At 59.6% G+C, this 57,671-nt stretch carries 44 protein-coding genes (1 of these 44 running past the window's edge); 25 read left to right on the top strand and 19 right to left on the bottom strand.

Annotation, left to right across the window (positions count from 1 at the left end; all coding sequences use genetic code 11):
• The 3 genes from ACZM8Y_RS05775 to ACZM8Y_RS05765 form a co-directional block, all read right to left on the bottom strand.
• Nucleotides 1–271 carry the beginning of an MFS transporter gene (locus tag ACZM8Y_RS05775; RefSeq protein WP_479858706.1) on the bottom strand. It extends 980 nt beyond the left edge of the window, so the window shows 271 of its 1,251 coding nt (coding positions 1–271); it begins with the start codon at nucleotides 269–271; its stop codon lies beyond the left edge, outside the window.
• A gap of 18 nt (nucleotides 272–289) precedes the next feature.
• Complete coding sequence (locus tag ACZM8Y_RS05770; protein ID WP_479858707.1) at nucleotides 290–1,891, bottom strand: amidohydrolase; 1,602 nt, start codon at nucleotides 1,889–1,891, stop codon at nucleotides 290–292.
• 565 nt (nucleotides 1,892–2,456) lie between these two features.
• Complete coding sequence (locus tag ACZM8Y_RS05765) at nucleotides 2,457–2,891, bottom strand: IS5 family transposase (RefSeq protein WP_482333133.1); 435 nt, start codon at nucleotides 2,889–2,891, stop codon at nucleotides 2,457–2,459.
• 233 nt (nucleotides 2,892–3,124) lie between these two features.
• On the opposite strand from ACZM8Y_RS05765, the gene ACZM8Y_RS05760 reads away from it, so the two are divergent.
• Nucleotides 3,125–3,397, top strand: a complete 273-nt coding sequence (locus ACZM8Y_RS05760) for a flavodoxin family protein (protein ID WP_489501663.1) — start codon at nucleotides 3,125–3,127, stop codon at nucleotides 3,395–3,397.
• A 104-nt stretch (nucleotides 3,398–3,501) separates the two neighbouring features.
• Here the strand turns inward: ACZM8Y_RS05760 and ACZM8Y_RS05755 are convergent, their stop codons facing one another.
• Nucleotides 3,502–3,744, bottom strand: a complete 243-nt coding sequence (locus ACZM8Y_RS05755; protein ID WP_479858709.1) for an MntP/YtaF family protein — start codon at nucleotides 3,742–3,744, stop codon at nucleotides 3,502–3,504.
• A gap of 326 nt (nucleotides 3,745–4,070) precedes the next feature.
• Here ACZM8Y_RS05755 and ACZM8Y_RS05750 point away from each other — a divergent pair, with 326 nt between their 5' ends.
• Nucleotides 4,071–4,199, top strand: coding sequence for a hypothetical protein (locus ACZM8Y_RS05750; protein WP_489501654.1), 129 nt, complete (start codon nucleotides 4,071–4,073; stop codon nucleotides 4,197–4,199).
• Between the two features lie 41 nt (nucleotides 4,200–4,240).
• On the opposite strand, the gene ACZM8Y_RS05745 is transcribed toward ACZM8Y_RS05750, so the two are convergent.
• Together ACZM8Y_RS05745 and ACZM8Y_RS05740 are read right to left on the bottom strand one after the other, a co-directional pair.
• Nucleotides 4,241–5,662 carry an aryl-sulfate sulfotransferase gene (locus ACZM8Y_RS05745; RefSeq protein ID WP_482333136.1) on the bottom strand — a complete coding sequence of 474 codons (1,422 nt, stop codon included), beginning with the start codon at nucleotides 5,660–5,662 and terminating at the stop codon, nucleotides 4,241–4,243.
• 82 nt (nucleotides 5,663–5,744) lie between these two features.
• Nucleotides 5,745–7,148, bottom strand: coding sequence for an SLC13 family permease (locus ACZM8Y_RS05740; protein ID WP_302554492.1), 1,404 nt, complete (start codon nucleotides 7,146–7,148; stop codon nucleotides 5,745–5,747).
• A gap of 262 nt (nucleotides 7,149–7,410) precedes the next feature.
• Here ACZM8Y_RS05740 and ACZM8Y_RS05735 point away from each other — a divergent pair, with 262 nt between their 5' ends.
• The 8 genes from ACZM8Y_RS05735 (at nucleotide 7,411) to ACZM8Y_RS05700 (ending at nucleotide 15,159) form a co-directional block, all read left to right on the top strand.
• A complete protein-coding gene (locus ACZM8Y_RS05735; RefSeq protein WP_302554493.1) occupies nucleotides 7,411–8,088 on the top strand; it encodes a Crp/Fnr family transcriptional regulator in 678 nt (225 codons plus the stop codon).
• A 101-nt stretch (nucleotides 8,089–8,189) separates the two neighbouring features.
• On the top strand, nucleotides 8,190–8,327 hold the full coding sequence (locus tag ACZM8Y_RS05730; protein ID WP_489501652.1) for a hypothetical protein: 138 nt from the start codon (nucleotides 8,190–8,192) through the stop codon (nucleotides 8,325–8,327).
• 185 nt (nucleotides 8,328–8,512) lie between these two features.
• Nucleotides 8,513–9,964, top strand: coding sequence for an aryl-sulfate sulfotransferase (locus tag ACZM8Y_RS05725; protein ID WP_482333138.1), 1,452 nt, complete (start codon nucleotides 8,513–8,515; stop codon nucleotides 9,962–9,964).
• Nucleotides 9,965–10,015: 51 nt separating this feature from the next.
• Nucleotides 10,016–10,840, top strand: coding sequence for a hypothetical protein (locus tag ACZM8Y_RS05720; RefSeq protein ID WP_482333140.1), 825 nt, complete (start codon nucleotides 10,016–10,018; stop codon nucleotides 10,838–10,840).
• 229 nt (nucleotides 10,841–11,069) lie between these two features.
• The gene (locus ACZM8Y_RS05715; protein ID WP_482333143.1) at nucleotides 11,070–12,440 is read left to right on the top strand and encodes a dihydrolipoyl dehydrogenase family protein; all 1,371 of its coding nucleotides are present in this window, start codon (nucleotides 11,070–11,072) and stop codon (nucleotides 12,438–12,440) included.
• 22 nt (nucleotides 12,441–12,462) lie between these two features.
• Nucleotides 12,463–12,846, top strand: coding sequence for a glycine cleavage system protein GcvH (gene gcvH / locus ACZM8Y_RS05710; protein WP_482333148.1), 384 nt, complete (start codon nucleotides 12,463–12,465; stop codon nucleotides 12,844–12,846).
• 872 nt (nucleotides 12,847–13,718) lie between these two features.
• Nucleotides 13,719–14,894: an AI-2E family transporter gene (locus ACZM8Y_RS05705; protein WP_482333153.1), complete on the top strand. Its 1,176-nt coding sequence runs from the start codon at nucleotides 13,719–13,721 to the stop codon at nucleotides 14,892–14,894.
• Nucleotides 14,895–14,925: 31 nt separating this feature from the next.
• A complete protein-coding gene (locus ACZM8Y_RS05700; protein WP_489501650.1) occupies nucleotides 14,926–15,159 on the top strand; it encodes a hypothetical protein in 234 nt (77 codons plus the stop codon).
• A gap of 711 nt (nucleotides 15,160–15,870) precedes the next feature.
• Here the strand turns inward: ACZM8Y_RS05700 and ACZM8Y_RS05695 are convergent.
• The 3 genes from ACZM8Y_RS05695 to thiM all read right to left on the bottom strand — a co-directional run bounded on the left by ACZM8Y_RS05695 (nucleotide 15,871) and on the right by thiM (nucleotide 19,353).
• Nucleotides 15,871–16,320, bottom strand: coding sequence for a methylglyoxal synthase (locus ACZM8Y_RS05695; RefSeq protein ID WP_302554178.1), 450 nt, complete (start codon nucleotides 16,318–16,320; stop codon nucleotides 15,871–15,873).
• Between the two features lie 583 nt (nucleotides 16,321–16,903).
• On the bottom strand, nucleotides 16,904–17,815 hold the full coding sequence (locus ACZM8Y_RS05690) for a formate dehydrogenase accessory protein FdhE (protein WP_482333162.1): 912 nt from the start codon (nucleotides 17,813–17,815) through the stop codon (nucleotides 16,904–16,906).
• Nucleotides 17,816–18,516: 701 nt separating this feature from the next.
• Entirely contained in the window at nucleotides 18,517–19,353 is an 837-nt protein-coding gene (thiM, locus tag ACZM8Y_RS05685) for a hydroxyethylthiazole kinase (protein WP_482334752.1), read from the bottom strand.
• 571 nt (nucleotides 19,354–19,924) lie between these two features.
• Here thiM and fdnG point away from each other — a divergent pair.
• The 5 genes from fdnG to ACZM8Y_RS05660 all read left to right on the top strand — a co-directional run bounded on the left by fdnG (nucleotide 19,925) and on the right by ACZM8Y_RS05660 (nucleotide 31,715).
• Nucleotides 19,925–22,975, top strand: coding sequence for a formate dehydrogenase-N subunit alpha (gene fdnG, locus ACZM8Y_RS05680; RefSeq protein WP_489501649.1), 3,051 nt, complete (start codon nucleotides 19,925–19,927; stop codon nucleotides 22,973–22,975).
• Between the two features lie 1,064 nt (nucleotides 22,976–24,039).
• Nucleotides 24,040–24,744 (top strand): 4Fe-4S dicluster domain-containing protein, encoded by a 705-nt coding sequence (locus ACZM8Y_RS05675; protein ID WP_482334792.1) that lies wholly within the window; start codon nucleotides 24,040–24,042, stop codon nucleotides 24,742–24,744.
• 24 nt (nucleotides 24,745–24,768) lie between these two features.
• Nucleotides 24,769–25,248 (top strand): cytochrome c3 family protein, encoded by a 480-nt coding sequence (locus ACZM8Y_RS05670; protein ID WP_302554380.1) that lies wholly within the window; start codon nucleotides 24,769–24,771, stop codon nucleotides 25,246–25,248.
• Between the two features lie 771 nt (nucleotides 25,249–26,019).
• Entirely contained in the window at nucleotides 26,020–26,619 is a 600-nt protein-coding gene (gene mobA / locus ACZM8Y_RS05665) for a molybdenum cofactor guanylyltransferase (protein ID WP_479859989.1), read from the top strand.
• A 1,067-nt stretch (nucleotides 26,620–27,686) separates the two neighbouring features.
• Nucleotides 27,687–31,715 (top strand): DEAD/DEAH box helicase, encoded by a 4,029-nt coding sequence (locus ACZM8Y_RS05660; RefSeq protein WP_482334365.1) that lies wholly within the window; start codon nucleotides 27,687–27,689, stop codon nucleotides 31,713–31,715.
• 460 nt (nucleotides 31,716–32,175) lie between these two features.
• Here the strand turns inward: ACZM8Y_RS05660 and ACZM8Y_RS05655 are convergent, their stop codons facing one another.
• Nucleotides 32,176–33,093, bottom strand: coding sequence for a LysR family transcriptional regulator (locus ACZM8Y_RS05655; RefSeq protein WP_302551803.1), 918 nt, complete (start codon nucleotides 33,091–33,093; stop codon nucleotides 32,176–32,178).
• A 240-nt stretch (nucleotides 33,094–33,333) separates the two neighbouring features.
• Here ACZM8Y_RS05655 and ACZM8Y_RS05650 point away from each other — a divergent pair, with 240 nt between their 5' ends.
• The 7 genes from ACZM8Y_RS05650 to lpdD all read left to right on the top strand — a co-directional run bounded on the left by ACZM8Y_RS05650 (nucleotide 33,334) and on the right by lpdD (nucleotide 42,669).
• Nucleotides 33,334–34,326 (top strand): TAXI family TRAP transporter solute-binding subunit, encoded by a 993-nt coding sequence (locus tag ACZM8Y_RS05650; protein ID WP_302551804.1) that lies wholly within the window; start codon nucleotides 33,334–33,336, stop codon nucleotides 34,324–34,326.
• 172 nt (nucleotides 34,327–34,498) lie between these two features.
• Nucleotides 34,499–36,436, top strand: a complete 1,938-nt coding sequence (locus ACZM8Y_RS05645) for a TRAP transporter permease (RefSeq protein ID WP_487480210.1) — start codon at nucleotides 34,499–34,501, stop codon at nucleotides 36,434–36,436.
• A gap of 2 nt (nucleotides 36,437–36,438) precedes the next feature.
• Nucleotides 36,439–38,073, top strand: coding sequence for an FAD-binding protein (locus tag ACZM8Y_RS05640; protein WP_482334455.1), 1,635 nt, complete (start codon nucleotides 36,439–36,441; stop codon nucleotides 38,071–38,073).
• A gap of 206 nt (nucleotides 38,074–38,279) precedes the next feature.
• The gene (locus tag ACZM8Y_RS05635) at nucleotides 38,280–39,968 is read left to right on the top strand and encodes an FAD-dependent oxidoreductase (protein ID WP_482334453.1); all 1,689 of its coding nucleotides are present in this window, start codon (nucleotides 38,280–38,282) and stop codon (nucleotides 39,966–39,968) included.
• Nucleotides 39,969–40,181: 213 nt separating this feature from the next.
• On the top strand, nucleotides 40,182–41,648 hold the full coding sequence (locus tag ACZM8Y_RS05630; protein WP_482334451.1) for a UbiD family decarboxylase: 1,467 nt from the start codon (nucleotides 40,182–40,184) through the stop codon (nucleotides 41,646–41,648).
• Nucleotides 41,649–41,710: 62 nt separating this feature from the next.
• The gene (locus ACZM8Y_RS05625) at nucleotides 41,711–42,322 is read left to right on the top strand and encodes a UbiX family flavin prenyltransferase (RefSeq protein WP_487480142.1); all 612 of its coding nucleotides are present in this window, start codon (nucleotides 41,711–41,713) and stop codon (nucleotides 42,320–42,322) included.
• Nucleotides 42,319–42,669 carry a prenylated flavin chaperone LpdD gene (lpdD, locus tag ACZM8Y_RS05620; protein ID WP_302551810.1) on the top strand — a complete coding sequence of 117 codons (351 nt, stop codon included), beginning with the start codon at nucleotides 42,319–42,321 and terminating at the stop codon, nucleotides 42,667–42,669. The genes ACZM8Y_RS05625 and lpdD overlap by 4 nt, the downstream gene beginning before the upstream one ends.
• A 213-nt stretch (nucleotides 42,670–42,882) precedes the next feature.
• Here the strand turns inward: lpdD and ACZM8Y_RS05615 are convergent, their stop codons facing one another.
• Nucleotides 42,883–43,674 carry a 4Fe-4S dicluster domain-containing protein gene (locus ACZM8Y_RS05615; protein ID WP_479858730.1) on the bottom strand — a complete coding sequence of 264 codons (792 nt, stop codon included), beginning with the start codon at nucleotides 43,672–43,674 and terminating at the stop codon, nucleotides 42,883–42,885.
• 55 nt (nucleotides 43,675–43,729) lie between these two features.
• Nucleotides 43,730–44,473: a sulfite exporter TauE/SafE family protein gene (locus tag ACZM8Y_RS05610; protein WP_482333611.1), complete on the bottom strand. Its 744-nt coding sequence runs from the start codon at nucleotides 44,471–44,473 to the stop codon at nucleotides 43,730–43,732.
• 481 nt (nucleotides 44,474–44,954) lie between these two features.
• Between ACZM8Y_RS05610 and ACZM8Y_RS05605 the strand changes: the two genes are divergently transcribed.
• Nucleotides 44,955–45,140, top strand: coding sequence for a hypothetical protein (locus ACZM8Y_RS05605; protein WP_482333609.1), 186 nt, complete (start codon nucleotides 44,955–44,957; stop codon nucleotides 45,138–45,140).
• 615 nt (nucleotides 45,141–45,755) lie between these two features.
• Here ACZM8Y_RS05605 and ACZM8Y_RS05600 read toward each other — a convergent pair.
• The 7 genes from ACZM8Y_RS05600 to ACZM8Y_RS05570 all read right to left on the bottom strand — a co-directional run bounded on the left by ACZM8Y_RS05600 (nucleotide 45,756) and on the right by ACZM8Y_RS05570 (nucleotide 53,534).
• Nucleotides 45,756–47,216 carry a nucleobase:cation symporter-2 family protein gene (locus tag ACZM8Y_RS05600; protein ID WP_482333607.1) on the bottom strand — a complete coding sequence of 487 codons (1,461 nt, stop codon included), beginning with the start codon at nucleotides 47,214–47,216 and terminating at the stop codon, nucleotides 45,756–45,758.
• A 145-nt stretch (nucleotides 47,217–47,361) separates the two neighbouring features.
• Nucleotides 47,362–47,688: a cytochrome c3 family protein gene (locus tag ACZM8Y_RS05595; protein WP_482333605.1), complete on the bottom strand. Its 327-nt coding sequence runs from the start codon at nucleotides 47,686–47,688 to the stop codon at nucleotides 47,362–47,364.
• Between the two features lie 1,122 nt (nucleotides 47,689–48,810).
• The gene (locus ACZM8Y_RS05590; RefSeq protein ID WP_302554290.1) at nucleotides 48,811–49,119 is read right to left on the bottom strand and encodes a hypothetical protein; all 309 of its coding nucleotides are present in this window, start codon (nucleotides 49,117–49,119) and stop codon (nucleotides 48,811–48,813) included.
• 278 nt (nucleotides 49,120–49,397) lie between these two features.
• A complete protein-coding gene (locus ACZM8Y_RS05585; protein ID WP_482333603.1) occupies nucleotides 49,398–49,631 on the bottom strand; it encodes a FeoA family protein in 234 nt (77 codons plus the stop codon).
• Complete coding sequence (locus ACZM8Y_RS05580; protein ID WP_302554288.1) at nucleotides 49,628–49,954, bottom strand: hypothetical protein; 327 nt, start codon at nucleotides 49,952–49,954, stop codon at nucleotides 49,628–49,630. Before ACZM8Y_RS05580 ends, ACZM8Y_RS05585 begins: the two co-directional genes overlap by 4 nt.
• A gap of 594 nt (nucleotides 49,955–50,548) precedes the next feature.
• The gene (locus ACZM8Y_RS05575) at nucleotides 50,549–51,838 is read right to left on the bottom strand and encodes an MFS transporter (RefSeq protein ID WP_302554286.1); all 1,290 of its coding nucleotides are present in this window, start codon (nucleotides 51,836–51,838) and stop codon (nucleotides 50,549–50,551) included.
• A gap of 82 nt (nucleotides 51,839–51,920) precedes the next feature.
• The gene (locus ACZM8Y_RS05570; protein ID WP_482333600.1) at nucleotides 51,921–53,534 is read right to left on the bottom strand and encodes an amidohydrolase; all 1,614 of its coding nucleotides are present in this window, start codon (nucleotides 53,532–53,534) and stop codon (nucleotides 51,921–51,923) included.
• 189 nt (nucleotides 53,535–53,723) lie between these two features.
• Between ACZM8Y_RS05570 and ACZM8Y_RS05565 the strand changes: the two genes are divergently transcribed.
• Nucleotides 53,724–56,039, top strand: a complete 2,316-nt coding sequence (locus ACZM8Y_RS05565) for a hypothetical protein (RefSeq protein ID WP_489501645.1) — start codon at nucleotides 53,724–53,726, stop codon at nucleotides 56,037–56,039.
• Nucleotides 55,982–56,935, top strand: a complete 954-nt coding sequence (locus ACZM8Y_RS05560) for a sigma-54 interaction domain-containing protein (protein WP_489501662.1) — start codon at nucleotides 55,982–55,984, stop codon at nucleotides 56,933–56,935. The genes ACZM8Y_RS05565 and ACZM8Y_RS05560 overlap by 58 nt, the downstream gene beginning before the upstream one ends.
• The last annotated feature ends 736 nt before the right edge of the window (nucleotides 56,936–57,671 follow it).

Genomic DNA, 57,671 nt, shown 5'->3' with positions numbered 1-57,671 from the left:
CAAAGTAGGCGTTCAGGCCGCACATCATGATCAACGAAAGGAGCAGGAGCTTCTTTGGGGAACCACGATCCGCGAGCACGCCGCCGGGGATATACAGGGCCATGCTGACCGCGGTGAAAATAGTCATGAGCAGGCCGAGTTCATTGTTGCTGGCTTGGGTCGCCTCGCGGAACACGTCGTAAAACTTGATCTGCACATACGGCAGGGCCATGGACGACGAGAAGGTGATGCCGAGCGCGAACAGGCGCATATACTTGAGTAAATTCGACATGATAGGCTCCTGTGTGGGTTAGGCGCGGTATACGGTCTTGCCGCCGACGATGGTCTGCATAACCTGCACGTCCAAGAGGTCGTCAGGGGCCGTTTCCAGCGGATTTTGGGACAGGATGACGAGGTCGGCGAGATAGCCTTCCCGGATGCTCCCCTTCACCGTTTCGCCGAACATCGAATACGCGGCGTTTACAGTCCATGCACGCAGGGCGTCGTAAACGGAAATACGCTGATCCTCACCGAGGATCTTCCCGCTCTTGGTACGGCGGGCGGTTGCGGCGTACATGCTGAGGATGGGATCAAGGGGCGTCACCGGGAGGTCGGTATGGAGGCAAAACGGCATATCCCGCTTCTTGGCGCTGGCGACCGGATCCATGCGCAGCGCACGTTCGCCGATGAACATGTCACGGTGCAGATCGCCCCATACATGCACGTGCCCGACAAAAAAGTTGGCAATGATGCCGAGCTTCGCCATGCGGTCAAGCTGTTCCTCTGACGCCATCTGGCAATGGATGAGCATATGCCGGGCGTCCGGGCGGGGATAGGCCGCCTGTGCCTTCTCAATGGCGTTGATGGCTTCTTCGATGGCGTTGTCGCCGTTGGTATGGATGGCAATCTGGCACCCGCCCCGGTGATAGCGCTCCACACGGGCTTGTAAGTCTTCAGGGGTATGGTGAAGGAGGCCCTTCTCATCGGTGCCGAGGTAGGGTTCCTTGACGCTGGCGGTACGGCCCTGAATGGAGCCGTCGAGCAGCAGCTTGATGGAGCCAAGCTGAAGGCTTTCCGAACCGAAACCTGTCACCAGCCCGCCTTCCATGAAGGGGATGTACCCGTAATCCATGATCACGAGGTAAAGGCGCAGGTTGAGGCCGCCTTCCTTTTCCAGCTCATGGAAGGCCCGGAGGATCTGCCATTGGTTGCCCATGTAGCCGATGGAGCCGTCCCCGATGCTGCATACGCCCTTGGCGTTGGCGGCGGCGATGCCTTTGCGGAATGCGCCCTTGTATTCCTCAATGGTGTACTTGGGGATGGCGCTCAAGGCGAGGTTGTACGCCTGCCCGATGAGCAGGCCGCTCGGCAGGCCGTCCGCGCCGAGGTGGATTTCGCCCTGCCCGCCTTCGGGGATCGGCGTATCCGCATGGATGTTGCAGAGCTCCAGCGCCTTTGTATTGACATAGGCGAGGTGCCCGCTGCCGTGCATGACGAAGACCGGATGGTCGGCGCAGGCGGCATCAATATCCGCACGCTCCAGATGCCGCATCTCGGCGACCATACTGTCGTTGTAGCCGTACCCGATGACCCATTCGCCTGCCTTTTTGGTCTTGGCGTTCTCGCGGATCATGTCCTGAAGCTCGGCGATGTCCTTGATATGGTAGCAGGTGAACTGGAGGAATTCGCATTCCGCCCAGTCGGTGACGTGTGCGTGGGACTCGATGAAGCCGGGGATAAGGGTCTTACCCTCAAGGTCAATACGTTCGGTGTCGTCCGTGATCTGGCTGAACACGTCGTCACGGTTCCCGATTGCGGCAATCCTGTCGCCAATGGTATACACGGCCTCAACCGTATGCCCTTCGGCCTGCATGGTCAGGATAGTTCCGTTGTAGAATACCTTTCTGTCCATTGTTCGCTCCTCGTGGCGTGCCCGGACGGCACGTTCTTTTTTCCACATAATGATGTTCTAACGGAGCGGCGGCATGGAAGGTATCAGGGGTTTTCCTGAAAGCGGCCTCGAAAATCCCCTAGGGGCCGTCTCTAAAGAGTTTATTGCAGCCAAATGAGGCATACGGCGAGTATGACAGCCGCTTTAAACGTTACGGCAAGTTGATCATATCGAGCAGCAACCCTGCGGAATGATTTTAGCTTGGCAAAGAAACATTCAACAAGATGACGTTCTTTATACGCATGTGCGTGGCACTCTCGTTAGATCAGTCTGCCAGGCATGCGAGGAATGGCCGCTTCATGGTTTCGGTGTTCCGCCGACGCGAGCAGTTTATTGGCATCATGAGCCCTGTCCACAAGGAGCTTGTCTGCCGGTAAGTCCTCCATCAAGCTACACGCAGGAACAATGCCGTTTACATTGCCTGCGGTGAGATGAATGCGCAAAGGGCTGCCAAGGGTATCTACTACGGCGTGAGTCCTGGATTGTGTCGTTAATTATATAATATATTGAAATTATTAAACTATTTTTAAGTTACAAAAAATATTTTTGATAATATCAAATAATTATATATCAAATACCGACACGACCTAGTGGTTAATCCGCCTTTACTGCGGCCACTCTCCTTGATTGAACCGTCTCCTTTTGCGCCTGTTTGGTGTAGCCTAATAGAGGCAGCATCAATAATAATGGATTCAGGATCTGCGTTTACGGACAACATCTTAAGGATGTTATCCCAGACCTCAAGTTGAACCCATTTAAGGAAGCGTTTATGTACCGTTTTCCAAGGCCCGGACTCCAGATGTAAGTCCCGCCAAGGCGCTCCTGTTTTCATGATCCACAGAATGGCGTTGAACATCAGGCGGCTATCCTTACGCTTCCGGCCTCTGTTTTCAGTACTGCCCTTTGCCAGTATAGGCCGGATTATAGCCCACTTTTCATCTGTGATGTCGTGTCTGCCCATACAAAACAGTAAAACGCTAACACGATGAAAATGCAGTTTTTTTAGAGACAGTACCTAGCTCGGTAGTAAGAAAAATACTATTATCCTGTTATCGAATAAAATTTTGAGTAATGAGAAAGAAAAAATAACTATACTTCGTTAGTAGAAAAAGTAACAATAAAGATAGAAAAATAGGCATAGGCATAAAAAAATTTAATGGCTATATATCATAGCATGAAACTCAAAATTAAAGAATCATTATAAAACTTTTTGGAATAATTGGAAGCCCACGAAAACATAACAATACTGGCAAACTCTTAGAACAGGTAGTATCAGGTGCTCAGCTCAAAGGGGCAAAAACTAAACTTATCCACTTGCGGGAGCTGCGGTATACAACAGGCTGTGCCATTTGCTTTGCCTGTAAGCACATGGAGGGTATCCTACGGGGATGTATCCTCAGGGGTGACTTGCGGGCTATGCTGGATAAAGCTCACGAAGCGGATATTTTTATCAATTTACCTATATAGTATCAATGTTGGTCGCCACGGCAAAAAGAGGCAAATTAGACCCGATGCAGTATCCTTTGCTTCAACATTTTCTTCTTTCCCGAAAAAGGCTTCGCACAACATACTCAGACTAACGAAAGCCCGCAGGGTAAAGGCAATTCAGTGCTCCCATCGCTCGATAAAATGTCGACGCTGAGACCGAGCCCCCCTGTTACCGACATAATAGCCTGAAACAGACCAAAGGCCAGAGGCATACGCAACAACTGGGAAAAACTGGTTTTAACCAAGGTGATGCCCGCCGCAATGGATACGGCAAGTGCATCTATGGCAAGAGTTACAGCCAAAGCAAGAAGTTCAAGGAACGGCACGGAATGACTCCAATGTATCGAGTAAGATGCGGCACTCCTTTTCGTATGACTGTGTCATAGGAAACGGTTGATGCTTTCTTTCTTGAAATTCCAAAGGAGTAACCAATAAAATGCTCCAATCAAGGAATCCGTCAGCGGAAAAAATGGGAGAAAAAGCCTCTATTTTCAGCATACTGCTGAAATAAAACAACCACATGTTATGACAGGGCCTTTTGTGCCAAGCTCACAGACAGGCAAGTTTGCGAACCATGTTAAGCAGGTGAAATTGTCCGTGCGCGATGGGACTCCGTAGGTTGAGCTGTGAGGGGACTGACAAAACACTGTCCGTGCGCGGCGGGACTCTCGGCTGCGGCCTCACCGTATCCGTAATCTTGAGGCGATTCTCCTACAGGCACGACTCCATGATCGCCTCCAAGGCCGAACGCCGCCCACGAAAAAGCCCCGGCTTGGGGTAAAGCCGGGGCCTGCCGCCGTTCAGGCGCGCATGTCCGAGGGGTTACTTCTTGACAGGGCCGTAGCCGGGGGCGGGCTTGTATTCCATGAGCTTGTACCAGTCGGGGCATCCGGCGGCGAGCTTGCCCTGCGGCTTCAGATCCTTGCCTGCGAATGCGGGGAAGTCCTTGCCGTAGCGGTAGGCGCGGTGCACCTGATTTTCGGGGGCGTCGTCGCGCTTCACGCAGTAAGGCTTGTCATCCACGGAAATGGGATTGACGTATTCCCAGACGATCTGCTTGTCGGGAGTGACTTCAAAGAGGTGCCCGTTGTTGGTAGAGGTCACCAGCCAGTTGCCGTTGGGCAGCTTCTGGGCGGAGGACTGGAAGTCGGAGTAGAAGCTGTTGTGATCCTTGGTCTGATACTGCCACACCACCTGATTGGTGGCGGGGTTGATCTCCATCACCGTGCTGCGGTTGGCGCTGGGGCGGTGCGTGCCGTTGTTAAAGATGGAGAGGTTGCCGTTGGGCAGCCATTCCACATCGTGGGAGCCGAACAGAATTTGATCGCCGTCGTCATGATAGCCGGACGGAGCCTTGCCCATGCCATAGGCGGCGGGGTTGCCGAAACGCCAGACGATCTTCTTGGTCTTGCGGTCGATGATGTAGATTTCCCCGAAGTCGCGCGAGTTGACGGCGTACTGGTCGGTCTTGGGGTTGTAGCGGACGGAATTCCAGTGCGTCCAGTCGGCGCGGGCGAAATAGCCCATGCTCAGGGGCAGATGCCAGTTGATATCAATCTGATCGGGGCCGGTGCCGATGTGATCCCACACATGCCATTCCCATGCGATTTCCCCCTTGGGCGTCACCTCAATGATCGCATCGGGCCAGATGCCTTGAAGAGGCTGCCCGTCGGGGCCTTGTCCGGGCGCGGCCATACCGTTGCGGCTGAGGGCGGGGTCCTTGGGATCGCGGCCCTTGGCGAGGGCTTCGTCGTAGGTCTTGTTTTCCCAGATCAGGATGGCGGTGTTGCCGTTGGGCAGACGGTCGAAGCCGTGATGGGCGATCTGCCTCGAGTTGCTGACCTTGTATTCCCAAACTACCTTGCCGTCCCACGTATATTCGCGGAGCAGACCGTACCAGCCGCCGAAGTTCACCGGGCTTCCGGCGATCTTTTCAGCGCGCAGGAGATTGCCGTTGGGCAGCAGTTCCGCGTAGAAGGCGGCGTTGTCGTGTTTCCATGTGTGGACGACGTTTCCTTCCATGTCGATGAGATAAGTGGTCTTGCTGCCGGGATTCGGAACCTTGTCCACAATCCACGAGGATACCTTGGTGTGGGGCGTGAACAGCGTATAGCCATCGTAGGCTTTCGCCTTGTCGTAGGACAGCAGGCCGAGCGGGCCGTTGATGGCCTCGTAGGCGTTCGCCGGGGCCCAAAGCAGGAACAGGGACAACAGGGCCGTAGCCAGTGAGGTGAGCTTGCACATACCGTTTTCTCCTCTCCCCCTCCCTAGGGGGCTGGTGTTGGCGTGGGGAACAGGAACCCCTTCCCTGCTCCCCTGAAGGACGTTACAAGACCATCTTCCAGAAGGGGATGGCGATGAAGAACAGGAATACGCCGGTCAGGATCATGCGGGCCGCGAGCACCTTGAGCATGTCCTTGAACAGCATGTAGCCGGAACTGAAGAAATACAGGATGACAGCGTATTCATAGGGAAAGATGTAGTTGTCGAGGCCGTACTGGAAGGAATAGAACAACACGCGCGGATCCATCTTCATCTGCATGCCGAGTTCCACGAGCGGCGAGGTCATGGTCGTGGTCGCGGCGAGCGGGGTCAGGAGGAAGTTGGCTCCCGCGCCGAGGATATAGGCCGCGAGCCCCGCGAGGGTATCGCTCATGCCGTGCAGATAAGGCAGGGTGATGCCGGCGATCCAGCCGGTGACCTTGAGAAAGCCGCCCGCGCTGCCGATGGTCATGCAGCCCATGATGAAGAACAGGGGCGCGAAGTTGATCTTGCTGAACTTGGGGCCGTCGAGCAGCCGGACGCCGGGCAGGAAGGCCACGAAGGTGATCCCGATGAGCACCAGACCGGCGGCCACCCCGTGCAGTTTGTCTGTAGCGAGCAGGATGAGGGTGGCGAGCATGAGCAGGGCGGCGCGCTTCTGTTCGGGCGTGACCGGGCCGAGTTCCTGATACTTGATCTGAAGGGTCGCGCGCAGGGCCTGCCGATCCACTCTGGAAGGCAGGATGAGCATCACGAGGCCGACGGACATGGCGGTATAGAGCATGCCCGGCAGAAAGTTGTGGATCGCGTACTCCATCCAGGCGGTGTTGATGCCGGAAACCTTGTGCAGGAGCCCCATGCCGAGCACGAGATCCGCGCCGCCGGTAAGGTAGCACAGCTTGGTCGAGGCCACGGCGAGGCAGCAGGTCAGGATGACGGCGGTGGCTTCGCGGCTCTTGGGCTTGAAGTCCAGCGCGTCGCACAGGCTGATGCCGATGGCGCAGAAGATCGCGGCCTTGCCGGTGATGGCCGGAACGAGCGGGGCGACGATGGAAACGGCGAGGGTGATACCAATGAGGGTGCCGACGAAGCTGCCGCCCATACAGCGCACGCAGGCCAGGCCGATGCGCTTGCCGAGGCCCGTTTCCTGGAGAATCTTGCCGAGCGCGAACCCGCCGATGACGATGATGGGCACTTCCGAGAGCCACGGCGAATACACCACCTGCTGCTTCACGCCGCACAGGACGATGTACAGCACCGGGAGGACAAGCCCCACGGCGACTTCGTTCATGGCGTCCATCGCCCACATGCAGACCGCCCACGTGGTGATGGCGAGGAACATGGCCATCTCATACGTAACGGCCTGACCGTCTATGGGAATGAGGAAATAGACGATAATGGGGATCGCAATGGATATGATCCACTTCACTGCCAGCGTTCCGCGTGCTCCCAGGGTTGGCGAACTCATGCCTCTTCTCCTTCAGAGGGTTGACTGAAAACTTAAGGAGACTCTAACGGGAAGGGGAAAGGCATGATGTAACGGTTGCTACATTTTTCTCAAAGAAACGTTTTTTTATCGCCCCGACGTCGAAAAAGACCGGTACGGCAGGAAGGAAATGCGTTGCTGTAGCGCAAAAGAGTGTATAATCTGCTGTTGTAAAAATGCTTTCCCCTGAGTGACAATGGGCATATCCGTAAAGGGGGAGGTGAGCCGCAGACAAGGAGCAGATGTGGAGACGAACGAAGCGAAACTGATAGAATTTACCCACATTCCCCCCGAAGCGGGCGTGTGGCGGCAGGTGCTCCATCTCGGCAACCGCCTGATCTTCCACAAGGGATCCGAGATCATGCACGGCGGGCAAGAGGGCGCGTACCTGTATTTTCTGTATCAGGGCGAAGTGCGGCTGATGCGGACGACGCTGGACGGTCGGGAAAAAATCCTCATGTGCATGACCGCGGGGGGCGTCACGGGCGAAACCCCATTTTTCGACGAGGTGCCCGCGCACAGTTCCATCGTAGCGGCAACGGACTGCGTAGTGTACGCTTTTTCACAGGATTGCGTACGGCACGAGATCATCCCCCACTACCCGGAACTGACGCTGGCACTGCTGCAATCGCTGGCCTCCAAGGTCCGCGTGCTGTGCAATCAGTCGGTCAGCCTGAGCCTTGAGGAGCTGCCCTCGCGCATCTGCCGGTTCCTACGGCTGCGGGTGCGGGACGGAGACAACGCGCCGTGCGTTTCGCCGGGCCTGAACCAACAGGAACTGGCGAACCTGCTCGGCGTTCACCGTGTGACCCTGAACAAGGCGTTGCGCGAACTGGAGAAGGAATCCATCATCGGGCCGTATGCCAAGGACGAGGTATACATCCTTGATATGGATCGTTTTCTGGAACTGGCGATGAGGTAAGCCCGCGGCGTTTCCCTATGGAAGGCCCTGTACGGACGTGTGTGGAGAAACCGTTCGGGGCCCCTTTGCCCCGTATTTTCCGAAAGGCTCTGTCATAGTTTATGGTTGTTTCATCTCCACAGTGCGATGAAAATACAGCCTTTTTTCCGGTTTTCCCCTTGGCGGGCTCCACGGCTGAGGCATTTTTCCGGTTATCCCTTTGGAGTTTCAAGGAAAAAAGCATCAACCATTTTCTATAACACAGCCTTCCGAAAAGGATGTGAACACACCATGATTGATGCGTTTCAGGCCGACATGAGGCTTGAAACGCATTCTTTTGCGTCAAATGTAACAAACGCAACAGCGCCGCCCCCCGGACCGGTGCTAGCGTCCGGTCATACGAAGAGGCATTCTCTCCCATCACAGCGAAATCAAGGAGTCAGTTATGGGTCATCCGACTATCTATCCCACCGGCGTTACCGTATACGATCCTGAAAAATGCTGGAACGGTTTCACGATCTTTCAGGCGCAGGAAGTCGGCGCCGTACTTATGGATATGAACGGCCGCGAAGTGAACGTCTGGAAGGGCGTCCACGGCATGCCCAACAAGATTTTCCCCGGCGGCTATCTGATGACCAGCCGCGGACGCCGCAGCGGCAAGTACAGCGTGCAGGATGGCCTTGACGTCATTCAAGTGGACTGGGACGGCAACATCGTGTGGAAGTTCGATCGCAACGAATACATCGACGATCCCGGCATCCCCGGCCGCTGGATGGCCCGTTACCATCACGACTTCCAGCGCGAGGGCAGCACCACCGGCTACTACGCGCCCGGCATGGAACCCAAGACCGACTCCGGCAACACCCTCATCCTCGCACACCGCAACGCCCGTAATCCCAAAATTTCCGACAAGCAGCTCCTCGACGACGTGATCCTTGAAGTGGACTGGGATGGCGACATCGTGTGGGAATGGAACTGCAACGAGCATTTCGACGAAATGGGTTTCCGCGAAGGCCCCAAGAACACCCTCGCCCGCAACCCCAACTACCGCCCCACACAGCCCGAAGGCATGGGCGATTGGATGCACATCAACTCCATGTCCGTGCTCGGCCCGAACAAGTGGTATGACGCGGGCGACGAACGCTTCCATCCCGACAACATCATCGTGGACGGACGCGAAGCCAACATCATCTTCATCATCTCCAAGGCGACCGGCAAGATCGTGTGGAAGCTCGGCCCCGATTATGACAACAGCCCCGAAGCCAAGGCCATCGGCTGGATCATCGGGCAGCACCACGCGCATATGATCCCGCATACCCTGCCCGGCGGCGGCAACATCCTCGTGTTCGATAACGGCGGGTGGGGCGGCTATGACGTGCCGAACCCCGGCGCCCCCACCGGCGTCAAGGCGGCGCTGCGCGACTATTCCCGCGTGCTGGAAATCGACCCCGTGGCCATGAAAATCGTGTGGCAATACACCCCAAGCGAAGCCGGTTTCCTCGCACCGATGGACAGCAACCGCTTCTACAGCCCCTTCATCAGCGGCATGCAGCGCCTGCCCAACGGCAACACGCTGATCACCGAAGGTTCCGACGGCCGCGTCTTTGAAGTGACGCCCGACCACAAGATCGTGTGGGAATTCATTTCTCCCTACAAGGGCACGTTCGTCCCCATGAACATGACCTACCGCGCCTACCGCGTTCCGTACGAATGGGTCCCGCAGGCCGCCAAGCCCGCCGAAACCCCCATCAGGCCGCTGGACGTTGCCACCTTCCGCGTCCCCGGCGCCGCCGCCCTGGGTGATCGCGACAAGGAAGTGAGCGTTGAAGGGTGCGTCCCGTACGAAGGCAGCAACGCCCTGTGCGTGGCTTCCGTGGAAGACCCGACCGACAAGTAACAAGACAACCCGAGGCGGGGAGCTTTCCCCGTCTCTTTTCAGAGAGCAGCCATGAGCATCACATTGTATACGGCACCGGACTGCCTGCGGTGCAAAATCGTCAAGGGTTTTCTCGCCGAACGCCGGATCGCCTATGACGCGGTGGATTTCAAGGCCGACGCCCCGACTTTCAACGCCTTCTACCGTGCCAACCGCAAGGCCATCTACCGTAATCCCGAAGGCGTGGAGTTCCCGCTGTTCGATGACGGCACGGTGATCAAACAAGGGTCCGGCGAAATCATCGCCTATCTGCTGTCCGGCCATGCGCTCGAAGGCGCGGTGACGCGCAGCGATCTCCTGCACGGCTGGATTTCCGGCCTCTATCTTTCGCAGTGCCCCGCCGCCGAGGAGGAACATTTCGTCGAGCTGGTGCAGCAGCTCGCCAAGGGCGGGCTCACGGTCTGCATGCAGACGGACGGGCGCAACCCGGCGTTGCTCGAACGGCTCGCCGGCCTTGATGTGCTCGCCAAGATCCAGCTCAACATCCACGGCCCGGCCTCCGTGTACGAAACCCTGTTCGGTGCGGCGCCTTCCAAGGAGGAGCTTGCCAAGACCATCGAACAGGTCAAGGCGTTCCCGAATCATGAAATCCGCTTCCTCGCCGCGCCGATCCCCGGGGACGGCGGTGCGCGCTGGCCGAGCCGCGACGAAGCCGGGGAAGCAGCCCGCATGGTCTTCGACGCCTGCGGCGACCATCAGCTTCCCTATGCCATCGCGTCCGTGACGCCCGATATGCCTCAGGGTATGCAGGGCCTTGAGCCCGTGACCGATCCCATGCTGCTCAAGTACCGCTCCGCGTCCCGCGAATTTCTGTTCAAGGCCGATATTCAGAAATAGGAAAGTGAATCAGGGGAAGGGAAACTTTCTGGAGAAAACTCCCCTTCCCCCCTCTTCAACTGCTTTTAACCTCATCGGATCCCTGTCGGCTGTTTTCCCGGATTGTCTCTGTTTAGGAAAAACTGGGCGACGGGATTTGGGGAAGGTCCGGCTGGCGCGTCGCGTCCGCCTCTCCTTCCATACCCTTTTGATAAGCGGGTAACGCCCCAACTCCAAAGCGAGGCAACTCATGCACTACGACGTACTCATTATCGGCGGCGGCCCCGGCGGCACGACGGCGGCGAAGGAACTGGCGGCGGGCGGCAAACGGGTCGCGATCATTGAGGACAACCATTGGGGCGGCACCTGCCTGAACTGCGGTTGTATCCCCACCAAGATGCTGCTCGGCGCGACGGCTCCGCTCGCGATGCTCAAGGCGCAGGAACGCCTGCGAACCATGAAGGGAGGCATCGACATCGACTACAAGGCGTTGCAGGCCCGTGTGGGCCGCTTCATCAAGGGATCGAGCCAGGCCCTCGCCAAAGCCCTGACCGCCGCGGGGATTACCCTGTATCAGGGACACGGCGTCATCGCGGGAAAAGGGTACGTAGCGATCCGCTCTGAAGCTGAAGAAGAAATGTTGACGGCTGACGACATCATCCTGTCCTGCGGTTCGTCCAGCGCATCTTTTCCTGGGCTGGCTCCCGACGGCGCAGCCGTGCTCGACAGTACCGGCATCCTGAACCTCCCTGAGGTGCCCGAAAGCCTGATCATCGTGGGCGCCGGGGCCATCGGCCTCGAACTCGGCGATTTCTTCGGCCTGATGGGCACCAAGGTGACCATCGTGGAAGCCGCGCCGCACATCGCGCCTACGGAAGACAACGATATCGCAAAGGAACTGGATCGCACGCTGGGCAAGGCGGGCCGTACCTGCATCGCGGGCGTGATGGCGAAATCGCTGGTCACCAAGGACGGGCAGGCCGAATTGACTCTCGGCGACGGCCGGGTGCTGACCGCCTCCAAGGCGCTGGTCGCCGTGGGCCGGACCCCAAACACCGCCGGGCTCGGCTGCGAAAAGGCAGGCTGCGCGCTGGAACGCCGGGGCTTCGTGGAAGTGGATGAACGCCTGCTGGCCGCCGAAGGCGTGTACGCCATCGGCGACGTGAACGGGCTTACACTGCTGGCCCATGCAGCCGATCATCAGGGCGCATATGTCGCCCGCCGGATTTTGGGGCAGGAGCATGGCGCGTATGTGCCTGGCCCGGTGCCGTCCTGCATCTACGGCAGCACCGAAGTCATGCGCGTCGGACAGACCGCCAAGGCCCTGCTCGCCGCCGGAAAGGCCGTCTCCGTGTCGCAGGCCCCGCTGACCCTGAATCCCATCGCGCAGGCCGCGGGCGCTTCCGGCGGCTTCGTCAAGGTGGTCTGGGACGGCGACGTCATCGCGGGCATCGCCGCCGTCGGGCACGGCGTCTCCCACCTCGTCACCGTGGCGCAACTGCTCATGGTCGGCGAATATGTCCCCGAAAAGCTGCATGAAGTCATGTTCGGGCACCCCACACTGGACGAAATCCTCCCCGCCGCCATCCGTGCCCCCCGTGTAAGCGTGACCGAAGCATAACAATCTTCAAAGGAGAAAAGCGATGAGCCTCACCTATCCCGACGACCGCACGTACCACGCCGAACACCTGTGGGCCAAGCCCGAAGCCGACGGCACCATGCTTGTGGGCATCACCGACTACGCGCAAGATCAACTCGGCGGCATCATCTTCGTGGACCTCCCCGCCGTGGGCGACCATTTCAAACAGGGCGTCTCCTGCGCCTCCATCGAGTCTGTAAAAATCACCTCCGACGCGATCAGCCCTATCTCCGGCGAAATCGCAGCGATCAACGACAGCCTCGCCGATACCCCAGAACTCCTCAATGACGATCCCTATGGTAAAGGCTGGCTCCTCCGCATCAAACCCGACAACGCCGATGAGGGCGGGCGCATCTCCGCCGCAGACTACGCCAAGCTCGTCGGCTGAACGGGCCGGAAATCCGACTGCTCTCGGCTTGGCCTCTTCACAGAAAGGGGATGGGAATCTTTCCCATCCCCTTTGTTGTCAGGCGTACTGAAAAGGTTCTGTCATAGTGTGTGGTTGTTTCATCTCCACAGCACGGTGAAAAGACAGGCTTTTTCTCCAGTTTTCCCCTTGGCTGAATCCATAGCCGAGGCGTTTTTCTGGTTATCCTTTTGGAATTTCGAGGAAAAAAGCATCAACCATTTTCTGGGGCACAGCCTTTTGCAAAGGAAACGGAGGCAACTCTGCCGACACTGAAGGTATCACTGGACTCTGAGTCCATCATGCGCCATTTTATTGTTTATTGTAGAGGGGAAGACGCAGCCAAAACCTTTATCCCGCTCCGCCGATCCAGAGGATGCGTAAAAGATATGAATCACGTACCTGCTGAGACAAAAATAATGAACAAGCGGCATCCCTTTCGCATACACAAACCAGATTCCTAATAGGGCTTTTGAATGGCAACTATTGTCACATTACGAGAATAGCTATACCCGGTACACAGCCTTTCCTTATGGCTGTGTTATAGAAAATGGTTGATGCTTTTTTCCTTGAAATTCCAAATGGATAGCTGGAAAAAACGCCTTAGCCGTGGATCCCGCCAAGGGGAAAACCGGATAAAAAGGCTGTATTTTCACCGCACTGTGAAGATAAAACAACCACAAACTATACAAAGCCTTCCTTGTTTCCGAACGGGATTTGCGCCGGGGCCCCTGCAACGTGCATTGCCGTTTCACGGATTGACCTCTTGCCAGCAATAAAGAAAAATACATCGGGTTCCCCTCCGTACGGGCGGCTTTTCCGCCCGCCCCAGTCACCCCAACCCTTGTGAGATTATGCTGACAGCCAATCGGAAAACGGAAGACTGCTCCTTTCTGGCCCTGCTTATCGGGGTTACGGCCCTTTTTCTCTGGATGATGCTGCCCTTCTTCGACGTCATTTTTTGGGCGGCGACAATCGGCATCCTTTTCCATCCCGTCTACAGAACCATTTCCGAAAAATGGCGTATGGGACGTATCCTCTCATCACTCATAACTATTCTTCTCTGCCTCGTCCTCATCATCATTCCTCTCTCGTACATCCTCTATAACTGCATTGTCGAGGCAACCCTCCTCTACCAAAGGCTGCACGCCGATCAAAATTCCTTTGTCGGTTACATCGACCGGATCAAAGATTCCTATCCGTTCCTTCAGGACTGGCTCCACTACGCCGGGTACGATCTTGAACGCATCAAAAGCCTCCTGACCAAAGCGGCCCTTTCCGCCAGCAGCTTCCTCGCCAAAAATACCGTTACCTTGGGCGAGAACACCTTGGGATTCCTGACCAACTTGGCGCTCGTCCTCTACATTGCTTTCTTCCTGCTCATGGACGGCACCAAGATACAGGAACTCCTCATCAAGGCCCTGCCCTTCGGGGATCACCGCGAAAAGCTGCTTTTCCGCAAGTTTGCCGAAGTCACGCGGGCGACGGTGAAAGGCAGCCTCCTCGTTGCCGCAGCGCAAGGCGCGCTCGGTGGGGTCATCTTCTGGTTCCTCGACATCCACGCGGCGCTCCTGTGGGGCGTGGTCATGACGGCACTGGCGCTGATCCCGGTTGTGGGCGCGGCGCTCGTCTGGGGGCCCGTGGCCGTCTACCTTTTGCTTACGGGCAATTACTGGGACGGCGGCATCCTGCTGGTATACGGCTCCACCGTGATCGGCCTCGCCGACAATATTCTCCGCCCGCTGCTTGTCGGCCGGGACACCAAGTTACCGGACTTCCTCGTGTTGCTGTCCACGTTGGGGGGATTCGTCTTTTTCGGCATGGACGGTTTCGTCACGGGGCCCACGCTCGCCGTACTGTTCGTGACCGTCTGGCAAATTTTCATTGCGGAGTTCGGGGCAGACGCGCCGGCCTCCCCTGCCGCTTCCCCCGTATCCGCCGTTGTCCCCGCCAAGCGGCAACCGGACAGCCAACCATCATTACCAACAAAGAAAAACAAGGCATCGCGTAAATCCCGTAGGCAACGATAACCCCCGCCGCCTGACCCAAAACCCTAGCGGCATGCGTGCCCACCAGCCCCCCAAAAAAGACAGGCCCCTCATGATGAGTATGGGGCCTGCCGTTTTTGAGAAAGGCTCTGTTTATATGGTTGTTTCATCTCTACAAGTCGGTGGTTATGCACCCTTTTTCCCCGGTTTTCCCCTTGGCGGACTCCATAGCCAAGGCATTTTGTTGGTTATTTCTTTGGAACTTCAAGGAAAAAAACATCAGCCATTTTCTATGACACAGCCTTAGGCAATGTCGCCAATTAGATATAATCTATTGAAAATCATTCTAAGAAATTTTCATAAGGATGTATAACCTAACTCTAAATTTGGCTCTCCACGCTGTTGTATATTGGGAACTGCTTTTGCACAGGCGGGGCATGAAAGGCAAAGGAGTTCGTTATGTTGAAAGGTATGTATTGCCGTATAGTTAAGCAAAGGGATAGGTATATAAATTAACATAATTACTAAGATTATGAGATAATATAAAATGTCATCTTCTATCTTTTTTCATTATTTTCATTATATCTCTATAGGTTAATGGATCATGCGATCCGCAAAGGGGAATGTCAGAGCCGCCCTAAAAATATCCGGTATTGGGATGGGCTGTCCGCAACCGCCAACCTAGCCGTACAGCGGGAGGTACCTGAGGGGATGGAGGGTCAGCCCCTCCACCCTATCCTGTCTTCCACAACGCTGTGCCATAAAAACGGCTGATGCTTTATTTCTTGAAATTCCAAAGAAATAGCCAATAAAATTCCCCAATCATGGAGCCCACCAGCGGAAAAACTGGATAAAAGCATCTATTTTCAGTATGTTGCTGAAACAAAAACAACCTTATACCATGACAAGGCCTTCCACAAAAGCAACGTCCCCCAAAAGACAAGGCGCCTCACAGAGAACCCCCTCTGAGACGCCTCACGGGAAGCGGCGGCCCGCACCGCCCCAAGGAAATCCCGCCCTAACGAAGCGAACGCTCGGTATATTCGGAAAAATCGTATGTCGATTGATGTTCCTGTAAGAAGGCAGGCGACGAGACAAGGCAGTTCGCTGTGGCAACGTTACAAGCCGTGGGGATGTTATACAGATTGGAAATACGCAGCAGAGCCTTGACGTCCACGTCATGCGGCTGGGCCAACATCGGATCCCAGAAGAAAATCAGGGCGTCAATCTTGCCTTCCGCGATACGGGAACCCATCTGCTGATCGCCTCCGAGCGGCCCGGATTTCAAACATTCCACGGGAGTCGACGGGCTTTCGTCACCAAGCAGCTCGCGCAACGCCGCGTCTATGAGGCGTCCGGTCGTCCCCGTACAGGTCAGGCGATGTCCTTTCAGCTCATTGACGTGCTCCCGCGCCCACCGGACCAAATCCTTTTTGCAGTTGTCGTGCGCCACCAGCGCGATATTCATGGAAGCTCCTTTGGGAAAGAGGATAGCAAGAACAACGCCCGCCCCCCCGCCTGTTCCGAAACGGCGCGTGCGTTCCCGCAAAAGGATACGAGAGGCGCGGACGGAGTCAAGAAAAAGGTTTTCGTGGTGCCGCCGGCCTTCGCTCGGTTAAAAAGGATCTGGCCCGGATGGAGGCGCATCGGCTCCTGTTGTGGGCCTTCGATGAGCTCGCGCCTTCCCGTTCCGGCGCGACGCCTATCGCGGCATTCGCCCCTTTGATGATTTTCTAAAAATTCATTTTGAATTTCATATGGTTGAAATACAGTTTTCATTGCAACAGCGAATGTCTCCGCCTATCCCCCGGTTTGACGTGCCCCTCAAAAAACGGCCCATCCCCACAATAGTGGAGCTAGGCCGCCTGATTATATGAAAAAATGACAATATCCATCCCATAATGGATACTTTTCCACAATGTACGCCCCGCATCCCAAAGCTGCACGAGGCTCAAAGGGATGCGTGGGCTCATCCCCTATTTGCGCGCGTGTGGCTGCGGCCAACCCGTTTTGCGGAACAGGCGGTGCGGCCTTATTTGCGCAGGTGTGGCTTACAGCCCCCATTCCGAAGGCGCAACCCGGTGGAAGTCTTCGTTCTGGGCGGCGATGTCGAGGGGAAGGGATTCGAGATCGTCCAGCGCGGGGATGCTCTCCCGGCCGAAAAATTCGCGGAAGTCAGCTATTTTGATGTAACTCTTGCACGAGCGGCAAACATGAACCTGATAGCCCGGCTCGTTTTCCGCCGTGAAGTAGTCCAGTTTCTTGGCGTCTTCCTCAAGGCAGAACGGGCACTGGATACGCTTGGCCCGGAACGTCGTCCGGCAGTACGAACACGTATGCAGCCGCTTTCCACCCTTGTTGATGTCCCGGCCCTCGTTGCGTGACGGTTCCGGGCCGCTCAAATGCCCGATAAAAGCCGGGCTCCCGCATACCGGACAGTGCCCGTGCTGCCAAACGTCGCTCTGCGGATAGGCGGCGGAAAGCGCTTCCCCCGCCGCTTCAAGCCACGGCTCCATGCCGTTGTACACAAGGAACGGCAGCAGGTTGGGCGCGTCGGGCGCTTCCTTGGCCCATGCCTCAAAGGGTTCGGCGTTTTCCAGCATGTAGGCGCGGAACAGCTCTTCCGGACGGATGTCGCCCCGGATCAGCTTATCCCGGACAAGCTGGGAAGCCGTGCGGAGCTGCGGCAGGGATTCCGCCACTTCCAGGATAGCGCGGAAAAGCTTTTCAGCCCCCGCCGCATCGACGGGGAATTGCTCCCTCGCCAGCAACGGCGCACCCTGCCGATGCTCCAGATCGCCGCAAACCAATGCCGGATCGACGGAAACCGCCAACGAAGCCTTCACCTCACCCTGCAGGCGGCATACGGCCTTTACGAGTTCCAAAAGTTCCTGCGGGAACCACGTCTTATTTTCAAGGGCAGCGAACTTCTTCACCAAACAGTCGCTCTTCGACGCTTCCATCTATCCTCCCGTGCGCGGGCACAGGGCCGACGCCTCAAGAATAAGGGCGAGAGCCAAGGGGGGCACCCGCCGTTGATCGGTTCCATCCATAACGGCCCAACGGGGCCAGCGCAAGACGTTTTGGCACCCTGCCGTATCCAAAAGCCGGAATCGCCTCATCGGAGCTTCCCACGCCCGTCCAGCGGACACCGTTGGCCCACACGCAGGGCCACGCCTTACTCACACCGGAAAAACTGCACGCTGGAAAGTGAACCGTCATGGCCGGTGGCCACGCCTCACTCACACCGGAAAACCCCATCCCTGCGGCAAAGGGTTCCTTTCCTCCCGTTCAAGTATTCCTTGAAGAAACTCCCCATAGCAAAGACGGTTGGGGGCTCATCGCCTATCGGAGTGAGGAGCCCCGCATACGGCAAAACCCGATTCCCCCCAAGGTTCCCCGCATGAAGGCGGCGGGCATACGCCCCGCTCTCCCCTCAGTGTACGAAGCGGGTGCAGAAGTTGACCTTTCTGTTCTCACAGGGACGTTTTGGAACCGGTTGTTTACAGCCCTGTTTGGAATAAGACCTTTCTGTTCTCACAGGGACGTTTTGGAACCGGTTGTTTACAGCCCTGTTTGGAATAAGACCTTTCTGTTCTCACAGGGACGTTTTCCCCCTCCGGGTACGACCGAGTACGAAGGGGCCTTCCTGTTCTGCGAAGCCTCAGATCCGCAGCCGTTCCGCCCTGCTCCTGCGGGTCAGCGTCACGCCGTCCAGCCTGCTTACGGCGTCCGTCAGAAAGACACGGTATGTACCCGAACCACCTTCCACGGGGAGCAGCCTCTCATACGCCAGCTCCCCGCAGACCCCCATAACCGACATGGCGCAGGCGCAGGACGGCAGGAGCGCTTGCGGGTTCGCCCCCACGCAGCAGCCGATGATCCCAGCCGACATGCAGCCCGTCCCGGTGATCTTGGCCATCATGGGGTGCCCGTTACGGATGGCCCATGCCTCATGGCTGTCCGCAACAATATCGATGGGGCCGCTGATCACGATGACCGCGCCTGTCCGGGCGCTGACCTTCCGCGCACGATCCGCGTGCCGGTTCAGATTGCCTTCCGTACTCAGGGCGTCAAGGTTCGCGTCCACCCCCTTGGTTGTGCCGCTCCCTTCCGCCAGATACGCGATTTCCGAACTATTCCCCTTGATGACGTCAAAACGGACTTCACGGAGCAGCATTTCTGCGGTTTCATTACGAAAACGTGAAGCCCCCACGCCCACGGGATCAAATACTACGGGGCGGCCCAGCCTGTTGGCTTCCTTCCCCGCCGCCAGCATGGATTGCACCGTCCGCTCGCTGAGCGTCCCCATGTTCAGCACCAGCGCGGAGCAATGCCCGACGATCTGTTCCACTTCATGCAGATCATCGGCCATGATGGGCGAACCTCCCAAAGCCAGCGTTATGTTGGCGCAATCATTGGCTGTAACATAATTGGTAATAAAATGCACCAGCGGCCTTTTTTGCCGCACGGCGCTCAGTACCTTCTCAAAGGGATTCATCTTTCAGCCTTCCTTTCCCCAGCGGCGGGATGTCCTCACGCGGCCCAGCCATATGGGGCCGTTTTCGCCAGAGCCCGGCAACCGGCTCCAGACTCCAGCCCATACAGCGGAAAACGGCCGCCCCACCCTTTTTCAGTGCTTTCCCTACGGCAAAACCCTGCCTCAGACGCAAGGCATCCCATGATTTGCCCATCATGTCTATGCCACTCTCTCCCCCCGCGCAACCAGCAATATCCGGGGCTTGTCCCTCCGGCCATCCCTGTTGGCGGCGACATCCTGACCGGTGCGCCTTGAATTGGTTCATTACAGGAGAACCATCGCCTTCTGCGGGGCACTCCCCTTTTTATGGGAACACCGCCTTTTCCTTCATCTTCTTTTCCGCTTTGCAAAGGAATATTTCCACAAGCGCCTTTTTCCCCGAAACAGGATTGACACAAGGCCCACGCTGGACTAGCAGTAGGGTATCCGTAACCAAATCATACAATGATTTAAACTATATATGCTCAGACAAGCATATATCGGCATTCCTGCGGCGGAGCCATCGGTTCCGCCCAATACCGGGAGGATCACCATGAGCGTATCACGCCGAGGCTTTTTGAAGTTCGGCCTTGGGGCCGCGCTGGCAGGCGCCGTTTCCGGGCTTGGGTTCAACTTGCGCCCCGCTTTTGCGCAGGCCAAGGAATTCAAACTCAAGTGGACGAAACAGACCACTTCCATCTGCTGTTACTGCGCCGTGGGCTGCGGGCTCATCGTCAGCACGAGCACGTCCGGCAACCCGCTGGGCAAGGGCCGCGCCATCAACGTCGAGGGCGATCCCGATCACCCGATCAATGAAGGCTCCCTCTGCCCCAAGGGGGCTTCCACCTGGCAGCTCACCGTCAATGACCAGCGCCCCAAGAAGCCCCTCTACCGCGCCCCCTACGCCACCGAATGGAAAGAGGTAGACTGGGAATGGGCGATGGAGGAAATCGCCAAGCGCGTCAAGGAAAGCCGCGACAAGTCGTTCACGGAAAAGAACGGCAAGGGCCAGATCGTCAACCGCACCGAAGCCATGGCTTCGTTCGGTTCCGCCGCTATGGACAACGAGGAGTGCTGGGCCTATCAGTCCATCCTCCGCAGCCTCGGCCTGGTGTATATCGAACACCAGGCGCGCCTCTGACACAGCGCCACTGTTACGGCTCTGGCAGAGTCGTTCGGACGCGGCGCAATGACGAATCACTGGAACGATTTGGCGAACAGTGACTGTATCCTCATCATGGGCAGCAATCCTGCCGAAAACCATCCCATTTCCTTCAAATGGGTGCTCAAGGCTCAGGACAAGGGCGCGAAGGTCATCAGCGTGGACCCGCGCTTCACCCACTCTTCGAGCAAGGCCGACTTCTATGTCCAGCTCCGCGTGGGCACGGACATCGCCTTCCTCGGCGGGATGATCAACCATATCCTGAGCAACGGCAAATACTTCAAACAATACGTCGTCGACAGCACCAACGGCCCCACGGTCGTCGGCGAGCGGTTCGGGTTCAGCGACGGCCTCTTCTCCGGCTTCGACGCCGACAAGAAGAGCTACGACAAAAAAACGTGGGCGTTCGACATGGACGCCAAGGGCGTCCCCGTGCGCGACGAAACGCTCTCGCACCCGCGCTGCGTATTCCAGCTTCTCAAGAAGCACTACAGCCGCTACACGCTCGACAAGGTATCCGAAACCACCGGCACGCCCAAGGAAGACCTCCTTCGCGTCTATGAGGCCTTCGCGTCCACCGGTGCGCCCGACAAGGCCGGGACCATCATGTACGCGATGGGCTGGACTCAGAAGAGCGTAGGCGTGCAGAACATCCGCGCCATGTCCATCATCCAGCTCCTGCTCGGCAACATCGGCGTGGCGGGCGGCGGCGTCAACGCGCTGCGCGGCGAATCCAACGTGCAGGGTTCCACCGACCAGGCCCTGCTCGCGGACGTCTGGCCCGGCTACCTGCCCGTGCCGACCTCCACGCTGGCGACCCTCGCGGACTACAACGCCACCACGCCCAAGACCAGCGATCCCAAGAGCGTGAATTGGTGGGGCAACCGGCCCAAGTATGTGGCGAGCTACCTCATGTCGCTTTATCCCGGCGTGACGCCCGACGTGGCCTACAGCTATGTCCCGCGCCTTGACGCCGACAAGAAGCGGACCGACTACATGTGGATGTCCATCTTCGACCGCATGAACGAAGGCAAGCTCGACGGCCTGTTCGCGTGGGGCATGAACCCAGCCTGCTCCGGCCCGAACGCCAACAAAAGCCGCAAGGCCATGGAAAAGCTCAAGTGGCTGGTGAACGTCAACCTGTTCGACAACGAAACCGGTTCGTTCTGGCGCGGCCCCGGCAAGGATCCGGCCAAGATCGCCACGGAAGTCTTCTTCCTGCCCTGCTGCACGTCCATCGAAAAGGAAGGCTCCATCGCCAACTCAGGCCGCTGGATGCAGTGGCGCTATGCCGGCCCCGACCGTTACGGCGAAACCAAGCCCGACGGCGACATCATGGTCGAAATGATGCTCGCCATCCGCAAGCTCTATCAGGAGCAGGGCGGCGCCTTCCCCGAACCGATCCTTGGCCTCGGCATCGACAAGTGGATGGAAGGGCATGAGTTCTCTCCCGCCAACACCGCCAAGGTCATGAACGGCTACTTCCTGCGCGACGTGACCATCGGCGGCAGGCAGTACAAGGCCGGGCAGCAGGTTCCCGCCTTCGCCATGCTGCAGGCCGACGGCTCCACCGCCAGCGGCAACTGGCTGCATGCGGGCTCGTGGACGGAAGAAGGCAACATGATGGCCCGCCGCGACAAGACGCAGACGCCGGAGCAGGAAAAGATCGGCCTGTTCCCCAACTGGTCTTATGCGTGGCCCATGAACCGCCGCATCATTTACAACCGCGCCTCCGTGGACAAGCAGGGCCGCCCGTGGAACCCGGACAAGCCGGTCATCCAGTGGCGCGACGGCAAGTGGGTCGGCGACGTGGTGGACGGCGGCGGCGATCCCGGCACCAAGTACCCCTTCATCATGCAGAAGGACGGTCAGGGCGCGCTCTTCGGGCCGGGCCGCGAAGACGGGCCGCTCCCTGAATTCTACGAGCCGATGGAATCGCCCTTCGAGAAGCACGCCTTCTCGACGCAGCGCAGCAACCCCGTGGCTTTCAAGGCCATCGGCGAAGTGCTGGCGGTGGCTGACGAGCGATTCCCGTTCATCGGCACGACCTACCGCGTCACCGAGCATTGGCAGACGGGCCTCATGACCCGCCGCTGCTCGTGGCTGGTGGAAGCCGAACCGCAGGTCTTCGCGGAGCTTGATCCCGAACTTGCCAAGAAGCGCGGCATCGGCAACGGCGACGTGGTGCGCGTCAGCAGCGCGCGCGGCAGCCTGCTTGCCAAGGCCATCGTGACCAACCGCTTCCAGCCCATGAACGCCAACGGCAAGACCGTGCATATGATCGGCCTTCCGTGGCACTTCGGCTGGCTGGTGCCCAAGCGCGGCGGCGACAGCGCGAACCTTCTCACCGCAGCCGTGGGCGACCCAAACTCCGCCATACCGGAATCCAAGGCCTTCATGGTCAACATTGAGAAGATGCCTGATCAGGATTTGCCGGAGTAGTCTTGAGGGGATGGGGAAACCGGGGGAGGGAACTTTTTGTAAAAAGCCCCCTCCCCCGGACCTGCCGAACGGCTCGCTCCCCATCCGCAAAAACTTTGACTGGTGGGGAGGCGGTGTGGCGGGAGTTCCGTTGACTGGACGGCTGAAAGGCAAGGCCCTGTCAGAGGATGTGGTTGCTCCATCTTCACGACATGGTGAAAATACAGCCTTTTTCCAGTTTTTCCGTTGGCGGGCTTCATGGCTGAGGCAATCGGTTATCCCTTTGGAGCGTTAGGGCGTTTTCACGTTGAAAAGCCCCTTCCGGCTGCGGAAGCAGGCGGCCGCTGCGAAGGCGTAAGCACAATATATTTGCCCTGTTCAATGCCGGATCGGGCGTGTCTTAAACTTTAACATTGGTAAGATGCTATTGGTAAGATTTTAAAGTTCATTTGCCCTAGGCCGTGTCGTCATTTTATATTTAACAATTTGAAACTATTGAAAACAATATTTTACAGCCTTAAAATAGCCAAATAATTCCCATAGATTACATCTAGTTGACGACACGACCTAAAAAACATGGCTGTGTCCTAGAAAATAGTTGATGCTTTTTTCCTTGAAGTTTCAGAGGAATAACCAGAAAAATGCCTTAGCCATAGGTTTCGCCAAGGGGAAAACTGGAGAAACAGGCTGTATTTTCACCACACTGTGGGATGAAACAACCGCATACTATGACAGAGCCAAAAACATCAACCAATTCCTGTGACATAGCCAAAGGCAAAGGCTCCACAGTGAATTTTGCCGAAAAAACAAAGGAATAGGTTCATGGCTGAAATGCTGCTGGATGGAACGGCAATCACCTTCTGCGGCAGCCTTTCCGCCGCGTAACAAAAAACAGCGGCTCCGGGGGACCCCCGCTGAGGGAAACCCGTCGGGCCGCCCCAAACGTCGCCCGCCCCGTTTATAAAAGTCTTAGGAGGGGAAAGGGGGAGGTTTGGAGGGGGGAAGGGGAAGCCCTTCTCCAGAAGGGTTCCCCTTCCCCCCTCCAATCTTTTCCCTCCTCCCTTCCCCCGATAAAGGAGTCCATCATGGCGAAAGCCTTTTTTGTCGACCTGACGCGCTGCACGGGCTGCCGCGGATGCCAGATCGCGTGCAAACAGTGGAAGAACCTGCCCGCCGAGGAAACGGCCAACCGCGGCGGACACACCAACCCGCCGGATCTGTCCAGCGTGACCTACAAAACCGTGCACATGCGCGAAGTGGGCAAGGGAAAGGACTTCCGTATGTTGTTCTTCCCTGAACAATGCCGCCATTGCGAGCTGGCCCCGTGCATGACCGCTTCGACCATCGACGGCGCCATCGTGCAGGACGAAAACACGGGCGCGGTGCTGTTCACGCCCCTGACCGCCCAGCTCGACGGGCAGGCCGTGCGCGAAGCCTGCCCCTATGACATCCCGCGTATCGACCCGGAAACGAAGCAGATCCACAAGTGCGACTTCTGCAACGACCGGGTGCATCAGGGCATGCTCCCCGCGTGCGTCCTGTCCTGCCCCACCGGATGCATGAATTTCGGCGAACGGGAAGACATGGAAAACCTTGCCGAGCAGCGGCTTGCGGAAGTTAAAGAACGTTTTCCCAATGCCGTATTAGGTGACAACGGCATTGTTCACGTGATATACTTGTATGCAGAAGATCCCAATCTGTACCACAAGTTCGCCGTATTCGCCCGGAACGACGCCGACCCGATGACGCGCCGCCAGCTTTTTGCGAAACTGCGCCGACCTGTGGCTTAGTCCTCAGCACCCGGAGTTGTAAACGTGAGAAAGGAACTTTTGACCCTTGCCGTGGCCTGTCTCCTGTGTGTCCCCGCTTTCGCCAATGATGACGAAAAACCCAAAGGCGTCAGCGACATCAAGGAGGTCGGCAAAGCTATCCGCAACCCCATCATCCTTGAGGCCACCGGCGGAAAGCAGAAGATGGACGTCGTGTTCAACCACTCGTCGCATCGCCGCGTCCGCTGCCAGACCTGCCACCATGCACTGCCTTCCGATATCGACGCCAAGTACGTCACCTGCGGCGCGAGCGAGGAATGCCATTCAGTGCCCCGTGGTGACGACGGCGTTGCCCCAAGCCTCTTCAAGGCGTTCCACGCCAAGGACAGCGATCACTCCTGTTACGGCTGCCACATGAAAAAGCGTAAGCAGTACACAGGGTTCCAGAAGGGTTGCTTACCCTGTCACGAAAAGGCTCAAAAGGATCCCAAGGCTCCGGCCGTTGCTGAAAAGACGTTGAACTAACCCCGCCATAGCGGGTTCCCGTTTATGGAACAAGGCGGCTTCCTTTTGTGGAAAGCCGCCTTTTTTCAGGAGGCTGTGTCCTAGAAAATGGTTGATGCCCTTTTCCTTAAAATTCCAAAGGAATAACCGGCAAAATACCTTAGCCCTAGATTCCGCCAATGGGAACACTGGAAAAAAGGTTGTGTTTTCCACCGCACTGTGGAGATGAAACAACCACATGCCTTGACAGAGCCTTTCAGAAGGCTGCGCCACAGGAAACGATTGACGCCTTATATTCTGAAATTTCAAATGGATAACCAATAAAATACCTCAGCCGTGGGGCATCTGGGTCATCCAACGGAAAATTTGAGAAAAATCTGTATTTTCAATATACTGCTGAGAGAAAAAAAGCATATTCTGCGGCAGGCCCTTTCAGAAAGGCCCTGTCATGGCATGTGGTTGCCATCTCCAAAACACGGTGAAAATACAGCCTTTTTTAAGAAAAAAACATCAACCATTTTCTATGACGCAGCCTCGGAAAAGGCCGATATCCGCCCTCAAAAACCTTTGCACCGTCCGCCGCCCTTTGCCGGTTTCCATCCCCGCGGCGATTCCGTCCCTTGCCCAGAGAAACTTTTTTTGGAAAAAAGAGTTCGCCCGGCCCTTTTTGTTCTTTTTATCACGAGACAGCCCTTTTTCCGCGACCGTTTTGCCTCCAGACGAGAATATGATACACAGAGCCACATGTCAGCGCATCCCCACCTTCTTGGCAGGCAGCGCCGAGGAGACATCGTGTACGGAATAGTCATGGCGGGTGGCCTGTCGTCCCGCATGGGGCGGAACAAGCTCCGCCTCTCGATTCACGGCGACGGCAAGGACATGCTTGAGCGCACGGTGGAGCTGCTCGGCGGCTTCACTGACGGCGTGTTCGTTTCCTGCCGCGCGCCCGAAGACGCCGCCCCTTTCAAGGCCATCCCCGACGAGGTGGATCGCCAAGGGCCGTTCGGCGGGGTCTATTCGGCCCTGCGCCGCCTGCAGCAGCCCCTGCTGGTTCTCTCCTGCGATCTGCCGTTCATGGACGGCCCGACGCTTCGCCGCCTGCTCGATGCGCGGGAAACCCGTTTGCCCGGCACCATCATGACCACGTATCAGCAAGAGGAAACGGGGTTTATCGAAGCTCTGGTCGCGGTATACGAACCCGCGTGCCTACCCTGGTTCGACGCCGCGTGGGAACAGGGCGTCCGCAAGTTCAGCGTGGTCATCCCCGAAGCCCTGCGCACCCACGTCCCCTACTCGCGCTCGGAGGCCCTGCCCTTTTTCAACATCAACTATCCCGCCGACTTTGAAATCGCCCGCCGCCTCGCGGAGCTGATGAGGAGGAACGGGATATAGGGGCGGACGGAAGGAAGAGAAGACTTGGAGGGGAGAGGGAGGGACTTTCTGGAGAAAGTCCCTCCCTCTCCCCTCCAAACCTCCCCTCTCCCACCCCAAAGACTTTCGTATGCGGGCGTCAGGCCGGCTCCGTTTGGCGTAAAGGGCCGACCGCCGTTTGTACCTGAGCGAAGAAAACGCAACAGTTGTTTTTGAGAGCCGTTGGGTACGTTTGAAAATTTGGGCATAGCTGTCTTCAGGAAGGGCTGTGCCATAGAAAATGGTTGATGCTTTTTTCCTTGAAGTTCCAAAGGAATAACCAATAAAATCTTAACCGTGGATTCCGCCAAGGGAAAAACTGGGGAAAAAGGCTGTGTTTTCACCGTGGTGTGGAGATGAAGCAACCGCATACTATGACAGGGCCTTACGAAAACGATATGCAGTCATATTGTGCTCTTTTAAAACGAAATATCGTACTCATTTGGGAATGGCATTCCCCTCACCATATAAAACAGTACCGTATCCGACTAGATGGGCATCGCTTCCGCTTCCACAGCCAATTACGCTTTTGGCCGATTGCTCTTTTGAACAATTTTACAAATCCGCAGGGCGTTATCAGGAAACACGATTGACATATTCACATAACATGGTGAAAGGAAATATTTTTATAAACTTTTTTATCAGGAAAGGGTTGATGCTTTCTTAAAGTTCCAAAGGAATATCGATAACATGCCTCAACTAGAAGCCCATCAACGGAAAACTGAAAAAAAGGCGGCATTTTCACCACACTGTAAAGATGAAACAACACAGCCTATGGCGGCATTTTCTTTTAATATCATCCATAGCTGAAACATTCCATCAGTCCTTTACCGGAAATTTCAAGAAATGACCTTATCGAACGGCTGTTGTGTTACAGCCACCCGCAACGTCCCAAAAAGCTCTTCATCCACAGTAAAACGGGGAACAGGGATTCGATAAAGTCGAAAAGTTTAGGGGATGAGGGGAGGGGGTTCGGGGGAGGGGAGAAGGCCCCTTTACAAAGGGGCCTTCTCCCCTCCCCCGTCCTTCCCACCACCCAAGGAGCTCCCATGAATCCACTCAAATCCCTGCGGCAGCGGTACGCGGAGCTGTCGGAACCGTACCGGCTGCTGCTCCAGCTCAAGGCCGTAATGGGCGGGTTCTCGCGTTCGCTTTTGCCGGAATGCCTGCGCGAAGCGGGTGTCCGGCCCCCGCGCGGGCAGGCATGGAACGCCGGGGACATCAGAGCTGCACTCCATACGCTGCACCAGATAGGGCTCACCGACGGCAAGGATCGCGTCGTTGCGGAATTCGAGCATGAGCTCTGCATGGAGGGCCTGCAACGCATGGCCCCGGCGGTGCGGAAGGTGCTGGAAAGGGGGGCGGGCATCCATACCGCCGCCTTGAGGTTGCGCCTTGCCGTCTATGAACGGGATCTCAGGGCTTATGAAAAGGCCCGGCTTGATGCGCAAGCGATGGAGGAAGGCGGCAACCACCCCTTCGCCGGGCAGTTTGCCGATGCCCCCACCGATCCGGGCTGGCTGGACGTACTCCCGCCGCGCATAAGGCTGGATGTGATCGCCAACAACCTCATCCCGCTCGCCGAAACGGGGGCAATCACCAAAAACCTGCGGAACTGCATGGAGGTTTTGCCGCGGCTGCGCCCCTCGCTGGCGGATCTGCCCCCCTGTCCGGGATTGATTTTGTTCGATGCGCTTGCAGGGCGCTACGCGGAAGCCCGCGCCCAGATCGTGCCGCTGCTGCTCGACAGGGCGGAATTCCGCGGCCCCCTGTTTCAGGGCATCATCACCTTTTTGGAAGGCGGGGACGCCGTGCCCCCGCTCCGGGAAGCCCAAAGGCGCTTCCGCAAGGCCAGCGGCAAGCGCAAGGCGTTCCTCCCCGGCCCCGGCGGGCTGTGCTTCGCGCTGGCCCTGATCCGCGCCGACCAGCCGGAACTCCGCGAAGAATGCGCCGCCATGCTGCGCGAGCTGTCCCCCCGCCAGCCCGCCTACAAGGGGCTCGCGGCGGCAAAGGCGCTCCTCGGCCTTGCCAACGGACGTTCTGAGGCCGCCATGCTCAAACGCATTGAGGATCTGCCGTCCGATCCGTTTTCCGAGGCAGTTTTCCGGGCCGTGGACGCCAGCCTTGACGACGGTTCGCACGACGCCGGCCCCACGGAACGCCAGTTCGAGCGGCTCAAAGGCATACTCCCGCTCACGGCCTGCCTGTTCGCGGAAACGCTGGCCCGCCTCCGCCCGCAAGGGCCGTGGAAGGCGTGGATCGAGGGCTTCCCCATCCGCCATGTCCGGCTTACCGATTTTCTGGATCGGCGCGAAAACTGGGAACGGGTTTTCGAGGCGCTGGTGCACAGGCTGCAACAGCCCGCGGGGAGGGAGAAGGCCAAAAAGCGCATCGCATGGCTCGTGGATACCGAGCGTTTCCGGGTGGAGGCGCTGGAACAGTCTTCCAAAGGCGAGGACTGGAGCGCCGGGCGCGCCGTTTCCCTCAAGCGGCTACACGAGGAATCCGAAACGCTGGACTGGCTCACCGAACAGGATCGTTCCGTGCTCGCCACCCTGCGCTGGTCGCGGTCGTGGAACGGCACAACCTGCGAGGCCGACCCCTACCGGGCGCTTCCGGCGCTGGCGGGCCATCCGAACCTGCTCCGGGCGTCGGATCGCGTGCCCATCTCGCTGGCCTGCAAGCCCGTGGAACTGGTCGTGCGGCAGGAGCGCAACGGGTACAGCCTTGCGCTCTCGCGGTGGATGCCGCGTGGGGAAATGCGGTGTGTGGAGGCCGCCCCGCGATCCTATATCCTTTATTATCTCCCGGAACGTCTGGAAGGCGCCGCCGAGCTGCTTGGGGAGCATGGGCTGAGCGTCCCCACGGAAGGCGGCCCGCGGGTGCTGGAACTGATCAGGAATCTGGACGAGGGCGTGGTGCGCCCGGTGATCCGGGCCGAAGAGGTCTCCGCATCGATCCGGCTGTTGGTGCGCCTGCGCCCCCTCGGCACGGGCATTGAAGCCGCGGTGTATGTGCGTCCGTTCGGGATGCCCGATACCCCGGCGTTCCCGGCAGGCGAAGGGCCAGCGGCACCGTTGGCAGAGATCGAAGGCCGCACCGTACGCACGGAACGGGATTTCGAGAAGGAAACCCACGCGGCGAGGGATCTCGCGCGGCGCTGCCCGACGCTGCGCGGACGCGGCGGCATCGGCCCGTGGATCATTGAAGATATTGAAGAAGCCTTGGATTGCCTTCTCGAACTGGAAGAGGCGGGCCCGGAACTGGAATGGCCCGAAGGGGAGAAGCTCCGGGTCTGCCCGCAGGTTTCGGCAACGCGGCTCTCTGTGGACGTGCGCCATTCGCGCGACTGGTTCCAACTGCACGGGCAGATTGCGGTCAACGAGTCTCTGGTGCTGGATATGGCGCAGGTGCTGGAACGCCTCGCGCAGTCAAAAGGCCGTTTCGTGCCCCTTGGGGACAGCGCGTTCCTCGCCCTGACCAGGCAGTTCCGGCAGCAGCTTGATCGGCTGGAGCGGCTGGCCGAACGCGACGGCGCAAGCCTCCGGGTGCATCCGCTGGCGGCGGATACGGTGTGCGATCTGCTCGACGGGGCGGAGGTCAAGGGCGACGCCGCATGGGAAAGCTGGCTTGGGCGCATCCGTCAGCCCGGCGGTACGCCCGCCGTGCCTTCGACGCTGCGGGCGGAGCTGCGCGACTACCAGCTTGACGGCTACGTCTGGATGTCCCGGCTGGCCCGCTGGTGCGCGGGGGCCTGCCTTGCGGATGATATGGGGCTCGGCAAGACCGTGCAGACCATCGCCGTGCTACTGGCGCAGGCCGGGATGGGGCCGTCGATCATCATTGCGCCCACATCCGTCTGCCACAACTGGGAAAACGAGCTCGGACGCTTCGCGCCCACGCTCTCGGTGCACCGTTTCGGCCCCGGCGACCGGGCCGCACAGGTGGGGGCCCTCGGCCCCGGCGACGTGCTCATCGCAAGCTACGGGCTGCTACACACGGAGGCAAAATGCCTCTCCGGGCGCGAGTGGCAAGTGGCCGTTTTCGATGAGGCGCAGGCGCTCAAGAACGCCGACACCCGCCGCGCACGGGCCAGCCGCCAGATCCCGGCAGCCTTCCGCGTGGCGCTCACGGGCACGCCCATCGAAAACCGCCTTGAGGATCTTTGGAGCCTGTTCAACCTGATCAATCCCGGCCTGCTCGGTACGCGGCAGTCGTTCCAGAAACGGTTTGCCGCCGCATCCGCGCCGTCCACGGAGGAGGGCGTTTCGGAAGGCCAGTCCGCCGCCCGGCAAGCCCTGCGCGCGCTCGTCCGGCCCTTCATCCTGCGCCGCACCAAGAGCGAAGTCCTTACGGAACTTCCCCCGCGCACGGAACAGGTTATCGAAGTGGATCTCCCCGACGATGAGCGGGCTTTCTACGAGGCGCTGCGCCGCAGCGCCCTCGCCTCGCTGGAGGCCGCCGGGCAGGAGGATGGCGGGGCCTCCCGGAAATTCAGCATCCTGACCGAGCTGATGAAGCTGCGCCGGGCCTGCTGCGCCCCTGCACTCATCGATCCCGGCACCAAGCTTACGGGCGCGAAGCTCTCGGCTTTTATGGAACTGGTGGAAGAACTCGTACGGGGCGGGCACAAGGCGCTGGTATTCAGCCAGTTCGTAGGCTGCCTTTCCGAGGCCCGCCGCCTGCTCGATGCCGCCGGATACGGCTATCAGTATCTGGACGGCTCCACGCCCGACCGGGAACGTCAGGCGGCTGTGGCGGCATTCCAGTCCGGCAAGGGCGATCTTTTCCTCATCAGCCTGAAGGCGGGCGGGCAGGGGCTCAACCTCACCGCCGCCGACTACGTGATCCATCTTGACCCGTGGTGGAACCCCGCCGTGGAGGATCAGGCGTCCGACCGCGCCTACCGCCTTGGGCAGCAACGCCCCGTCACCGTCTACCGGCTGGTCGCGCGCGGAACCGTGGAGGAGTCCATCCTCAAGCTCCACCGTTCCAAGCGCGCCCTCGCCGCCGACGTCCTCGAAGGCACGGACGTGCCCTTGAGCGAGGCCGAGCTTATGGATTTGATCCGCAGATGACGGCACAGCCCGCCATACGGCCTGCAATGCGGCCCACCTGCCGCCATCTCACGGGAACGGGAAGCCGCACGCCAGAGTGACGGCCCCTTCCGGTTTTCGGCAGGCCGCCGAGATGCCCCGGTTTGTTTGCAGAGGTGGCTTTTTTCGGGGCTGTGCCATAGAAAATGGCTGATGCCTTTTTCTTTGAAGTTCCAAGGAAATAACCAATAAAATGTCTCAGCCATGAAGTCCGCCAAGGGGAAAACTGGAGAAAAAGGCTGTATTTTCACCATGCTGTGGAGATGAAACAACCACGAATATGACAGGCCCCTTCGGATTGCCCGGAGGAAACCGCTTTTTTCTCCGGTGAAAGCCCTGAAGGCAGGATGTGTAGATCCCGTTGCGGCGAAACGCAAGCAAAAGGCACGGCTATCTGCCGCGAAAAGGGCACGGACGCCGGCTTTCGTGACGGATAGCCCTTTCATATCTCAAAATCCGGCTGTTCGCCGGGATCGGCGTTGACCTTGTGCAGACACTGGATGACCCGGCGGGCCGTCCGGGAAAGGTAGGCATGTTCCAGCCAGATGAGTACGGGCGCAAGGTCGAGGCCGGGCACGTTCAGCCGCCGCATCGGGAAAGATTCCAACGTCCCGGCGGCCACTTCCCGCTCAGGGAGTATGGCTACGGCGGACATGCCCTGCCTTAACAGCTTGTGCAGAAGCCGGGTATCCTGCGAGTCCAGCACCACATTGGCCCGCATCCCCCTATCCTGAAAGGCACGCATGATCAGATCATAGCCGCCCCCTCCGTCACGCCGCCGCGAAAGCATCAGCGGCGCTCCCGCCAGCTCCTCGATACCGATGGTCTGCGCCTCGGGCGGCGTAACGCCTTGCCCGTACACGGCGACGAATTCCTGCCGGGCCAACTGGAGCATGGCGTAATTGGTATTCTGTACGGGAAGCTGAACCAGCGCGAAATCAAGGTTCCGTTCCTGCATATGCCGCTCAAGGGACTGGTTGTCCATAACCCAGACACGGAAGCGCAGATCGGGAAACTCCCGGTTCAGGGCGGGAACCGGCGTGCTCACCAGCGAAAGGCACGGCGGGCATACCCCAATCCGCACCAAACCGGAGACTTTGTTCCGGCTTTCCCGAATGTCCTTCTCCAAACCCGCAACATAGGAAAGGATGAACTGCGCCCGCTGATACAGGGCCTCCCCTTCCGGCGTCACCTGCCACGCTTTCCCTTCTCGATAAATAAGCTGGACATCAAGCTCTTCTTCGAGTTCCTTCAGGCGCATGCTCAACGGCGGCTGCGAAATGTGCAGGGCTTCCGCCGCCTTGCTGATCTGTCCCTTTTCGACAATCGTGCAAAAATACTCCAGACGCTTCAAGTCCATACCCGCACCCCTCCCGCGCAGCCATGTGCCGCACGGCATCCATCCCTTGCGCTATACACATCCATCATACTCAAATGACGGATGATTTTATCATACGCCATGTTGAGCGGCCTCTCCCCCCGTCTGCATATCAGAAAAATATACAATGCAGACTAAAAAGATATTTCTCAGAATACACAAAATGTTCTAAAAAACACAAGCAAAAGGAGGGCACAAAACCGCCCCCCAGAGGAGAATCTTATGGAATGGCGTAAAAGTCTTGCATGCGCACTGCTCCTGGCAGGGATGATGGCGTTCGCTCCGGGCGCCCGGCAAGCCGCATCTGCGGCGGATACCCGCAACCTCACGATCCTCGGCGGCGGTTCCGGCGGCCTGTGGGCCATCATTTCCGAAGGCGTGGGCGAAACGCTGCGCCGGAGCATGCCCAATGTCCGCGTGACCACCGAACCCGGCAAGGACGGCCCCAATCAGGTCATGACCAGCCGGGGCGAAGTCCAGTTCGCGCTGGCGACCGACGTGCTGACCCTCAAGGCCATCAAGGGCGAAGCCCCGTTCAAGGGCCGCAAGCTTGAGAACCTCCGCCTCGTCGCGGTGATGAACCCCATCAACGCGCTCCAGTTCTTCGTGGACGCCAAGACCGGGGCCAAGTCCATTCAGGACATCAAGGACAAGAAGATTCCCTTGCGCATCACCGTCAACCGTCAGGGCACGCTCATCGACGTCGCAACGCAAGAGCTGCTCAAGACCTACGGCATCACCTACAGCGACATCGCCAAGTGGGGCGGCAAGGTCCACAAGATCCCCGGCCCCGAAGCGACCGACCTCTGGGACGCCGGGCAGATGGACGCCATCGTCGAAGTTTCCCAGTTCCCCACCAGCCGTTTCTATGAACTGGGCCAGAAGCACGACCTGATCATGCTGCCCATCGATCCGGCCAATCAGGAAATGCTGAACAAGGAGCTCGGCACCACGTCCCTGACCATCCCCGCGGGCACCTATTCCTTCCAGAAGGAAGACTGTCCCACAGTCTCCTCGCAGCTCCTGCTCATCACCAGCGCGGATCAGCCCGACGACGTGATCACGGGCGTCCTCAAGGCCATGACCGCCAACATCGACTACCTGCACAGCGTCCACGCAAACCTGCGCGACCTCTCGCCCGAAACGATGTCGGCCAACACCTCCATCCCCATGCATCCCGCAGCGGAAAAGTTCTTCCGCGAACTCAAGAAGTAACGGCTGTAGTTGCCCGGGGCCCTCACCGGCCCCTCATGTGCGGGGACATCCCCGTGAGGGCTCGACTCGTCCCTGAAAAACGGCCCATACGGAAAAGGCCAATCCCCCGCGCGGGCGGGGAAACTCCGCAGGCGGTGCCGCGCGGAGGGGGTTCGCCCCAAGGAGTATGGTTATGAGGCTAGGATTGTTCTTCAATGAAGGCAGACGCAGAAAGCTGTCCCCCCTATGGAGCAAGATCGTCGGCGTGCTCGTCGTCCTTTTTGCGGCGGTGGAACTGTATGGAGCGCCTTTCGGGTTCATTGACTCGTTCATCCTGCGCTCCGTGTTCGTCTCGTTCGCGATAACGCTGACGTTCATCTGCTACACCCCGATCCGCACCGAGCCCGGACAGTCCGAAAACGTCCCCGTGCCCGACATCCTGCTGGCCTGTATAAGCCTTGCGGCGGGTGCCTACATGGTGCTGAACGGGGCGGAGCTCGTCACCCGCTGGACCGGCGTCGATCCCCTGACGCCCGCCGACTGGGCGGTCACGGCGGCCTTCGTGCTGCTGACGCTGGAAGTCACGCGGCGCACGGTGGGCCCGGTTCTGCTTGGGATCATCCTCGTGTTCATCGTCTACAACTTCGTGGGCGAATACCTGCCCGGCTACTTCGGGCACCGCGGCTCCACGATGGAAGTCTTCCTTGACCGCATGGTCTACACCTACGACGGCATCTTCGGCACCCCGGTCGGCGTGGCCTGTACCTACGTGTTCATGTTCGTGCTGTTCGGGCAGGTCTTCAACGCGGCGGGCGGCGGCAACTTCTTCTTCAGGCTCGCGGCTTCCATCGCCGGGCGCATGCGCGGCGGGCCGGCCAAGATCTGCGTCATCGCCAGCGCCCTGTACGGCACGCTGTCAGGCAGCCCCGTGTCCGACGTCGTCACCACCGGCAGCATCACCATCCCGCTCATGAAGCGCCTCGGCTACGGCGAGACGTTCTCCGGGGCCGTGGCGGCATCGGCCTGTTCCGGCGCTTCCATCCTGCCCCCGATCATGGGCACGGCGGCCTTCCTCATGGTGGACGTGGCGGGCATCCCCTACATCGAAATCGCCATCGCCGCCACCCTTCCGGCCATCATCTACTATTTCGGCCTGATGATGCAGGTTCACTACCGCGCCGTCCTCAAGGGGATGCGCCCCATTTCCGAAGACACCGACCACGAAAGCGCGTGGACCGTCCTCAAGGAAAACTGGCTCTACATCATTCCCATCGCCCTGCTCGTGACCCTGATCATCCAGCGCGTGAACCCCACGGTCGTCGGCCTTCTCGCCACCACGTCCGTGATCGTCATCAGTTGGCTCATCCCCGGCCACCGCATGGGCATCAAGGAAATCTACGAGGTGCTCCGCAAGACCGGGCTCGGCATCCTGACCGTGGCCAACGCCTCGGCTGCCGCAGGCATGGTCATCGGCGGGATCATGCTCACCGGTCTCGGCGGGAAGTTCACCAGCCTCGTGTTCGCGGCGACGGGCGGGCAGAGCGGCCTGTGCCTCAGCATGGTGGCCCTCGTCTGCATCGTCCTCGGCATGGGCATGCCCGTCCCGGCGGCCTATGTGCTCACCGCCACGCTGGCGGCCCCGGCCCTGCTGGAATTCAAGTTCTCGCTCATGAGCGCGCACCTGTTCATCGTGTACTTCTCGGCCATTTCCGCCATTACGCCCCCCGTAGCCGTGGCCGCCTACGCCGCTGCGGGCATTTCGGAGGGTGACCCCAACGCGACGGGGGTACAGGCCGTCAGGCTGGCCGTCGCGGCCTACATCGTACCCTTTGTGTTCATGTACCGGCCCGCGCTCATCCTCGACGGCCCGCTCCCCGAAATCCTCTGGACGGCGGTGGTCGCTACGGCGGCGGTCTACAGCTTTGCCAGCGGACTTGAAGGCTATCTCCACGGACGCCTGCGCTTCCCGTTCCGGCTGGCGCTCATGGCGGCTGGCGTAGTCTTCGTATGGCCCGACACATGGGCCGACCTTACCGGCTTCGCCATCCTCGGCGCGGTCACGGCCCATCAATACGCTATCCGCAAGAACAATCCTGATCCGGTCTGCCTCGCGCAGCCCCAAGGGGAATGATTATGACGGCATCACAGACCATCCGGCTTGAAACCGAACTCCTTATCCTCGGAACCGGGGCCGCGGGCTGCGGGGCGGCCCTCGCGGCCCGGCAGGCGGGCATCCGCACCCTCATGGTGGACAAGGGCAAACTCGAAAGTTCCGGCTGTCTCGGCGGCGGCAACGACCACTTCATCGCCGTGCTCAACACGGACGAACCGCAGGACACCATCGACGATCTGGTGAAGGCCTACCTCAAGCCGAGCAGCGGCTATTCGGAAAAGCAGATCCGCGACTGGGGCGAAGTCATGCCCGCTATGGTGGACTTCCTCGAAGGCGAAGGGGTGAAGCTGCTCCACAACCCGGACGGCAGCTACCTGCGCACGGCGGGGCGCGGCGAACCCGCGTGGTACATCAACATCGCCGACGGGCAGATGATCAAGCGCCTCATAGCCCGCAAGATACGCTCAATGGGCGTGGACGTGCTCGACCACGTGATGATCACGAAGCTCCTCAAAAAGGACGGGCGGGTGGTCGGCGCGACCGGGTACAACGTGCTCGACGGCACCTTCTACGTCATCCGGGCCGCCGGGGTGATCCTCGCGCTCGGCAACAGCTGCAACCGCGCCACCACCAACTCCACGGGAAACCCCTACAACACGTGGCATAGCCCATTCAATACCGGCAGCCAGTTCGTGCTGGCCTACGAAGCCGGGGCGGACATCATCAACATGGACATCAAGCAGCAGGCCACGCTCGTCCCCAAGGGCTTCGGCTGCGCCGGGATGAACGGCATCAACAGCGCGGGCGCGCACGAGCTCAACGCCCTCGGCGAGCGGTTCATGGGCCGCTACCATCCCATGATGGAAAACTGCCCGCGCCAGTTTCAGGTGGGCGGCACCTACCAGCAGCAGGTCGAAGGCAACGGCCCGCCTTTCTATATGGAAATGCGCCACATCGATCCTGAGAGCCTGCGGCACCTCCAGTACACGCTGATGCCCGGCGACAAGGCCACGTTCCTTGACTACTGCGAACAGCGCGGCGTGGATTTCGCCACCGCGCCGATGGAAGTGGAGCTTTCCGAAATCGAATTCAGCGGCATGCTCGCCACGGACGACGGGTTCAGGAGCACTGTGCCCGGCCTGTACAACGGGTGCGTCTTCTACACGTTCTCTGGCTCCATGTGCAGCGGCTACCTTGCGGGCCGTTCCGCCGCAAGTGAAATCGGCGCGGTGCCGGATCTCGACGGGCTGGAAGCCGAAATCGAAGCCGAGCGCGCACGGATTGCCGTTCCTCTGGCCCCGCGCGGGGATGCCCTGCCGCAGGCGATGTTTGAAGCCTCGATCCGGCAGGTCATGTCCTACTACATGGGGTTCGTCCGCAACGGCAAGGGGATGGATGTCGCGCTGGAGCGCCTCGCCTTCATCGGTTCGCAGGCCGACAAGCTTTTCGCTTCAAACATGCACGAGCTGATGCTTGCCCACGAGTCCCTGCACCTGCTCCAGAGCTCCGTCCTGTCCACCTTATGCAGCCGGGAACGCCGGGAAAGCGGGCGCAGCATCTACCGACGCAGCGATTATCCCGAAAAGGATCCGGCTCTCGACCGCGTGCTCGCCGTACGCCGTGGCGCGGACGGGCCTGAAGTTTTCTGGCTCTGACGGGGCGCCGCCCCGAACCCCGCCGAGGGGCGCTGCCCCCCGGAACCCCGCAAGGGGCGAGCCGCCCCTTGACCCGGCAAGGCCGTTTCGCCTCCGGCGCAACGGCCCCGGTGCGGGAGGAACATTCTTCCCGGCCAATCCGAAAACGGAGCCGCCTCAAATCAGACGCAACGCCGGAGCATCCGGTCAATACGAAGGAACGCATCATGCCTCCGATTTACAGCAAGGAATGGAACAGGATCACCATACAGGTACGCGGGGATCACCGTCAGGGCCGCACGTCGCCCTGCGAACATGCCTGCCCCCTCGGCAACGGCATCCAGCAGATGCACACGCTGATCGCCGCCGGAGAAACCGACAAGGCCCTCGCCCGGCTGCACGCGCGCAACCCTTTCCCCGGCATCACCGGGCGCGTGTGCCCGCATCCGTGCGAAACCAAATGCAACCGGGCCGAATACGACGAGCCCGTCGCCATCCATGCGCTGGAGCGGTTTGCCGCCGATACCGGGCATGAAGCCCGCTTCATTCCCCTGCCCGCCTCCGGCAAGCGCATCGCCGTAGTCGGTTCCGGCCCCGCCGGGCTCACCGCCGCCCGCTTCGCCGCCCTGCTCGGGCACGCCGTCACCGTTTACGAGAGCGCGCCGGTCATGGGCGGGGTGCCGCGCCATGCCGTGCCCGACTTCCGGCTGCCCAAGGATGTGGTGGACCGCGAAACCGGGGCCGTAGTAGCCTCCGGCGTGCAGGTTCGCACCAACGTCACCGTGGGCCGCGACATCACCCTGCAAAGCCTGCTCGACACCTATGACGCAACCATCCTCGCCGTCGGCCTGTGGAAGGAACGCCGCCTCGACATCCCCGGCAAGGAACACCTTGTCCCCGCCGTAGGCTGGCTCAAGCGTTCCACGCTCGAACGCCAATCCCTTGCCGGAAAAACCGTCGTCATCCTCGGCGGCGGCGGGGTCGCCTTTGACTGCGCCTTCACAGCCCGCCGCCTCAACGCCACAGCCGTACATATCGTCTGCCTCGAACCCGCCGACGCCATGCGCGCGCCCGCCGAGGAAATCCGTCAGGCCCATGACGAAGGCATCTTCATCCACAACAGCCACCTCAGCCACGCCGTCGCCCCGGAAGGCAGACGCCTCCGCTTCGAGGCCCGGCCCGTAACCTCGTTCTCCTTTGACGAAACCGGCGCGCTGCATACGGAATTCGCCCCCGGCGATCCCCTGCTGCTGGATGCGGATCTGATCATCTGCGCGAGCGGCCTGCAAACCGACGAGACGCCGCTCGAAGGCGTGGACATGGCCCGCACCCCGCGCGGCTTCGTAGCCGTCGATCCGGTCTCCTTCCGCACGTCGGTCCCCGGCCTCTACGCGGCGGGCGACATCGCCAACGGCCCTTCGCTCATCGCCCGCGCCATCGGGCACGGCAGGCAGGCCGCCATTGCCGTACACAAGGCCCTTTCCGGGATGGACCCCGCCGAGAACCTCGACATCTGGATCGATGAAACCGGGCGGGTCCGCGAAGATCACGTCCCCGCCCTGCCCGCTCCCCATGTCGTGGCCTTCAAGGAAATCATGCACGCCGACTACCACGAGCACGCCGCCCGGCAGATCCTGCCTCCCGCCGCCAGCGACGGCCCGGAGCTGGCGTTTGCCGAACTCTCCGGCGGGCTCACGGCCGAGGCCGCCGTTGCCGAAGCCGGGCGCTGCATGCATTGCGGCCACTGCATGGAATGCGGCTCATGCGTGGAAAGCTGCCCCGGACACATCCTCGAAATGACCGATGACGGCCCGGCTGTAGCCTACCCGTCCCAGTGCTGGCACTGCGGCTGCTGCCGCATCGCCTGCCCCACCGGGTCCATCGCCTACCGTTTCCCGATGACCATGATGCTGTAACAAGGTGAAAAACTGCCTTTAACCTGTATCACCACCTCCCTACAGTATTGCAATAAAAAGAATACAAAAAATCCCCGAAGCCCCAAAGCCGTTTTGCCGCAAGGCGAAACGGCCCCGTGGGTGCAGGGAGCACTGCTCCCTGCCGGGGGAGTCCGAGGGGCGGGAAGCCCCTCGGAAAAACATTCGCCAACCTCCGTATCCAAGGAGCTTCCCATGTCCCTCTCCGCCGCCGATATTACAGATCTGCGCACCGCCCTCGAACTGCTGAACCAGCACGGCGAACTCGCCCAAACAGACGTCGAAGCCGATCCCGTGGCGGAACTGTGCGGCGCATACCGGCATATCGGCGCGGGCGGCACGGTGGCCCGCCCCACCCGCATCGGCCCGGCCATGCTTTTCAATAAGGTGAAGGGACATCCCGGCGCACGGGTCGCCATCGGCGTGCTCTCCAGCCGCAAACGCGCCGCCCTGCTGCTCGGCACGGAGCCGGAGCGCCTCGGCTGGCACCTCATGGATGCCCTTCAACACCTCATCCAGCCTGCTACCATCAAGGGAATTGCCCCTTGTCAGGAAGCCGTGCACCGCGCCGACGAGCCGGGGTTTGATCTGCGCCGCCTCGTCCCCGCGCCCACCAATACCCCCGAGGACGCCGGGCCGTATGTCACGATGGGCCTCCTGTACGGGAAAGATCCGGAAAACGGCGACGAGGACGTGACCATCCATCGCATGTGCCTGCAAGGCCCGGATACCCTGTCCGTCTGGTTCTCGCCGGGCCGCCACATCGACGTGTTCCGCGCCAAGGCCGAGGCCGCGGGCAAGCCTCTGCCCGTGTCCGTCAGCATCGGGCTTGATCCCGCCATCTATCTCGGCGCGTGCTTCGAGCCGCCCATGACCCCCATCGGCTTCAACGAGCTGGCCATCGCCGGAGCGCTGCGCGGGCGGGCCGTGGAGCAGTGCGCCTGTTTGACTGTGGATGCCAAGGCCCTGGCGTGGGCGGAGTACGTCATTGAGGGCGAAATCCTGCCCAATGTGCGCATCGCCGAAGACGCCCAGTCCGGCAACGGCAAAGCCATGCCCGAATTCCCCGGCTACTGCGGCCCCTCCGATCCGCAAACCCCCGTCATGCGCGTGACCGCCGTAACCCACCGTCTGCATCCGATCATGCAGACGACCATCGGCCCGAGCGAAGAGCATGTGAACCTCGCGGGCATCCCCACCGAAGCCAGCATCCTCGGCCTTGTGGAGCGGGCCATGCCGGGACGCGTGCGCAACGTGTACGCCGCAAGCTGCGGCGGCGGGAAATTCATGGCCGTGCTCCAGTTCCGCAAGGCCACCAGCGCAGACGAAGGCCGCCAGCGTCAGGCCGCCCTGCTCGCGTTCTCGGCCTTCCCCGAACTCAAGCATGTCTTCCTCGTGGACGACGACGTGGACCCCTTCGATATGAGCGACGTGCTCTGGGCCATGACCACCCGCTATCAGGGCAATCTCGACACCGTGTTCCTGCCCGGCGTGCGCGGCCATGTCCTCGATCCTACGCAGTCGCCGCTCTACGACGCGCGTATCCCCGCACGTGGGATCGGCTGCAAGGCCATCTTCGACTGCACCGTGCCTTTTGACCAGAAAAAACGCTTCCAACGGGCTCCTTTTATGGAAGTCGACCCCGGAAAATTCCTCATCTGAGCCGCAAGGAGGCGTCCCCGGCACGGGCCGGTCGCCTCCTCCGACCGCTCCGGGGCGCATCCTTGAATCACCGGGCTTATCAACGCTTCCGCCAAAGGGACAACACCATGAAAAAACGTCTTGTCGTAGGACTGAGCGGAGCCAGCGGCGCGATCCTGTGCGTCTCGCTGCTTGAGGCGATGCGGAGAGAAAAGGATTGGGAAGTCCACCTCGTCGCCAGCGAAGCGGGCGAGCGCGTCCTGCGCGAAGAAACCGGCATGAGCGGGGCGGATCTGGCGGGGCTGGCCTTCCGCACGCACGACATCGGCAACATCGGCGCGGCCATCGCCAGCGGCACCTTTGAAACGGAAGGCATGGCGGTCGTGCCGTGCAGCATGAAAACGCTGGCGGGCATCTGCCACGGGTATGCGGAAAACCTGCTCCTCCGCGCCGCCGACGTCACCCTCAAGGAACGCCGTAAACTGGTGCTCGTGGCCCGCGAAACCCCGTTCGGGCTCGTCCACCTGCGCAACATGGCCGCGCTCGCGGAAATGGGCGTGACCATCCTCCCGCCGATGCTGACCTATTATCAGCACCCCCAATCCGTAGAGGATATGACCACCCACATCGTGGGCAAGATCATGCGCGAATTCCGGCTGGAAGCCCCCGGCTTCAGGAGGTGGGAAGGATCATGATCGGTGACGTGACACTGACCCGGCTGGTGCGCGGCAAGGAAATCGTCCTGAACGCCCGGCGGCAGGGCGACGACTGCCTCATCAGCGTGACCGGAGGCGACGCCCCGCACATCGGCGCGGCGGCATTGTGCGCGGACGGCGAAACCCGCCGCCTTGACCGCAACGGGCATCGTGAGGGCGAACTCGCCGCCGAGCTTGCCGAACGTGCAGCGTCCAAACTCGGCTGCTGCGTCTGCGCCGTATGCGGCATCCACTTCGACGGCATTACCCGCGCGGAAATCGTTTCCGTAGTCGCGGCGGTCAGGGATATGGCCGACACATGGCTCGGCTCGGCCTCCCATCACTGAAGGAAGGCCAAGCCCTTCTTTGTTTGGCAAGGCGGTGTCATGGAAAATGGTTGATGCTTTTTTCCTTGAAGTTCCAAAAGAGCAACCAACAAAATGCCTTGGCTATGGATTCCGCCAAGGGAAAACCGGGGAAAAAGGCTGCATGTTCACCGTGCGGTGGAAATGAAACAACCACATACTGTGACAGGGCCTTGGTAAAACAGGAAGTTCCCCCTACAGGAACAGCTCCGGCTCACGGCGCTCCGTACATCGGGCCGCCAATCCCGCCATTTGGGCGGCGAACACGGGCGCGACTTCGGGCCGCGGCCCGCGCGCTGCGGCCGGGCAGATGCGCACGCAGCCGAAGCAGAACAGGCAGCGTTCCGGCTCGGCCACGGCATACGTCTCGGAATCAATGATCCGAACCGGGCACGTCCGGGCGCACAGCCCGCAGCGGATGCAGGCTTCGGCATCCAGCAGCGCGGGCGCGAACGGCGTCGGCTTGTACTCCTTGTACGGGACAGCCCCCGGCACGCCCAGAGGCGGCATGGAACCGGAAAGGCCATCCGCCTTGGCCCGCAGAGCACTGCCGAAACGCTTCATGGCCACGAGATCGGAAGCGTCGGGACGCCCACGGCCCATGTCGGGGTTGAGGCAGTGCTGCGCCACGAATGCGGCGGCGCCGAGCGTCACGCACCCAGCCGCCTCACCGAGCGTTTTAAGCTCCAGAAGCGCGTCGTCGTAATGCCGGTTGCCGTACACCGCGACCGGCACGAACGGCGTACCCTCGCCGCGCAACGGCAGCCCCTTATGGAACGGCGACGGAATGCGCCCGTAATAGACCGGCATCCCGGCGATCACCAGCTCGTGCGGCCCGGTTTTCAGGAGCGCGGCGCGGCTTTTTGGGTCGGCCCAATCCGTTTCGGAAAGTTCGGAACAGCCGAAGCCCTCGGCCACCGCCCGCAACGTCCGCTTCGTCGTCCCGGTCGGGCTGAAATACGCAATGTGTACCTGCTTGATTTCCATAGATATCCTCCTCTGAACCATCACCGGGAGCCCGCCGGGGACGTTCCCCTTCTGTTTAGAATAAAGCCTCCACAGCCCGGATGATGCAAACACTCCCGGCGAAGGCAATCATGACGAGCAGAATGCCCTGAAAAACGCTTTCCCGGACGAATCGGGCCACGGGCAAGGAAACGGCGAGCCCCATCAACGCGCCGGGCATCCCCCAAAGCGCGGCCTTGACCACCACGGGAGTGTACAGCCCGGCGGCGGCCTGAACAATACAGGTGCAAATGCTGGTGCCGAGAAAATACAGGCTGAGCGTCCCGCGTGTGGTGTCCTTGTCCCACCCGACATAGAGCGCGTAAATCGCCACGGGCGGCCCGCTGAAGCTGATCGCCGCGTTGGCGAAGCCCGACGCAAACCCGGATACGGCACAGCCCCGCACGCTTTCGGGGTGCGCGCCACCAGCGCGGTGCAGCACCTGCCAAGCCACATATACGATCAGCGCCGCTCCCAGGCCGCCCTGCAGCCAAATTCCGGGGACTACCCGCAGGACGTACACGCCGACGATAAGGCCGGGGATACATCCAAGCAGCATGGGGATAATCGGCGCTACCCGCGCGTAGGCGCGGTACATCCATGCCACATAGACCGCAAGGGCCACCGCCACGAGGCAGCTAGCCGGAACAGCTTCACCCATTTCCAGTACGCAGGCCACGATGGGCAAGGCGACCATCGCCGCCCCCATCCCGCTGACGCCATTGATGAAGCCTCCGAGGAACCATGCCAAAAAAACGAGGGGGTAGCTGGATTCAAACATAGACGCCCCACACGGCCTGCCCGGATCTCCGGAACACGCCGGATAAAAAGGGATTGTGAGGGAAAATCCTTTTTTGCTCTAACAGGAGAACCCAAGGCTGTACAGAGGCCCCCCCTGAAAAACAGAGGCGTTTTGCGGAAACATTTTGCTTTTGCATTGAACTATTGCGGATTATCATAAAACCGAAACGCCGCTGATTCTGCTGAAGGCGATCCCCTCCCTCTCGGCCCCCTACTATCGCAGGAGGGACATCGCATCAAAGTGGGGCGCTCCACTCCCTCGCGGGACACCCTCACAATGCCGCGCATCTTGCGGCTTTCGCAGGAGTCCCCTTGCGGGCCGTCCCGTTTCCCCCAAAGGCCCATCATGGCATGTGGCTGTTTCATATCAACAATACAGACTTTTTCTCCATTTCCATTGATGGACTCCATGCTTGGGGCATTTTATTGATTATTCTTTTGGAATGTCTGTGTTATAGAAAATGGTTGATGCTTTTTTCCTTGAAACTCCAAAGGATAACCGGAAAAAAGCCTTAGCCGTGATCCCGCCAAGGGGAAAACTGGAAAAAAAGCTGTATTTTTCACCGCACTGTGGAGATGAAGCCTTCCCCTCCAATTCTCCCCTTGGCGGAATCATTGATGAGGCCGTGCCGTCGTTTGATATATAATTGTTTGAAATTATTGAAATAATCTTTTTGTAACTTAAAAAATAATTTAATAATTACAATATGTTATATAAAATTAACAACACGGCCTAAAGCGTTTTTACGCTGAAAATACTCTTCCGACTGCGGGAAGCAGGCGGCCGCTGCGAAGGCATAAACACCATTTATTCACGCTGCTCAATGCAGGATCGAGCCTGTTTTGAACTTTAACATTGTAACATCTTAAAATTGATGATCTGTTATAGAATGCGGTTGCTTCATCTCCACAACATGGTAAAAGAGAGGCTTTTTCCCTCATTTCCCCGTTGATGGATTCTATGGTTGGTGGATTTTATTGGTTATTCCCTTGGAATTTCGGGAAATAAAGCATCTGCCATTTCCTATGACACAGCCAAATTAATTCGCTCTAAGGCGTTTTGCTGGTCATTCCTTTGGAACTTCAAGGAAAGAAGCGCCAACCGTTTTCTGTGACACGGCCTTGGAATTTCAAGAAAGCGCCAGCCATTTCTTGTGGCGCAGCCTCCCCAAATAAAAAAGACGAGGGGAAACCTCGCCTTTTCGTGATGCCCAAGCGCATCCGCCGCCATCCGTAAGGCCGGACGGCGGCGGAACCACGGTTTATTCGTGCTTGTTGAACAAAAATTCGGAATGGGGGTTACAGTCATCATCGTCCTCATCGCCCTCATAGGGGCAAATGCCCTTGGGGAGGAGCTGGTGGACGATCATGGCGGTGACCCCGCCGGAGACGATGGCGGAATCAAAGAATATCTTGAGGAAACGCGGCAAGTGTTCAAAAACTTCCGGGGAGGTCAGGGACATGAGCCCCACGCCGATGGATACCGCGACGACGATGGATTCGCGGCGGTTCACGTCATGCTGCAACAGAATGCGGATGCCGGAACAGGCAATCGTCCCAAAAAGGACGACCAGCGCGCCGCCGAGCACGGGCCGGGGCAGAAGCTGGAAAAACACGACGATGACGGGGAACAGGGCGAACAGGATAAACAGCGCGCCGCAGAACTTGCCCACCTTGCGGCTGGCGACGCCGCTGAGCTGGATGACGCCGTTGTTCTGGGCAAAGGTCGCCACCGGGAAGCATCCGAAAACGGCCCCAAGGGTGGTCATCAGCCCGTCGCACAAGATCCCGCCCGACAGGCGGCTGCGGTACAGGCGACCGCGCACGGGCTGCTCGGAAACGACGCTCGTAGCGGTCAAGTCGCCGATGGCCTCAATGACGATGACGAGGAAAAGGAAGCTCAGGACAAGGAAGGCGTGCAAATCAAAACCGAAAAAGCCGAACTTGAACGGCACCGGCATGATGAACCACGTATGCTGCTCGAAAAGGACGCCCCAGTTGACCTTGCCCATGACGACCGCCACCGCGAAGCCGACAAGGATGCCCACGATGAGCGAACTCATGCGCAGGAGCGGGTTTTTGCTGCGGTTGGCCAAAACGATGGAAAGGATGACGAGCATCCCAAGAAACAGGTTGGAAACGTCCCCGAACGTCCCGTCGGCCTTGGCCGCATAGCCGCCCGCGAGATCCACCGCGCCCACACGTACCAGAGAGATGCCGATCATCATAACGGTGATGCCCGCCACGGTGGGCGTGATGATCTTGCGCAGGAACGACATCATGCGGCTCCCCGCCATGACCACGAACCCGCCGACGAAGCATACGCCGAAGAGCGTCGAAAGCGTCTGTTCCCACGACATCCCCTGATCCTTCATGAGCAGGCTCCCGACGGCGATGAGCGTGCCGGGAAACGCGAAGCTCGTCGCCTGAATGCTCAACATGCCGGAGCCGATGCCGAAGGGCCGGGATACCTGAAACCAGATCCCGATGCCCGCGAACAGCAGGGACATGCTGACAAGGTAGGCGATGGCCTCCGGGGGAACGCCCAACGCGCCCGCGACGATGGCGGGCGGCGCCATGACGCTGAGCACCATGGCCAGAATGTGCTGGAGGGCGGCCAGCAGGGACGAGCCGAAAGGCGGGTGGGACTCAAGGCCGTAAATCAGTTCGCTTCCTTTTTCAGGGCTGGACGTAGCGGGCTGCGAGGCCGGGGCGCTGGACATAGGCATCCTCCAGAGGCTTGGGGATGGGAGATCTTCGCCGGGAAAACCAGCGCCGCGCCTGCCGGGGCCGCGTGCGATCTCTTCCGGGGTTATTCCATTTTTTACGGAAATCGGGTTTCCGCGTACAGTATAATGAGGCCCCGCATCACCACGTATGGCAGATGAGGCAGTAATTCAGATCCTCGGCGTGCTCCTTGTGGCAGACCCAACAAGGAACCTCCATTCCCCAATGCGGGGAAATATGGGGATTTTTCTTTCCACGGGAGGCGGTCTGTTTGGCCGTCTCCGCTGCGTCATGGCACTTGGCGCAGGATATTTCCCCGGCCTGCTTCGGGTTTTTCCGCCCGGTGTGGCAGTCCGCGCACATGAGATCCGCATGGGCATCCCGAAGCGCCTTCTGAGGGGCTGCATGGGAAGGGGCGGCAAGGCACAGGGCCGCCAGACAGAGCGCCAGCGTCCAAGCGTACTTCATGGTGGTTCAAACATCCTTCAAGTAATACGTTAAAAAACAGTTGCCGTATACCGACCATCAAATGCACCGGCCCTAGGCCGTGTCGTTAATTAAATATAATACATTGAAACTATTTGATTATTTTCAAGATATAAAAATTATTTTTAATAATTTCAAATAATTATATAAAACAGGCTCTGTTTAGGATGTGGCTGTTTCATCTCCACAGTGCGGTGAAAAATACAGCCTTTTTTCCAGTTTTCCTCTTGGCGTGAGCCACGGCTAAGGCGTTTTTCCGGCTATCCCTTTGGGTTTTCAAGGAAAAAGCGTCAACCATTTTCTATAACACAGCCTAAAAATGACGGCACGCCCTAGCGCAATGACATTTCAACACGCAATCCCATACAGCCGAAATAAGCCGTTGAGGGCATTGAAAGCCTGTTGATGCGGCTTTGATCCCATCAAAAACAGGCATCAAAAGAGCTGCTTTCTTTCACCGCAATCATTTTCAAAACAAAAACGCGACATGCCTCATGAGAGAAAATACGCCATAGATTCCCCCTCTTCAAAAGAGCCTCTCTTTACGCGGAGCGGAACCTTTCCCCTTCCATCTTCATGGACGGCAATATCACGTGCTGATTCCTTACCCTGTTGCATCCCCCTAGTAAAGATTCTCACAAGAGATTTTCTCAGGCGGATGTTCCCGATGCGGCCCCTTTGCTTTTTTCGCCTGTCCCATCAGTATGTTCCATTCCCTAGGCTATATGCGGCACATAAATTTCCGCGCATGGATATAAAAACGGCTGCGCGCGGGCTTCATCGGGCATTTCCAGAGCCCCCGGCCCCGCCTTTTCAGGAAACGGCAGCCCCAGCCAATGTACTTTGTCGATTATCTGCCGTTTCCTTTATCTAGTTTTTGCTAAAGGCTATGCCATAGGGGATGGCTGACGCTTTCTTTCTTGAAGTTCCAAAGGAATAACCAAGAAATGCCCCAAGCATGGAGCCCATCGACGGAAAACAGGAGAAAAAGCCGGTAGTTTCACCATATGGTGGAGATGAAACGGCCACATGCTATGACAGGGCCAAATAAAAAAGCGGAAGGTTTCCCTTCCGCCTTTTATGGGTGCCAATGCACTTCGGGCATCAGCCTTTCATGCTGCGCTTGGATGCCTTAAGGGGATTGACTTTCTTCTTGGCTTCTCCAGTAATTTTGGGGATGCGATGCTGGTTCTGCTCAAACAGGCTGGCCGCATCAAGGCTCAACGCATCCAGCCGGGCTGCCACATCCTTGCGGTTTCCGGCGTAACGGTTCGGATCGGCAAGGGGCCGATCCACATACTCCGGCGAGGTCAGATACAGCCCTTTCTCATCAATGGCGAGGCAAGCGCATCCTTCTTTTTCCTGCACCGTCTGAATGATCATGTCCGAAGTCGTTCCAAAACGATTGTTCATAACTTCCTCTTTGGTTATGCCGAGGATCGGCCCATTGCCGATCTCTATTTTGATAATGAAAATCTTAATCAACTATAGGCAAGCACTCAAAAATGTAAATGAGATTGCCCTGTTTTTTGCCGCAGCCTTCCATCAGGAAGCGTGGCGGGGGAGCCTTTGAAATTAATGCTCGGCCTTTCATTATGCCCGGCCCTTCATCCTGAAAGGGGATGGCCCCATGAAAATGCCTTATAATGCCTCTCTCCCACATCCCTAAAAGCGCGCCCGCCTCGGCAGCGTCAGTCATCCGTGCTGACGGTAACGTCCTCAGCGTCGGCCACACGTAGCGCCAGCGTAGTCCCCATCACGCGCAGGGACAGGAGATCCCCCATTGGGGAGCGCCCCATGACCGTAATCCCGACGCCGGGAAGCAATCCCATGTCCCGAAAACGCTGGGCACGCTCGCCCGTAGCGGCAACGGCGGCGACAAAGCCGCTCTGCCCGTTTCTCAACTGATGCAACTTACGGATCATTCTGTTCCCGCTTGGCCTTCAGCCGCCGTTTTCCGTTCCGCTGAGGAAGTATCCAGCAAATCACCAAGGCTGCGCAGCAAACGCGGGATTTCCCGCCGCGCCTGACGCCAGTACCACCTGATCCCTCTCGGCAGCACCAGCGACGCCACGACCACGGCAAGGCAAAGCACGGCCAACGCCTCAACAAAAGCAACGAGGGCCCGGACAAGCAGCGCCAGCCCAAGCACGGACACAGCAGCCAGCGTCAACACCCGTGCGCACCGTCTATACGAAAAAGCCAACTCAACCTCCTGCGGAACCACGATGCCCATAAGATGCGGCATAGGCACAAACCGCCACAGCAGTGTTTCCTTCCGGGAGATTATTGATTTTGAATTTTATTGTCAAATATAAAACACGCCTTCTGTCGGCATTCCCTTTCAGCCGCAACCGGTTCCTGTGCAGGATGCCCCCACTGGGGGCATAGAAGAACAGCAATAACAGCACAAAGTAACGTGTTGGATAGACCGCCGTGTTTTCTATGCGCAGGGAATCCGCCGCAAAGAATGCCGTATCGAAACAAGGCGCACGCCGTGGGTGAAATCGGGAAAAAACGACGGCCCGACCTATGCGGCTCCCTGAAGGGATGCGGAAGCCCCGGCAATACCCGGCAGGCCGGGCCTTTCCCCGTCATGCGGCTCCGCTTTGGAAGGCATTTCCACGCCGGGGCAATGCCGTTGATGTTCCGGGATTGTGCGGCGTTTGCCCTTGCCGGATTACGCCCGCTTGCCGTTACCGGGCCATGCCCGGATACGTGCCCCCTGTCCGGGACGCCGCAGCGCCCACCCGGAACGGGGCGGTATGGACGCCTGCCATGCCGCCCGTTATCCAAACCCGGATCTGAAAAAGCCGGAAAAGCCTTTTCCCGTTTCCCGGCATTACCGCTTATCGAGCGCCCGTGCGCGGTCGAAGTCCCCCTGATACGTAAACCCCGCGCACAAGAGCATGAACGCACCAAGTACAAAGACGAACTGCACATATACGATGGCGGCGTTCAAGCCGAACGCGTCGGACAGGCCGCCCACGAGCATGGGCCCGAAGAAGCCGAGCCCTTGGAGGAACGTCACGTAGGTTCCGTAGGCCGACGCCTTATAGCGGGCGGGGACGAGTTCCTGCGTGGCGATATGGATGCCCGTAACCGGAATGAGGAAAAGGATGACGCCGAGCGCGATGAGGGGGAAGCTCTTCAGCATAAACCCGAAGCCGAAGCAGGCCGCCAAGAGGATGAAGCAGGGAACGCCGAGCCATGCGCGGGTTTTGCGGCTCCAACGGCCGAGACGGTCGGAAATGATCCCGGACAAAGGCGTGATCACTATGCCGGTGAACAGATATACCGGGCTCATGTACGCCCCCACTTCCGCGCTGGTCCAGCCCATTTCGCGGACGAGGAACATGGGGATCCACGCCACCATGCTGGAATAGACCATGTTGGCGAAGCCGACGCCGATGCCGAGCATGACGAGCGTCTTGTTCTTCAAGGTGACGCCAAAGGCTTCCTTCAGGCTCACATCGTCCTTTTTGGCGTTTTCGGGCTTGGCCGAAGCCTTGGGCAGGGCCGTGGAAAGCACCATGAACAGCAGCGTCGCCGCGCCCATCACGATGAACGGCGCGCGCCAGCCGATGCTCTGCGCCAGAATGCCCGCCACAGCCGTCCCAAGGGCGAGGCCCACGGACATGGAAGAATTATACAGCCCGATCACCGATCCCCAGCGGGACTTCCTGGTCCAGCTCGTCAGCATGGATACGGACACCGGGGCGTAGCTCGCGTTGCCCATGCCGACCATGAACCGCCCAAGCAGGATGAGGAAAAAGTTTGAAACGAGCCCGCACAGCAGGCAGCCGGTCCCCCACAGGCCGGACATGAGGGTGACGGCCTTTTTCTTGGATGTCTTGTCCGCAATAAAGGAAAGCGGCAGCACAAAGAGGGTCATGCCGCAGAGCACGGCGGAACCGGCCACGCCGATCTGGGAATCGGTCAGGCCGAGGGCCTCCTGCATGGCGGGGAACACTGAAGTCACGCCGAGGCGCGCCGAAAAGTCAAGCAGGAACAGCACATAGAGGACGACAAAGGCGAATATGAAGCGGGGGCGGCTGACGGAAACGGCCGCTTCTTCCACGGGGGCCTCGATGGAGGCCACGCTCAAGGGCTTCTGGGTGGCTTGGGACATGGGCGGATCCTCTTGTTCGTGCGGGACGGAACCCGCGGTTGAAGGAAGGCGATGCGGGCGGATGGGCACGCCCGCGCGCCAATCAGGCACGGGCGGAGTACACGGTTTTCCCGCCCACAATCGTTTCCAGAACGCCGATGCCGCGCAGGGCGGCGGGGTCGGCTTCCAGCGGATTGGCGTCGAGGATCACGAGATCGGCCAGTTTTCCGGGCTCGATGGAGCCCTTGTCCTTATCTTGGAAATTCTGCCACGCCGGGTTGAAGGTATGGGCGCGCAAGGCTTCGAGCACGGAAATGCGCTGATCCGCCCCAAGTACCTGGCCGGAGGAGGTCAGCCGGTTGACGCAGGCCCAGATGGACAGCAGCGGATCGGCGGGCACGATGGGGGAATCGCAGTGCGCGGTGACCACGAGGCCGCGATCCAGCGCCGAGCGCATGGGATCCATCCGGGCGGCGCGTTCCGGGCCGAGGAACAGATCCCGGTGGCGGTCGCCCCAGTAATAGACGTGTGCGGTGAAAAACGAAGGCGTGTAGCCCGCCGCTTCGAGGCGATCGAGCTGATCCTCGCGGATCGTCTGGGCATGAATGAGGATATGGCGGCAGTCCTTGCGGGGATGCTTGGCCTGCGCCGCTTCGAGCGCATCAAGGGCGTCATCGGTGGCGGCATCGCCGTTGGTATGGATGAGGAACTGCCCCCGCCCATGCGCGGCTTCGATCAGCGCGAACAAATTCTCGCGGCTGTGCGTGGGGTAACCCCGCCATTCGGGGTCGCCCTGATACGGGGTGTAATAGGGTTTGGCGAGATAACCGGTATAGCCCTGCAGCGAGCCGTCCGCGAGCAGCTTGGCCCCACCGAGGGTCACATCCTTCCCGTCGAACGCCAGCCGGGGATCGTCAGGATCAAGCGACGCGAAGGGGTTGACGTGTACCCGGACAGCGAGGCGCCCCTGCTCCTGCGCGGCGCGCAGGATCTCCGCATCGTCATAGGAAAACAGGGCCGCGTCCACCGCCGTGGTGATGCCCCGCGCGGCGTAATCCCGCGTGGCGGCGGCAAGATCGCCGATCCGCTGCTCCCGCGTCTGCTTGGGCAGCAGCGGCATAATGGTTTCATAGACCGGGCTTTCCTCAAGCACGCCGTCCGGCTCGCCGTCCGCATCGCGCCGGATGACGCCCCCGGCGGGGTCAGGCGTATGGCGGCCAATCCCGGCCAGCTTCAGCGCCGCGCTGTTCAGAACGCACAGATGCCCGGAAATATGCTGTGCGAACACGGGATTATGCGGGGCCGCCTCATCCAGTTCCCAACGGCTGGGGAACCGTTTTTCCTCCAGCAGCGTATCATCGAGGCCGCAGGCAAGCACCCATTCGCCGTCGGGCGTTTCCGCCGCACGGGCCCGTATGGCGGCGAGGATGTCCCCAAGCGTCCGGCAGGCCCCAAGGGGCGGCGAATTGAGGTTCACGCGCCCGCGCACCTGCGCAGCCATCAGGATATGCCCGTGGGCATCGTAAAAGCCGGGGAGCACGGCGGCGCCCCCCATGTCCCGGCATTCCGTATCCGGGCCGATGAGCGGGGCCAGGCCGTCCCGATCCCCGACGGCAAGGATACGGTCGCCGTCCAGCGCGAGGGCCGAAGCGACGGCATCGCTTCCATCAAGAGTCAGGATCACGGCGTTGAACAACAGCACACTGGCGTATTGCATGAAGACATCCTCCTTGAAACATTGGAATACGTACCCTTCGGCGGGTATATGTGTTAAAAGGAGCAAGGGGGATGCCAACAGGCTCAGATGCATGTAATCAAGCGTCTTCTCAAGAAGTTATTGACAGCATGACAAAATGCGAACTATCACTCGTCTAGAAAACGGGATGAACAGCGTCCAGAAATCAGGATGCGTCTAAAAAACGGGACGCACCCGCAAGGAATCCGCGCCATGCCCACCATCGCCTCAAGTGTCCCTCACGCTTCGCTTCTGCTCGCCCTCCAGCTTTCCGCACGCCCGCTCCACGAGCGGGAACTCGCCGCCATCACCGGGCTGCCCGAAATCCGCGTCCGCTCCGCGCTGAGGGAGCTGTCGCTCCGAAAGTACGCCGCCCCCGCAGGGGAGCCGGACGGAGGCGGGGCCCCGGCATGGGCCGCCGCCCATATCGGGCCGGACTTGCTGGAAGACATGGCCGAAACCCTGTGCACCTCCTGCCCGGAAGCGGGCGTCCCCTACCACATGGGCATCCTCGGCGGGAACGCCACGCTGGAAGACTGCGAAATCGTAGTCCGCTTCATCGACGACCGCCTCAAGGACAACGATCCCGCCGTGCTCGCCTGTTTCGAGATGGCGGTGCAGTTCCTGCTCCGCTGGGGCCGGGCGCATATGGACGACGCGGGCCAGAAAAGCTGGCGGTATGCCGAGCTTGTCCTCGTAGTCCAGAGCATGTGCATCTTCTCACACCATTACCTCCAGCTCGCCACGGAGCTCTCCCCGCTCGCCTACGAAGTCGCGGCCCGCAACAACAGCGAACGCTTCATGCCCATGATCTGGATTTTCCGGCAGTATCTGCAACTGTTCTCAGGCGGAGAGCCGCCGCTCACGGATCGTTTTTTCTACAGTTCGGAAAAGATGCGCCACTTCAAGGAACAGGACATGCAGGATCGCATCCCCGTCTTTGAAGGCATCGAAAACTTCCTCAAGGGGAACTTCCGCGAAACCCTGCTCTGTTACGCGCGCCGCCCCGCACAGGATCACTGGTGGTACAAGCGGTTTTTCGAGCCACTGTCCTTCTGCGCCAGCCAAGCCGCCATGTACCTGCGCGAATATCCCCTCGCCACCGGCATCATCGAATCCGCCCGGCAGACCGCCGAGCTCGCCGGGGAACGCCTCGTCGCCATGCTCTGGATCGCCCACCTGTGCTTTCTGCTCCTCCGCAAGGGCGCGCTGGACGAGGCGATTGTCAAAATCGACTACCTGCTGAACTGCGTCTCCCCCGAACAAAACCATAAGATCGCTTCCAGCGCCGTGCGCGCCCTCGCCGTCTACCATCACCTTTCAGGCCGCACCGACGCCGCCTACCGTGTCCTCCGCAACGAAACCCTGCGCGCTGCCGCGCGCGGGGTTCCCCATTCGCCTTTCCTCGATCCCCTCGTGCTGGATCTCCTCTACGTCTTCGAGCAGCGGGGCTATCCGCCCATCCCCCGTTACGAGCTCGAACCCACGATTGAGATCTTCCTCCGCCAGCCCAGCCGCCAGCTCAGGGGCACGGCCCTGCGCGCCCATGCCCTGCGCCTCCGGGGACGGGGCGCGCCCGCCGAAGAGGTCGTTTCACTCCTCCATGACAGCCTGCGCGAACTGGAACCCACCGGCGATCCCCGCGAGCTCGTGCTCACCCATCACGAACTCGCCAACATGCTCGAAGCGTTGGGCCAGCACCGCGAGGCCCACCGGCAGCGCAAGCGCGTCACCGAACTCATCGGCCACCCGCTTGATGAAAACGCCTCCTACCGCAACGCCGCCATCGCCGCGACCGGGGAAACGTTCCCCGCCCTCGCCCCCACGCCGGAACCGGAAGCCTTGGACACGCCGGGCCGCGCCCTGCTCGACCGCTGCCATGCCGCCTTCAACCGCGAGCCGACCGCCTACCGGAGCGACGAACTGTTCCAGCACCTGCTCGACATCGCCCAGCAGGAGCTCCAGTCCGAGCGCGCCGCGCTGTTCCGGCCCTCCCCCGACGGGAAGCCGGAGTTCGTAGCCTCGGTGAACCTCACCCGGATGGAGCTGGAAAGCGAGCAGATGCGGAGCTGCATGGAATGGCTGGAAGGCATCCTCGGCAGCGCCGCCAAGCCCAGAGAGAGAGAGAGAGAGAGAGAGAGAGAGAGAGAGAGAGAGAGAGAGAGAGACGGCCCGGCTCCGCCCACAGGGAACATCAGCGGCTGTGCCTCGCCCTCGACGTGGGCGAGCCCTATCCGTGGCTCCTTTATATGGACAGCGCCTTCACCAGCGGCATGTTCCAGCACCTCTCCCCGGCCCTGCTCCACGATCTGGCCCGCCTGTTCGCGGCGGAAGTCCGGTCGGGCCTCCGGCTTGAGCTCGTCCGTACCGAAGAAGCCAGCCAGCAGCAGGATCGCCTCCTTGCCATTACCCGCCAGAAAGACGGCGACATGCTCCCGGTCATTGGGGAGGGCCTGCGCGCCTCCCTCGAACAGGCCCAACGGGTAGGCGTAACCGACGCCCCCGTGCTCATCCTCGGCGAAACCGGCGCAGGCAAGGAAATCATGGCCCGGAGCATCCACCAGATCAGCCTGCGGAGCGGGCCGTTTGTGGTGGTGCACCCGGCGAGTATGCCGGAATCCCTTTTCGAGAGCGAATTTTTCGGCTATGAGCGCGGCGCGTTCACCGGGGCCATCCGGCAGAAAATCGGCTTCTTCGAGCTTGCCGATCAGGGGACGCTCTTTATCGACGAAGTGGGCGAAATCCCGCCGCTCATCCAGACCAAGCTCCTGCGGGTTCTTCAGGATCAACGCTTCATGCGTCTGGGGGGCACGCGGGAAATCCTCTCCCGGTTCCGGCTCGTGGCCGCAACCAACCGCGATCTGTGGAAAGAGGTACGGGAGGGGCGGTTCCGTGAAGACCTGCTGTACCGCATCTCCGTAGTCCCCCTGACCATCCCGCCCTTGCGCCGGCGCAGGCAGGACATCCCCGGCCTCGTGCAGTCCTTCATCGAATATTTCGCCCGCCGTCACGACAAGCATCCCCTGCCGCTCTCTCCTGAGCAACTGCGCCGCCTGTGCGCATACGACTGGCCCGGCAACGTGCGCGAACTCAAAAACGAGGTTGAGCGTGCGGTCATCCTGAATAATTCCGGGCAGCTTGATTTCGTGCTCGGAACCTCTCCCGACCCGCATCAAGCCGCCGATCGCCCGTCCCCGTTTCTTGAGGCCGTCGCGGATGTCCCGACGCTCTCCGAGCTTGAGGAGCGGTATCTGCGCCACATCATGGAACGTACCAAAGGCCGCGTGCGCGGGCCCAACGGCGCGGAGGCCCTGCTCAGGATGAAGCGTTCCACCCTGTACGCCAAGCTCAAGAAGTACGGCATCCCCTGCGGCTCGGCATAAGCGGGGGGCCTCCGGCGGCAAGGGGCTGCCGCCCCTTGACCCTGCCCGGGGTGCGAGCCGCACCCCGGACCCCGGCGTAAAAGGCCGCGCCGAAGATATGGTTCCTTACGGATGGCAAGGGCGGACGCTCAGATCGGACGCCCTTTTTGTGTAATTTTATGGCCGTGTTATAGAAAATAGTTGATGCTTTTTCCTTGAAACTCTAAAGGGGTAACCGAAAAAATGCCTTAGCCGTGGCTCACGCCAAGGGGAAAACTGGAAAAAGGCTGTATTTTTCACCGCACTGTGGAGATGAAACAACCACATACTCTAACAGAGCCTATCTAATTCAATGTTGGCAATAGGTTGACTACAGAGCCTTATCCATTTTTCTGGTAAGGATATGCAAGAGCACAGGGCCGAAAATGGTGGTGTTCATCCTGCTTCTGTGGGGCCAAGGGGCTTCGTTCCGCTGCTTCAGCAGACGGCTCGCTTCGCTTGGGCCGCAAAAATGGCGCAAGGCAGACAGATACCTTTGGCGAGGGCAAAGCGGGCTTTATGGTGAATCTCCACAGAAGGGCGTATCTCCTCTGATTCTGGGGGAGTCCGCTCCATAACTTAAGGGAGGGCGTCAAGTATAAAAGAAAAGGCTCTGTCATGGCACATGGTTGTTTTGTCTCGGCAATATGCTGAAAAATATATGCTTTTTCTCCAATTTTCCGCTGGCGGGCTCCATGACTGGGGGATTTTATTGGTT

This window comes from Bilophila sp., assembly GCF_057864385.1.
This window is presented reverse-complemented; position numbering and strand designations above follow the sequence as displayed.

Excerpts from the sequence above, each read along its gene's own strand:
- ACZM8Y_RS05770 (WP_479858707.1), bottom strand. The coding sequence starts at position 1,891 with ATGGACAGAAAGGTATTCTACAACGGAACTATCCTGACCATGCAGGCC.
- ACZM8Y_RS05765 (WP_482333133.1), bottom strand. The coding sequence starts at position 2,891 with ATGGGCAGACACGACATCACAGATGAAAAGTGGGCTATAATCCGGCCT.
- ACZM8Y_RS05745 (WP_482333136.1), bottom strand. The coding sequence starts at position 5,662 with ATGTGCAAGCTCACCTCACTGGCTACGGCCCTGTTGTCCCTGTTCCTG.
- ACZM8Y_RS05740 (WP_302554492.1), bottom strand. The coding sequence starts at position 7,148 with ATGAGTTCGCCAACCCTGGGAGCACGCGGAACGCTGGCAGTGAAGTGG.
- ACZM8Y_RS05730 (WP_489501652.1), top strand. The coding sequence starts at position 8,190 with ATGGTTGTTTCATCTCCACAGTGCGATGAAAATACAGCCTTTTTTCCG.
- ACZM8Y_RS05725 (WP_482333138.1), top strand. The coding sequence starts at position 8,513 with ATGGGTCATCCGACTATCTATCCCACCGGCGTTACCGTATACGATCCT.
- ACZM8Y_RS05720 (WP_482333140.1), top strand. The coding sequence starts at position 10,016 with ATGAGCATCACATTGTATACGGCACCGGACTGCCTGCGGTGCAAAATC.
- ACZM8Y_RS05715 (WP_482333143.1), top strand. The coding sequence starts at position 11,070 with ATGCACTACGACGTACTCATTATCGGCGGCGGCCCCGGCGGCACGACG.
- gcvH (WP_482333148.1), top strand. The coding sequence starts at position 12,463 with ATGAGCCTCACCTATCCCGACGACCGCACGTACCACGCCGAACACCTG.
- ACZM8Y_RS05705 (WP_482333153.1), top strand. The coding sequence starts at position 13,719 with ATGCTGACAGCCAATCGGAAAACGGAAGACTGCTCCTTTCTGGCCCTG.
- ACZM8Y_RS05700 (WP_489501650.1), top strand. The coding sequence starts at position 14,926 with ATGCGTGCCCACCAGCCCCCCAAAAAAGACAGGCCCCTCATGATGAGT.
- ACZM8Y_RS05695 (WP_302554178.1), bottom strand. The coding sequence starts at position 16,320 with ATGAATATCGCGCTGGTGGCGCACGACAACTGCAAAAAGGATTTGGTC.
- ACZM8Y_RS05690 (WP_482333162.1), bottom strand. The coding sequence starts at position 17,815 with ATGGAAGCGTCGAAGAGCGACTGTTTGGTGAAGAAGTTCGCTGCCCTT.
- thiM (WP_482334752.1), bottom strand. The coding sequence starts at position 19,353 with ATGAATCCCTTTGAGAAGGTACTGAGCGCCGTGCGGCAAAAAAGGCCG.
- ACZM8Y_RS05675 (WP_482334792.1), top strand. The coding sequence starts at position 24,040 with ATGGCGAAAGCCTTTTTTGTCGACCTGACGCGCTGCACGGGCTGCCGC.
- ACZM8Y_RS05660 (WP_482334365.1), top strand. The coding sequence starts at position 27,687 with ATGAATCCACTCAAATCCCTGCGGCAGCGGTACGCGGAGCTGTCGGAA.
- ACZM8Y_RS05655 (WP_302551803.1), bottom strand. The coding sequence starts at position 33,093 with ATGGACTTGAAGCGTCTGGAGTATTTTTGCACGATTGTCGAAAAGGGA.
- ACZM8Y_RS05650 (WP_302551804.1), top strand. The coding sequence starts at position 33,334 with ATGGAATGGCGTAAAAGTCTTGCATGCGCACTGCTCCTGGCAGGGATG.
- ACZM8Y_RS05645 (WP_487480210.1), top strand. The coding sequence starts at position 34,499 with ATGAGGCTAGGATTGTTCTTCAATGAAGGCAGACGCAGAAAGCTGTCC.
- ACZM8Y_RS05640 (WP_482334455.1), top strand. The coding sequence starts at position 36,439 with ATGACGGCATCACAGACCATCCGGCTTGAAACCGAACTCCTTATCCTC.
- ACZM8Y_RS05635 (WP_482334453.1), top strand. The coding sequence starts at position 38,280 with ATGCCTCCGATTTACAGCAAGGAATGGAACAGGATCACCATACAGGTA.
- ACZM8Y_RS05630 (WP_482334451.1), top strand. The coding sequence starts at position 40,182 with ATGTCCCTCTCCGCCGCCGATATTACAGATCTGCGCACCGCCCTCGAA.
- lpdD (WP_302551810.1), top strand. The coding sequence starts at position 42,319 with ATGATCGGTGACGTGACACTGACCCGGCTGGTGCGCGGCAAGGAAATC.
- ACZM8Y_RS05615 (WP_479858730.1), bottom strand. The coding sequence starts at position 43,674 with ATGGAAATCAAGCAGGTACACATTGCGTATTTCAGCCCGACCGGGACG.
- ACZM8Y_RS05610 (WP_482333611.1), bottom strand. The coding sequence starts at position 44,473 with ATGTTTGAATCCAGCTACCCCCTCGTTTTTTTGGCATGGTTCCTCGGA.
- ACZM8Y_RS05605 (WP_482333609.1), top strand. The coding sequence starts at position 44,955 with ATGGTTGATGCTTTTTTCCTTGAAACTCCAAAGGATAACCGGAAAAAA.
- ACZM8Y_RS05600 (WP_482333607.1), bottom strand. The coding sequence starts at position 47,216 with ATGTCCAGCGCCCCGGCCTCGCAGCCCGCTACGTCCAGCCCTGAAAAA.
- ACZM8Y_RS05595 (WP_482333605.1), bottom strand. The coding sequence starts at position 47,688 with ATGAAGTACGCTTGGACGCTGGCGCTCTGTCTGGCGGCCCTGTGCCTT.
- ACZM8Y_RS05590 (WP_302554290.1), bottom strand. The coding sequence starts at position 49,119 with ATGAACAATCGTTTTGGAACGACTTCGGACATGATCATTCAGACGGTG.
- ACZM8Y_RS05585 (WP_482333603.1), bottom strand. The coding sequence starts at position 49,631 with ATGATCCGTAAGTTGCATCAGTTGAGAAACGGGCAGAGCGGCTTTGTC.
- ACZM8Y_RS05580 (WP_302554288.1), bottom strand. The coding sequence starts at position 49,954 with ATGCCGCATCTTATGGGCATCGTGGTTCCGCAGGAGGTTGAGTTGGCT.
- ACZM8Y_RS05575 (WP_302554286.1), bottom strand. The coding sequence starts at position 51,838 with ATGTCCCAAGCCACCCAGAAGCCCTTGAGCGTGGCCTCCATCGAGGCC.
- ACZM8Y_RS05570 (WP_482333600.1), bottom strand. The coding sequence starts at position 53,534 with ATGCAATACGCCAGTGTGCTGTTGTTCAACGCCGTGATCCTGACTCTT.
- ACZM8Y_RS05565 (WP_489501645.1), top strand. The coding sequence starts at position 53,724 with ATGCGTCTAAAAAACGGGACGCACCCGCAAGGAATCCGCGCCATGCCC.
- ACZM8Y_RS05560 (WP_489501662.1), top strand. The coding sequence starts at position 55,982 with ATGCTCCCGGTCATTGGGGAGGGCCTGCGCGCCTCCCTCGAACAGGCC.